Origin of the sequence: Microcoleus sp. AT8-B5, from assembly GCF_036705565.1 — a bacterium.
Lineage (GTDB): Bacteria > Cyanobacteriota > Cyanobacteriia > Cyanobacteriales > Microcoleaceae > Microcoleus.
Genome location: NZ_JAUBUY010000016.1, coordinates 57,672 through 114,775 on the forward strand (window position 1 = coordinate 57,672; position 57,104 = coordinate 114,775).

Annotated in this window: 56 protein-coding genes and 2 pseudogenes (2 of these 58 cut by a window edge); 32 read left to right on the top strand and 26 right to left on the bottom strand. The window is 45.1% G+C overall.

Translation table 11 applies throughout. The annotated features are described in order from the left end of the window. Positions 1-747: the 3' portion of a ribonucleoside-triphosphate reductase, adenosylcobalamin-dependent gene (gene nrdJ, locus QUB39_RS13275; protein ID WP_333208161.1), read on the top strand. 327 nt of this gene lie to the left of the window's left edge; only the last 747 of its 1,074 coding nucleotides appear in the window; its start codon lies beyond the left edge, outside the window; its stop codon occupies positions 745-747. 82 nt (positions 748-829) lie between these two features. Here the strand turns inward: nrdJ and QUB39_RS13280 are convergent, their stop codons facing one another. Further along, positions 830-2,116 carry a Glu/Leu/Phe/Val dehydrogenase gene (locus tag QUB39_RS13280; RefSeq protein WP_333208160.1) on the bottom strand — a complete coding sequence of 429 codons (1,287 nt, stop codon included), beginning with the start codon at positions 2,114-2,116 and terminating at the stop codon, positions 830-832. Positions 2,117-2,534: 418 nt separating this feature from the next. On the opposite strand from QUB39_RS13280, the gene QUB39_RS13285 reads away from it, so the two are divergent. Further along, positions 2,535-3,146, top strand: a complete 612-nt coding sequence (locus tag QUB39_RS13285) for a DUF4126 domain-containing protein (protein ID WP_333053673.1) — start codon at positions 2,535-2,537, stop codon at positions 3,144-3,146. 208 nt (positions 3,147-3,354) lie between these two features. Here the strand turns inward: QUB39_RS13285 and hemH are convergent, their stop codons facing one another. After that, positions 3,355-4,518 carry a ferrochelatase gene (hemH, locus tag QUB39_RS13290; RefSeq protein WP_333053672.1) on the bottom strand — a complete coding sequence of 388 codons (1,164 nt, stop codon included), beginning with the start codon at positions 4,516-4,518 and terminating at the stop codon, positions 3,355-3,357. Between the two features lie 421 nt (positions 4,519-4,939). Between hemH and QUB39_RS13295 the strand changes: the two genes are divergently transcribed. Then, on the top strand, positions 4,940-5,128 hold the full coding sequence (locus QUB39_RS13295; protein ID WP_333053671.1) for a hypothetical protein: 189 nt from the start codon (positions 4,940-4,942) through the stop codon (positions 5,126-5,128). 143 nt (positions 5,129-5,271) lie between these two features. Here QUB39_RS13295 and QUB39_RS13300 read toward each other — a convergent pair whose 3' ends face one another. From QUB39_RS13300 to QUB39_RS13310, 3 genes are all read right to left on the bottom strand, one after another. Beyond that, positions 5,272-6,396 carry a hypothetical protein gene (locus tag QUB39_RS13300; RefSeq protein ID WP_333208159.1) on the bottom strand — a complete coding sequence of 375 codons (1,125 nt, stop codon included), beginning with the start codon at positions 6,394-6,396 and terminating at the stop codon, positions 5,272-5,274. A 260-nt stretch (positions 6,397-6,656) separates the two neighbouring features. Next, a complete protein-coding gene (locus QUB39_RS13305) occupies positions 6,657-7,355 on the bottom strand; it encodes a GDYXXLXY domain-containing protein (protein WP_333208158.1) in 699 nt (232 codons plus the stop codon). 98 nt (positions 7,356-7,453) lie between these two features. Further along, positions 7,454-8,854 carry a DUF2157 domain-containing protein gene (locus tag QUB39_RS13310; RefSeq protein WP_333208157.1) on the bottom strand — a complete coding sequence of 467 codons (1,401 nt, stop codon included), beginning with the start codon at positions 8,852-8,854 and terminating at the stop codon, positions 7,454-7,456. 187 nt (positions 8,855-9,041) lie between these two features. Here QUB39_RS13310 and QUB39_RS13315 point away from each other — a divergent pair, with 187 nt between their 5' ends. Beyond that, entirely contained in the window at positions 9,042-9,656 is a 615-nt protein-coding gene (locus tag QUB39_RS13315; RefSeq protein WP_333208156.1) for a Uma2 family endonuclease, read from the top strand. Positions 9,657-9,995: 339 nt separating this feature from the next. On the opposite strand, the gene QUB39_RS13320 is transcribed toward QUB39_RS13315, so the two are convergent. Then, a complete protein-coding gene (locus tag QUB39_RS13320; protein ID WP_333208155.1) occupies positions 9,996-10,793 on the bottom strand; it encodes a tyrosine-type recombinase/integrase in 798 nt (265 codons plus the stop codon). A gap of 386 nt (positions 10,794-11,179) precedes the next feature. Here QUB39_RS13320 and QUB39_RS13325 point away from each other — a divergent pair, with 386 nt between their 5' ends. Beyond that, the gene (locus tag QUB39_RS13325; protein WP_333208154.1) at positions 11,180-11,305 is read left to right on the top strand and encodes a hypothetical protein; all 126 of its coding nucleotides are present in this window, start codon (positions 11,180-11,182) and stop codon (positions 11,303-11,305) included. Between the two features lie 63 nt (positions 11,306-11,368). Here QUB39_RS13325 and QUB39_RS13330 read toward each other — a convergent pair whose 3' ends face one another. From QUB39_RS13330 to QUB39_RS13345, 4 genes are all read right to left on the bottom strand, one after another. Next, on the bottom strand, positions 11,369-12,079 hold the full coding sequence (locus QUB39_RS13330; RefSeq protein WP_333208153.1) for a DUF547 domain-containing protein: 711 nt from the start codon (positions 12,077-12,079) through the stop codon (positions 11,369-11,371). 182 nt (positions 12,080-12,261) lie between these two features. Next, positions 12,262-12,885, bottom strand: a complete 624-nt coding sequence (locus QUB39_RS13335; RefSeq protein WP_333240408.1) for an RNA-guided endonuclease TnpB family protein — start codon at positions 12,883-12,885, stop codon at positions 12,262-12,264. Then, positions 12,767-13,387 (bottom strand): hypothetical protein, encoded by a 621-nt coding sequence (locus tag QUB39_RS13340; protein ID WP_333208189.1) that lies wholly within the window; start codon positions 13,385-13,387, stop codon positions 12,767-12,769. Before QUB39_RS13340 ends, QUB39_RS13335 begins: the two co-directional genes overlap by 119 nt. 159 nt (positions 13,388-13,546) lie before the next feature. Beyond that, positions 13,547-13,753, bottom strand: coding sequence for a pentapeptide repeat-containing protein (locus QUB39_RS13345; protein WP_333208152.1), 207 nt, complete (start codon positions 13,751-13,753; stop codon positions 13,547-13,549). A gap of 255 nt (positions 13,754-14,008) precedes the next feature. On the opposite strand from QUB39_RS13345, the gene QUB39_RS13350 reads away from it, so the two are divergent. After that, positions 14,009-15,487 carry a bifunctional orotidine-5'-phosphate decarboxylase/orotate phosphoribosyltransferase gene (locus QUB39_RS13350; protein ID WP_333208151.1) on the top strand — a complete coding sequence of 493 codons (1,479 nt, stop codon included), beginning with the start codon at positions 14,009-14,011 and terminating at the stop codon, positions 15,485-15,487. A 306-nt stretch (positions 15,488-15,793) separates the two neighbouring features. Here QUB39_RS13350 and leuB read toward each other — a convergent pair whose 3' ends face one another. Next, positions 15,794-16,879, bottom strand: a complete 1,086-nt coding sequence (leuB, locus tag QUB39_RS13355) for a 3-isopropylmalate dehydrogenase (RefSeq protein ID WP_333208150.1) — start codon at positions 16,877-16,879, stop codon at positions 15,794-15,796. A gap of 119 nt (positions 16,880-16,998) precedes the next feature. Here leuB and QUB39_RS13360 point away from each other — a divergent pair, with 119 nt between their 5' ends. Together QUB39_RS13360 and QUB39_RS13365 are read left to right on the top strand one after the other, a co-directional pair. Continuing rightward, positions 16,999-17,820: a Uma2 family endonuclease gene (locus QUB39_RS13360; protein WP_333208149.1), complete on the top strand. Its 822-nt coding sequence runs from the start codon at positions 16,999-17,001 to the stop codon at positions 17,818-17,820. Positions 17,821-17,946: 126 nt separating this feature from the next. Continuing rightward, positions 17,947-19,152 (top strand): DUF4336 domain-containing protein, encoded by a 1,206-nt coding sequence (locus QUB39_RS13365; protein ID WP_333208148.1) that lies wholly within the window; start codon positions 17,947-17,949, stop codon positions 19,150-19,152. A gap of 206 nt (positions 19,153-19,358) precedes the next feature. Here the strand turns inward: QUB39_RS13365 and QUB39_RS13370 are convergent, their stop codons facing one another. Then, the gene (locus QUB39_RS13370; protein ID WP_333208147.1) at positions 19,359-21,155 is read right to left on the bottom strand and encodes a metallophosphoesterase family protein; all 1,797 of its coding nucleotides are present in this window, start codon (positions 21,153-21,155) and stop codon (positions 19,359-19,361) included. A gap of 322 nt (positions 21,156-21,477) precedes the next feature. Here QUB39_RS13370 and QUB39_RS13375 point away from each other — a divergent pair, with 322 nt between their 5' ends. Together QUB39_RS13375 and QUB39_RS13380 are read left to right on the top strand one after the other, a co-directional pair. Continuing rightward, positions 21,478-22,455 (top strand): acetamidase/formamidase family protein, encoded by a 978-nt coding sequence (locus QUB39_RS13375; protein ID WP_333053653.1) that lies wholly within the window; start codon positions 21,478-21,480, stop codon positions 22,453-22,455. Between the two features lie 155 nt (positions 22,456-22,610). Further along, the gene (locus QUB39_RS13380; RefSeq protein ID WP_333053652.1) at positions 22,611-22,895 is read left to right on the top strand and encodes a hypothetical protein; all 285 of its coding nucleotides are present in this window, start codon (positions 22,611-22,613) and stop codon (positions 22,893-22,895) included. 246 nt (positions 22,896-23,141) lie between these two features. On the opposite strand, the gene galT is transcribed toward QUB39_RS13380, so the two are convergent. Continuing rightward, entirely contained in the window at positions 23,142-24,188 is a 1,047-nt protein-coding gene (gene galT / locus QUB39_RS13385) for a galactose-1-phosphate uridylyltransferase (protein WP_333053651.1), read from the bottom strand. 351 nt (positions 24,189-24,539) lie between these two features. Here galT and QUB39_RS13390 point away from each other — a divergent pair, with 351 nt between their 5' ends. Together QUB39_RS13390 and QUB39_RS13395 are read left to right on the top strand one after the other, a co-directional pair. Next, a complete protein-coding gene (locus tag QUB39_RS13390) occupies positions 24,540-24,761 on the top strand; it encodes a helix-turn-helix transcriptional regulator (protein WP_333145260.1) in 222 nt (73 codons plus the stop codon). Beyond that, positions 24,762-25,367: a ScaI family restriction endonuclease gene (locus QUB39_RS13395; protein WP_333202103.1), complete on the top strand. Its 606-nt coding sequence runs from the start codon at positions 24,762-24,764 to the stop codon at positions 25,365-25,367. 15 nt (positions 25,368-25,382) lie between these two features. On the opposite strand, the gene QUB39_RS13400 is transcribed toward QUB39_RS13395, so the two are convergent. Together QUB39_RS13400 and QUB39_RS13405 are read right to left on the bottom strand one after the other, a co-directional pair. Further along, positions 25,383-26,231, bottom strand: a complete 849-nt coding sequence (locus QUB39_RS13400; RefSeq protein WP_333208146.1) for a site-specific DNA-methyltransferase — start codon at positions 26,229-26,231, stop codon at positions 25,383-25,385. Positions 26,232-26,350: 119 nt separating this feature from the next. After that, entirely contained in the window at positions 26,351-27,061 is a 711-nt protein-coding gene (locus tag QUB39_RS13405; RefSeq protein WP_333208145.1) for a restriction endonuclease subunit R, read from the bottom strand. Between the two features lie 75 nt (positions 27,062-27,136). Here QUB39_RS13405 and QUB39_RS13410 point away from each other — a divergent pair, with 75 nt between their 5' ends. The 3 genes from QUB39_RS13410 (at position 27,137) to acs (ending at position 30,084) form a co-directional block, all read left to right on the top strand. After that, positions 27,137-27,652 carry a DUF433 domain-containing protein gene (locus QUB39_RS13410; protein WP_445243013.1) on the top strand — a complete coding sequence of 172 codons (516 nt, stop codon included), beginning with the start codon at positions 27,137-27,139 and terminating at the stop codon, positions 27,650-27,652. Then, positions 27,630-27,992 (top strand): DUF5615 family PIN-like protein, encoded by a 363-nt coding sequence (locus QUB39_RS13415; protein WP_333053649.1) that lies wholly within the window; start codon positions 27,630-27,632, stop codon positions 27,990-27,992. The genes QUB39_RS13410 and QUB39_RS13415 overlap by 23 nt, the downstream gene beginning before the upstream one ends. Before the next feature lie 121 nt (positions 27,993-28,113). Then, on the top strand, positions 28,114-30,084 hold the full coding sequence (gene acs / locus QUB39_RS13420) for an acetate--CoA ligase (RefSeq protein WP_333053648.1): 1,971 nt from the start codon (positions 28,114-28,116) through the stop codon (positions 30,082-30,084). A gap of 103 nt (positions 30,085-30,187) precedes the next feature. On the opposite strand, the gene QUB39_RS13425 is transcribed toward acs, so the two are convergent. After that, positions 30,188-30,475 (bottom strand): hypothetical protein, encoded by a 288-nt coding sequence (locus QUB39_RS13425; protein WP_333202092.1) that lies wholly within the window; start codon positions 30,473-30,475, stop codon positions 30,188-30,190. Positions 30,476-30,566: 91 nt separating this feature from the next. Between QUB39_RS13425 and QUB39_RS13430 the strand changes: the two genes are divergently transcribed. The 5 genes from QUB39_RS13430 to QUB39_RS13450 all read left to right on the top strand — a co-directional run bounded on the left by QUB39_RS13430 (position 30,567) and on the right by QUB39_RS13450 (position 33,961). Further along, a complete protein-coding gene (locus QUB39_RS13430) occupies positions 30,567-30,983 on the top strand; it encodes an element excision factor XisH family protein (protein WP_333053641.1) in 417 nt (138 codons plus the stop codon). Next, positions 30,971-31,306 carry a XisI protein gene (locus QUB39_RS13435; protein WP_190740648.1) on the top strand — a complete coding sequence of 112 codons (336 nt, stop codon included), beginning with the start codon at positions 30,971-30,973 and terminating at the stop codon, positions 31,304-31,306. The genes QUB39_RS13430 and QUB39_RS13435 overlap by 13 nt, the downstream gene beginning before the upstream one ends. A gap of 3 nt (positions 31,307-31,309) precedes the next feature. Beyond that, positions 31,310-31,888, top strand: a complete 579-nt coding sequence (locus QUB39_RS13440; RefSeq protein WP_333053640.1) for an ACP phosphodiesterase — start codon at positions 31,310-31,312, stop codon at positions 31,886-31,888. A 96-nt stretch (positions 31,889-31,984) separates the two neighbouring features. Continuing rightward, on the top strand, positions 31,985-32,881 hold the full coding sequence (locus tag QUB39_RS13445; RefSeq protein ID WP_333053639.1) for a thermonuclease family protein: 897 nt from the start codon (positions 31,985-31,987) through the stop codon (positions 32,879-32,881). A 291-nt stretch (positions 32,882-33,172) separates the two neighbouring features. Continuing rightward, the gene (locus QUB39_RS13450) at positions 33,173-33,961 is read left to right on the top strand and encodes a class II glutamine amidotransferase (RefSeq protein ID WP_333053638.1); all 789 of its coding nucleotides are present in this window, start codon (positions 33,173-33,175) and stop codon (positions 33,959-33,961) included. A 75-nt stretch (positions 33,962-34,036) separates the two neighbouring features. On the opposite strand, the pseudogene QUB39_RS30610 reads toward QUB39_RS13450, so the two are convergent. The 3 genes and pseudogenes from QUB39_RS30610 to QUB39_RS13470 all read right to left on the bottom strand — a co-directional run. Then, positions 34,037-34,459: pseudogene (locus tag QUB39_RS30610) on the bottom strand (ISAzo13-like element transposase-related protein); the annotation flags it as partial. Between the two features lie 107 nt (positions 34,460-34,566). Continuing rightward, a pseudogene (locus tag QUB39_RS13465) lies at positions 34,567-35,827 on the bottom strand (ISAs1 family transposase). 133 nt (positions 35,828-35,960) lie between these two features. Continuing rightward, positions 35,961-36,278 carry an ISAzo13-like element transposase-related protein gene (locus QUB39_RS13470; protein ID WP_333055873.1) on the bottom strand — a complete coding sequence of 106 codons (318 nt, stop codon included), beginning with the start codon at positions 36,276-36,278 and terminating at the stop codon, positions 35,961-35,963. A 732-nt stretch (positions 36,279-37,010) separates the two neighbouring features. On the opposite strand from QUB39_RS13470, the gene QUB39_RS30615 reads away from it, so the two are divergent. Continuing rightward, entirely contained in the window at positions 37,011-37,346 is a 336-nt protein-coding gene (locus QUB39_RS30615; RefSeq protein WP_445243036.1) for an ISAs1 family transposase, read from the top strand. 353 nt (positions 37,347-37,699) lie between these two features. Here QUB39_RS30615 and xseB read toward each other — a convergent pair whose 3' ends face one another. Continuing rightward, positions 37,700-37,927, bottom strand: a complete 228-nt coding sequence (gene xseB / locus QUB39_RS13475) for an exodeoxyribonuclease VII small subunit (RefSeq protein ID WP_190740787.1) — start codon at positions 37,925-37,927, stop codon at positions 37,700-37,702. Beyond that, a complete protein-coding gene (gene xseA / locus QUB39_RS13480; RefSeq protein ID WP_333055874.1) occupies positions 37,924-39,093 on the bottom strand; it encodes an exodeoxyribonuclease VII large subunit in 1,170 nt (389 codons plus the stop codon). Before xseA ends, xseB begins: the two co-directional genes overlap by 4 nt. Positions 39,094-39,336: 243 nt before the next feature. On the opposite strand from xseA, the gene QUB39_RS13485 reads away from it, so the two are divergent. Then, positions 39,337-40,143, top strand: a complete 807-nt coding sequence (locus QUB39_RS13485) for a hypothetical protein (protein ID WP_333208144.1) — start codon at positions 39,337-39,339, stop codon at positions 40,141-40,143. A 116-nt stretch (positions 40,144-40,259) separates the two neighbouring features. On the opposite strand, the gene gmk is transcribed toward QUB39_RS13485, so the two are convergent. The 3 genes from gmk to QUB39_RS13500 form a co-directional block, all read right to left on the bottom strand. Next, complete coding sequence (gmk, locus tag QUB39_RS13490) at positions 40,260-40,814, bottom strand: guanylate kinase (protein WP_333055876.1); 555 nt, start codon at positions 40,812-40,814, stop codon at positions 40,260-40,262. A 78-nt stretch (positions 40,815-40,892) separates the two neighbouring features. Beyond that, a complete protein-coding gene (remA, locus tag QUB39_RS13495) occupies positions 40,893-41,159 on the bottom strand; it encodes an extracellular matrix/biofilm regulator RemA (RefSeq protein WP_172193250.1) in 267 nt (88 codons plus the stop codon). A gap of 865 nt (positions 41,160-42,024) precedes the next feature. Beyond that, positions 42,025-43,563, bottom strand: coding sequence for a PAS domain S-box protein (locus QUB39_RS13500; RefSeq protein ID WP_333055877.1), 1,539 nt, complete (start codon positions 43,561-43,563; stop codon positions 42,025-42,027). 320 nt (positions 43,564-43,883) lie between these two features. On the opposite strand from QUB39_RS13500, the gene QUB39_RS13505 reads away from it, so the two are divergent. From QUB39_RS13505 to QUB39_RS13535, 7 genes are all read left to right on the top strand, one after another. Beyond that, positions 43,884-44,534 (top strand): DUF3386 domain-containing protein, encoded by a 651-nt coding sequence (locus QUB39_RS13505; RefSeq protein ID WP_333055878.1) that lies wholly within the window; start codon positions 43,884-43,886, stop codon positions 44,532-44,534. Positions 44,535-44,813: 279 nt separating this feature from the next. Then, positions 44,814-45,050, top strand: a complete 237-nt coding sequence (locus QUB39_RS13510; RefSeq protein WP_006632519.1) for a NifU family protein — start codon at positions 44,814-44,816, stop codon at positions 45,048-45,050. A 255-nt stretch (positions 45,051-45,305) separates the two neighbouring features. Beyond that, positions 45,306-47,552 (top strand): glycoside hydrolase, encoded by a 2,247-nt coding sequence (locus QUB39_RS13515; protein ID WP_333208143.1) that lies wholly within the window; start codon positions 45,306-45,308, stop codon positions 47,550-47,552. 350 nt (positions 47,553-47,902) lie between these two features. Beyond that, the gene (locus QUB39_RS13520; protein ID WP_333208142.1) at positions 47,903-50,464 is read left to right on the top strand and encodes a PAS domain S-box protein; all 2,562 of its coding nucleotides are present in this window, start codon (positions 47,903-47,905) and stop codon (positions 50,462-50,464) included. Between the two features lie 564 nt (positions 50,465-51,028). Then, positions 51,029-51,421 (top strand): response regulator, encoded by a 393-nt coding sequence (locus QUB39_RS13525; RefSeq protein ID WP_333055881.1) that lies wholly within the window; start codon positions 51,029-51,031, stop codon positions 51,419-51,421. Positions 51,422-51,882: 461 nt separating this feature from the next. Beyond that, positions 51,883-52,101, top strand: coding sequence for a hypothetical protein (locus tag QUB39_RS13530; protein ID WP_333055882.1), 219 nt, complete (start codon positions 51,883-51,885; stop codon positions 52,099-52,101). Positions 52,102-52,207: 106 nt separating this feature from the next. Further along, the gene (locus QUB39_RS13535; protein ID WP_333055883.1) at positions 52,208-52,420 is read left to right on the top strand and encodes a hypothetical protein; all 213 of its coding nucleotides are present in this window, start codon (positions 52,208-52,210) and stop codon (positions 52,418-52,420) included. A gap of 198 nt (positions 52,421-52,618) precedes the next feature. Here the strand turns inward: QUB39_RS13535 and QUB39_RS13540 are convergent, their stop codons facing one another. Then, entirely contained in the window at positions 52,619-52,762 is a 144-nt protein-coding gene (locus QUB39_RS13540) for a chlorophyll a/b-binding protein (RefSeq protein WP_096831166.1), read from the bottom strand. Between the two features lie 661 nt (positions 52,763-53,423). Here QUB39_RS13540 and QUB39_RS13545 point away from each other — a divergent pair. The 3 genes from QUB39_RS13545 to QUB39_RS13555 all read left to right on the top strand — a co-directional run bounded on the left by QUB39_RS13545 (position 53,424) and on the right by QUB39_RS13555 (position 55,652). Continuing rightward, positions 53,424-53,954, top strand: coding sequence for an NYN domain-containing protein (locus tag QUB39_RS13545; RefSeq protein ID WP_333208141.1), 531 nt, complete (start codon positions 53,424-53,426; stop codon positions 53,952-53,954). A gap of 369 nt (positions 53,955-54,323) precedes the next feature. Continuing rightward, positions 54,324-55,004 carry a ribonuclease III gene (rnc, locus tag QUB39_RS13550; protein WP_333246263.1) on the top strand — a complete coding sequence of 227 codons (681 nt, stop codon included), beginning with the start codon at positions 54,324-54,326 and terminating at the stop codon, positions 55,002-55,004. A gap of 219 nt (positions 55,005-55,223) precedes the next feature. Then, positions 55,224-55,652: a DUF1824 family protein gene (locus QUB39_RS13555; protein WP_333259267.1), complete on the top strand. Its 429-nt coding sequence runs from the start codon at positions 55,224-55,226 to the stop codon at positions 55,650-55,652. A 329-nt stretch (positions 55,653-55,981) separates the two neighbouring features. Here QUB39_RS13555 and glgA read toward each other — a convergent pair whose 3' ends face one another. Next, on the bottom strand, positions 55,982-57,104 hold the 3' portion of the coding sequence (glgA, locus tag QUB39_RS13560) for a glycogen synthase GlgA (RefSeq protein ID WP_333259270.1). Its footprint extends 305 nt past the window's final position; 1,123 of the gene's 1,428 nt are visible here — the last part of the coding sequence; its start codon lies beyond the right edge, outside the window; the stop codon is at positions 55,982-55,984.

Sequence of the window (57,104 nt, forward strand, 5' to 3'; positions counted from 1 at the left end):
CGCGAGATTGTGAATCGGGTAGTATGGGATTATTGCGATCGCCATTCCTTAAAACGCCCAAATCGCTGCACAACGGTTCAACCATCGGGTACTAAATCTCTGCTGACAGGTGCTTCTCCCGGCTGGCATCCGCCGAAAGCCCAGCGTTTCATTCGCCGAATCACTTTCGGCAAAAACGACCCCGTAGCCCTCGCCTGCATCGACTACGGATACAACGTGATTCCGTCTCAATCTGACAAAGATGAAAACGGCAATTTGCTGAACAATCCCTTCGATGAACGCTGTACAGAATGGCTGGTAGAAATACCTGTTGCGGTAAGTTGGGCTGACTTGCCCGGTGCTGATGAAATTGACATTAACAAATTCTCAGCGGCGGCACAAATGGACTTTTATATGCAAGTGCAAAAGTTCTATGTCAGACATAACACTTCTGCCACGATTGAACTGCGCGAAAATGAAGTGGAAAGTTTGGGGACTCGGATTTATGAAGCGATTCGCGATGATGAAGGCTACATTTCCGCAGCGCTTTTAGCTCGGTTTGATGCTCTTGAAACTTTCCCGCGTTTGCCCTTTGAACCGATAAGCAAGGAAACTTACACCAAGATGGTGGAAGAGAGTTTAGCGCGCCGCCAAATAGATGTTTTTCATGCGGCACTGAGTCGCTATGACTTGGGTGAAATGATGGATTCAGGGCCGGCGGGCTGCGATTCCGATAAGTGTTTGATGCCAGAGACTAAGGCTATGTAATAGCCAATAGCCAAATCCCCGACTTCTGAAATTACTTCGATATTTCACGAAAATAACCAGAAGAAGTCGGGGATTTTATTTCTCAACCCTTCACATAATAATCCCGCGTTCCCTTCGCATTCATCGCTTCTCCGAGTCGATTTAACCCGTACACGTAAGCAGCAGTTCTCATGGAAACTGACAATTCCTGAGATTTTTTCCAAATTGCCTCAGTCTCTTCGACCATTTTATGCTTCAACCGCTGGTTGACTTCCTCTAGTGTCCAATAAAGTCCGCTGCGGTTTTGCACCCACTCAAAATAACTAACCGTTACGCCTCCGGCATTGACTAAAATATCAGGAATTACCTGAATTCCCCTCGATTCTAAAATTAAATCAGCAGCAGAATCAATCGGCCCGTTAGCTACTTCAAAAATAAACTTAGCCTTAATATCATTAACATTGGCTTCTGTTATTTGATTCTCCAAAGCTGCTGGAACCAGCACGTCTACATCTAATGCTAAAAGCTGTTCATTTGTCAAGATTTCGTGTTCGATAATATTGCAAACCGAACCTTCGCAGTAAAGAGCTTTGATACCTTTGTTAGAATCTTTAAAACCTCGAATACTGGGGATGTCCAGACCTTGTTTAGCATAAATTCCCCCTTGGGAATCGCTGACAGCAACAACTTTGTAACCGGCTTTCCAGAGCAGTTCTGCTATTTCTGCGCCGGCATTACCAAAACCTTGTACTGCTACTGTTGTATCTTGAGGATTTAGCTCAAATTTGGGTAAAATAGTTTGTACTACAAAAAAAGCACCCATTGCTGTGGCTGTATCTCTGCCCAAACTGCCGCCGATTGTCACTGGTTTACCAGTCACAACCGCTGGAGAAAGCTGCCGCTTAATAATATTGTATTGATCCATCATCCAACCCATAATCATGGGATTGGTGTAGACATCCGGCGCGGGAATATCGACATCGGGGCCGATGAAATCTGCGATCGCATCGACATAGCCCCGGCTCAAACGTTCCAATTCCAGTTTGGACAATTCCTTGGGATTGAGAGTAATTCCGCCCTTGGCTCCTCCAAATGGCAAGTTCAAAACTGCACATTTAAACGTCATCCAAAATGCTAAGGATTGCACTTCATCAAGGGTTACTCCCGGATGATAGCGCACTCCTCCTTTAGACGGGCCTCTGGTATTGTCGTAGCGCACTCGATAACCTTGGAAAATTCGCAGGGAACCGTCGTCCATCCGCACGGGAATCGATACCACTAAACTGGATTTGGGGTGTTTCAGCCTTTCGATCGTATCCTCGGAAAGGGACACATATTTTAAGGCTCGTTCTAATCGGCGGCTGGCATCGGCAAATAATGATTCAGACATAATTGGAAGGAAGAAGGAAAGCACGACACGGATTTTGACACGGATACACGGATACACGGATTAATTATTTAGTGTCCGTCAGATTTTGAAGTCAGAGGGAAGAAGCAAGAATAGCTGACATCTTAATTTTAAGTGTCTCTGCTGATCTACTGGTTTTCCTATACATTTTAATTTAATCACAATCCAGGTTGAATTCTGTCAACTGTCAATGGTTAACTGTTTACAAACTGCCTTGTGTCGATCGACAATATCGCAGTGCCAAGCAGGATTAAGCAGATACACTTACAATAGAGGGTGATATTTAAGCTCAAGCCTCAATTTGAGTTCGATCGCTCAAATCACAGTCAGCCATCAGGGGAATTAAATTCTGAAATATATCGAGGCTTTAGCTGACGTTAGAAACTGAATTATTATTATTATGCTTGGACTCCTAGCCGCACTCTCTGCGTCTGCGGCAGGGGGTATGAGAATTGCCATGCCCCTGCTGTTAATTGGTTTGTTGCGGATTGACAAACTTTGGTCGGAAATACCTCTATTGTCTGGGCTTCACCCCCAGGTGGTGATAGCAATTTTAGTGAGTTGGTCGCTGTTAGAGTTATTTGCTTCTAAAACCTTTGTAGGACAGCGGGTACTGCAAATTGTGCAAATTATTTTCAGCCCTATTGTAGGAGCAATTATGGGAATTGCGATCGCTCAAGTAAGTTCGATCGAGGAAATTATTGCTCACCCTTGGATGCTGTGGATAATTGGTATTGTCGGAGGTTTGTTGGCTTTAGTGCTGCAACTGGTACAAGCAGGATGGTTTTATCGGCTGCGGGGTTTGCCGATTTGGGTGATTTTCCTCCAAGATGTTCTGTGCATTTCCTTGGTTTTGTTTGCCTTTGACGCACCGCGGCAGGGAGGGTTAGTGGCGATGATGCTGCTGTGGCTGGCAATTCGCAGTTCAAAAGAGTGGTATCGATGGTATAAAAGTCAGGGAATACCGGGCGACAGGGGAAATCCCCGCCGCCGCAAGCGCGATCCTGATTAATTAGTGATTAGTTATTGGTGATTAGTTATTGGTGATTAGTCATATCGTTTACGGTTGTTTCGGAATGATTTAACCGCAGAGGGCGCAGAGGGCGCAGAGGAAGAGAAGAGAGAGATGAATAATTCCGATACCAACGGATTTTATATCATTAGTCCTTTTTAACAACAGTGAACAGTCAACAGTCAACTGTCAACTGTCAACTGTCAATTTAAAGCAATCCGATCGAGTGTAGCGGGCCCTGACCCGTAATTAACTCTAGCAATAGTGCCACAAAACCAATCATCGCCACACGACCGTTCCAGACTTCCGCCCCCGTGGTCAAGCCCCACTCCCACTGCTCTTGAGGGTACATTTTCACTTTTTTGGAAGGGCGTATAACATCGGAGAATTTAACGCTGGGAGATTCGATCGACTCGATGACTAAATCAGCCAAGGCTTCAATAAACACCGGATGAGTATTCAGTGCGGGCACTCGGTAGAAATTTTTAATCCCCGATTCTTCTGCTAATTCTCGATACTCCATGTCAATTTCTTGAAGAGTCTCGATGTGTTCGGAAACGAAACTAATCGGAACTACCAACAAATCTTGGACTCCATTTTCTGCCAATTCGGTAATGGCGTCTTCGGTGTAAGGCTTGAGCCATTCCACCGGGCCAACCCGACTTTGATAAGCTAGAGTGTGTTCGTTCGATCGATCCAAATGTTCCATAATCAGACGAGTGCAATCTTCAATCTCGCGCTGATAGGGGTCTCCAGCCTCTTCTACGTAGCTGAGGGGGACGCCGTGGGCGCTGAAAAAGATGTGAACTCGATCGGGATTCGGATTGTGGTCTAGTTGTTGGGCTATCAATTCCGACATTGCCTGAATGTAACCAGGCCGCTGATACCAAGAAGGAATAGCGGTATATTCTATATCCTTGAGGGCCGGATCTTTGCCCCACATTTCTTCTAGCTGCCGGAAGCTAGAACCGCTGGTGCTGATGGAAAATTGAGGATACAGCGGCAAGATTGTCAAATGTTCGATGCGATCGCGCTTAATTTTGGCGAGTGCCTCTTCGGTAAAAGGATGCCAGTAGCGCATCCCCACGTATACTCGAGCATCTTGTCCCTTTTCTTGCAAGAGTTCTTGCAGGGAAGCGGCTTGTTCCTCGGTAATTCGCCGCAAAGGAGAGCCGCCACCGATTTGGCGGTAGTTTTCCTGGGATTTTTGAAAGCGCAGGGTCGAAATCAACCAGGCGAGCGGTTTTTGCATCCACGGAAACGGAATGCGAATGATTTCCGGGTCAGCAAACAAGTTGAACAGGAAAGGACGGACATCCTCGATTTGATCTGGCCCGCCCAAGTTTAATAGCAATACTCCCACACGACCCATAGCGGTTACAGCTCTCCCATCGTCTCAGTTCTGTTACTTATCTTTATGATATAACTTAATAATATCTTAAGTCGATAGCAAGGTATACATAATTTTGACTATAGCAACAATTTTTAGAGATTTAAGTTATCGGTATCAGTGTCTCTAGGATTGCGATCGCACCTCTGGCTGCTTTGAGCGTAGGCGGCAATGCTCGTTTGGGTCACAACGGCCAAGGAAAAATGTACCATCAGCCAATTATTATTTAGAAGCTTTTGCCGACTGTCAGTTTGACAGGAGTACACAGCAGCGTTGCGATGCACGAAATGCAACTGGCGCAATTGCGACAATCTTTCAGGAAGTATACCGCGCGGTCAAGTCCGGTGGTCTATTCATTTGGGTAGATTTTCCTCTGCATACAAATCCGGTATTTAGGTCAGGGTTGGCTGTATTTTTGTGGTTGTTTGAGACTGAAACTGACTTGGGGAGTTTGTTGGCAGAGGTGGGATGGCGATCGTACAATTCCGAAGGAACTCCACAACCAAAACTTTATGCTGACGGCAGCATTCAAGTAATCCAAGTTCAAAAGTCAGTTGACAGTTGTCAGTTGACAGTTGACAGTTGTCATTAGCGCGCGGGGAAGAAACCGGGTTTCTACGAATTTTGGGTTGAGTGACGATAAATATCGGGAGAAACCCGGTTTCTGAGGTCGGCGCGCGCATCTTACTATACTTGTCAACTAATGACTAATGACTAATGACTAATGACTAATGACTAAACAAACTTTTTCGCTTCTGCCAAAGCCGCCTCAAACTTGAGCAATACATCCTTTTCTGTGTGAATAGCTTTCTCTTGTTCCAGCAGCGGGCGGCCAAAGCGAAAAATGCCGTCCTGTTCTACGTGGTCTACATAAGGTAGCGTTTCTGGATGTGGCAAAAATTTTCTGCCGATTGGGTACGGCGTGTGGAAAGAAAAACTAAAATCGGGAAACTTGTCGCTTTTGATTTCGAGATAGTAAAGCGAGTAATAATCTTTGATGTCGGAGTACACGCATTCGCGACACTTATTTACCAATTTGCGGTTCTGATAGAAAAAGTCCCACTTATCCCAATAGTAGCCATCTTTCATCATTTCCTGGTGGTCGTCGCACAGTTCGAGATATAATTTGTCAGAATCCGCCGGACGGTAGAAGTAAAGCATGGCGTAGGGCATTTCAATCAGTAACTTGACTGCTTGATTTTTTCGCTGGTACCATTCCTGCTGGTGAGTTTCGTAGACTTCCTTATATTTATTAATTGCTTTAAAGCTGTTGAGCTGATTTTCTTTGGCCCAGCGCGACGCCCAAACTGTCCAGTAAGCTAGCTGGAAGGTTGCTGAAATTTCTTCCGAACCTTGTTCTTTCCAGTCGGCAATGATTTTTTCCCACTCGGAACTAAAAGCTACTCGTGATTGTTCGTTTTCTTCAGGCTTTTCTGTATTGATTGGGGTGGGTATTTGGTGATTATTTTTAATCAGCCCTTTCGGTTCTTTGCGCCAATTATTAATATCTGTTGGCGTTAGACTTAAGATGAATCTTCTGTCGTGAACGGGATATTCTAAATGGATTCCTGATTTGCGGAAAGAGCGGTATTCTAAAATAGGAAGTTTGTCTTGTTCAATCCACTGCTGGCGTTCTGCTGGCGAACACTTGAGTATTTTTTCTAATTCTACCGGATCGACCGCTAATTCACTTTTGAATGTCTCCCAAAATCTTTCTTGTTCGGCGGGATTTGCTTCCAGGAGGGATACAATTCGGTTGACGAGATGATCTGTTTGGTCTTGGCAATTTTCGGGAAGTCCTAAGAAGTCGAGGAGTTTGGTCTTGAGTATTCGTCTGGCAGAGATTAGCTCGGCTAACATGAGAAGCTCCAGTAGAGTCATGACTTGCGCCCTTGAACTGGCAAGATTTTTGCAAGTCTTATATATCTTAATAGATTCTTCTGGGTTGTCGGCAATTGAAATGTCCGCGCGAGCGAAGCTACCCCATTGCGCCTGCGAGCCCGTTGCGGTAGGGAATCGTCCAACCTCCGCCCCATCACTAAGCCAAAATACTCAAAACAAGGGCAAAAGACCGATTCCCTACGGGATAGCTACGCTTCACGACCTTTTGGCTAAATTGGCTAAAATCGATAATTGCGATCGCGCACCCACAAACTCACAGGCACAGCATGGCCTGTTTTGTCAACCTTTACTTCTACCAAAAATGATTGTCGCTGCTTCCTTTGAGCTTCGCTAATCTCCTGATTGACTTTTTCCCTTTCATCCTCTGGCATATAATAAGTTTCTAAGCCGTATTCCATCTGCCAACCGTTATATTTGCCCTTAATTGCGATTTGGTTGGCGGGCAAATTAACGGGATTTTCCAGACTGACGCGGACTGGTTTCCAAGCTTGGGGGCGGCCGGGATTAGTCGCGGCTTTTGGCGCTTCTAAGATTACATAAAAACTGGTTTGTGGTTTGAGATTGTGCGTATTTTTGGGACAAACAATTCCGGGCGGACAAGGTTTTTTTTCGGTAGGTAAATCTTTCCAGTCGGGGAGTTTTTGGAGATTTGTGAGATCGGAAATATCATATCTCAAAACTTGGTAATATCCGCGCAAAAAGTCGTAAGGGTCTACTGGTGCTGTTTGTAGGACAACTGTTTTGCCAGTAATAAAAGTGTAAACTGCGGTGGCGGGTACGGCGGCAATTAGTCCGATTTGCAGCAGCAAAGGAACCCACATTCGCCACGCAGGAAGGCGTTTTGCTTCCGGGGGAAGCTGAAACAGATTTGTTGTATCTGGATTTTCAACTAATAAGTCAATGTTGTTTGTGTTCATGTTATGTATGGGTTATATTGTTTACGGTTGTTTCGGAATGATTAAACCACAGAGAACGCAGAGGGCGCTGAGTGAGAGAAGAGAGAGATGAATAATTTCTATTCATCGGGGATTTTTGCGAAGTGACGCTCGAACCACAAACCCGCAGCAATTACACCAATTCCGCACAAAACAAATACAAAAGATTTGAGCAACAATCCTGTGTTATATTCAAAGACTCGGCTGATAATTTGTAGGGTGATTAATACCATGCCTCCCCAAAAAGTCTGGCGCTTTCCTAATGCTAAACCTTCTCGGATTAAGCCGACAGCAAGCAGAAATGATAAAACATTAAACAGAAAAGTCGCTAATTGAGGAATGGGAGTAAAATTGAGGTGAATAAGCGGTATTAAGGCGCTGGCGATGATTAAAATGCCGATCGCACTTGTAGTCAAATCCACTGCTTTTTGTCTTGGTCGCCGCAGTTCCAAACGTCCCAAGCGCAGCCACTCAAACACCGTGAAACCGCCCAAAACAGCCACATTTGCCAGCAAAACCCAATCTGGCTGAGTTGAGGCAGGATTCGGCGAATCTTGCCACAACCAGTGGAAAGAAAGAAAATAAAACAAACTGGCGAGAAACAGCAGTGCTAAACTGCGGGCGGTAGGTTGAAACAGCTTGCTGCGTACCTTCGGCCAGATTGCATCGTCGTATCCCCACAGCAAAGCGGGTGGTAGGGCACAAAAAATTGCTGTACCCCAGGTTTGATTTAACCCTTGGACTATAGAAACTTGTAGGGAGAAAATTATCGCGATCGCACCTATGGCAAAAATAGCACGCGATCGACACCAATAAGCCAGCGGCACAAACATTATACTGGCTGCGATCGGCATTTGCCGCACCAAAACTTCCAGCCAAGAAAACTCGACTTTGGAAGACCAATCTAACACGGCAAGCCAATAGCCCAAACCGATTAAAAGTGCGGACAAAACGCCCAAGGAAGTCAACCGCAAACTGTAAGCCATTCCGAGCACGCCGATTCCCCAAGCAACGAAAAGTCCATAGGAAGAACCGCCAATATGGAACATTTGCGCCATCAATGCCATATTTGCTCCTAAAATCAGAGCTCCTAACAGCAACAATCCTTCACCTAAGAGTTTATTTCGCCCTTTTGTTGCGGGCATATTGGGATGGGAGTTTTTGCTTCGGGATGGGGGAATTCGCCACAGATAGAAACCTGCTGCATTGACTGCTACGAAAAGACTTAGCAGGAGTGCGACTCTCACTTCTCGCGACCAAACTTGCCAGTTTGCGGCTACAAAGGTGATGACTCCTATACCGAGGAGAATGCCGCCGAGACTCATCAGAATGCTGAGGAAACGGTTGCGGGAGGCGGTTTCGAGTGTGTTGAATTGGTAGCGTTCCGAAAGTTGTTGGTAGAATGAAGTGTCGATGAGTCCTTCTGCTTCCCAGAGTTTGGCTTCTTCCCGCAACTCGCGCCGAAATTTATCTGAAATCATTGTTTATATTCCAGAGGATTTGAACTGTGATAGTTTTTAATATGTCACTTGTGGGGCGATCGTCGATGGAGGCTGGGACACCTGCTGAACTAGCACAGCAGTTTTGATTGATATCCTTCGGCTGTTGAAACCGTTTCTACACAAACTCCCAGCAGAAAGGAACGAATAAATCAAGGAATGTAATATTATGGTACAAGCTCAATCTAAAAAATTAACTTTTGACGAGTACCTTAATTACTCAAATGATACGGGTCAACGCTATGAGTTAATTGATGGGGAGTTAATAGCTTTGCCCCCAGAATCTGAACCTAATAATTTCATTGCTAACTATCTATTTTTCTATTTTGCTAGCAGCGGGCTAGTGCCACTCAGGCTGATTAAAACGCATAATTGCGAGGTTCAAGTTGCCGTTTTGCGATCGGGAGATGCGGCCAACCGCTACCCCGATTTGATAATTCTGGAACCTGAACACATTCCGCTGACAGCAATCAGGCTAACTATCACTTTCGATATGCTGCCTCCTCGGTTTGTTGTGGAGGTAGTGAGTCCGGGTAGAGTGGGCAGGGATCGGGATTACGATCCTCTTCGAGGGCTTCGCCAACGCAAACGAGCTCAGTACGCAGCGCGGGGCATCGCAGAGTATTGGGTTATCGATCCAATAGAAGAAGTGGTGACTGTTTTGCGGCTTGAGGAGGGGCAATATGTTGAGGTTGGGGTATTTCGGGATGAAGAGGCGATCGTATCTCCGATGTTTCCACAGCTAAGTTTGACGGTTCAACAGATTTTGAGTGGAGAGGTTTAATGGCGGCTCAATAGCTAATTGGTTAGCATTCTTGTAACCACCTACCGATTAGTAAAAATCTCCACTCTCAACCTGATTAAGGCTATGTTTCAATCGCTGATAGGGGTTTAGATTGATTGCAACTTGAATCCGTTCAAGGCTCTATGAGAGAATTTGGGGTATTTCCCCGCCTAGAGCCTGTAACTATTGAAACCACATCAGGAAACCTATATTTTCTGATTTAGAGCCTCAAATACCTATAAATAAAGCGAGTCAGACCCTACCTCTAAATACCGCTGCAATTGTTTAAGGTTGCGGTGGCTGCTGATTTCTTGGATTACCCGAAAGGGGATACCCACATTACTCATCAATATTAGGTATTAGGCTTGTCCGCCTCAAGCTGTGGATGCTAGCACCGATGATATTTGCCTGTTGTAAGGCATTAGAAAAAATTTCTGAGGCCGATTCCAGGTTGATGCTTTTAGAGCCTTCAAGAGCAGGAAACAGGTAAATATCATCGGTTGGTTGATAGGCAGCCAGTATCAGCCTTAGCTCTTCAATTACTGGGATGGTGCGGGTTACAAATTTTTTGTTGGTGGGGATAAGAACCTCTGGCAGAACGGAACCATCAAGAGCGTAATAGTCTCTCACCCGCAAGGTACAAGCTTCCTTAATTCGTGTCGGCGTGTAGAGACAAATGCCGAATAGGGCGCGATCGCGCGGTGTCTGCAAGCCTTCGGAAAATAGTAACTTGATTTCCTCTTGGCTCAATGCTCTAGGGTCATCTATCCTTTTAACAAGTGCTAGTAAACCTAATATCAAATCTAAGCTTGACTTAGAGTAGTTTTCTAGCAATTTACCAGTGCTATCGAATACATTGGACAACTGCCCGTAAAGAAATTTCGGGAGAAGTGTATTGGGATACAGAGAGACAACTTCTCTGAGTCCGTATGACGGAACAAACTGTTTTGTATTGAGTCCAGCAACTACATCGTTGTAATAACAGATGAAAGCATAGGAAACTGTTATTAGTTCATCCAATCCTCTTTTTTCAATGGATTTTATGATATTCTGAACTCTTTCCACATCATGTCGGTTTAATAAACCAGCGTCGTAAGCAGTAGATACAGAAACCAAGAGAGAGTCTAGGCCTGTCATCCTTTATCCTCCAATATGGGAAGTAGTCGTGAACCACTATAGTAGGCTGACAAAGCCGACAGTAGTATTGATTTAAGGTAGTCAAAAAAGAAAATAATTACAACTTTACCTTTTCTCGCAGTCAATGGCACTCTCGAAGAACTTCTTGACTAGAATGAGTTGGATTGTGACAGTTGCTCCGGGAGTAACGGCACAGCAGGCAATTCATCCTGTACGTTGGGGAATGGATAATTTTCCGTCTTAAGACTTGAAACACCTGCTACACCGTACTGGTAACAGGTGTTTTACTTTTTAAAAATCAGACTGGTTTTCACCCGCACCCTTGACGCTTTCTCGCTAGACCGCTCCGACCGCTCCGACCGTGCCACCTTGCCAGCGCTCCGACCGTGCAGACCTGCGACTGTGCCATCGGTGCGATTGTAGCCGTGCCAGCGCTGCGAGTGCGAGTGCGCCGTCCGATCGCCCCGTTGCCTCGGAGTCATCCGATCGCCCTGTTGAATCTGGCAATTTGAAGGGGTAACGACAGCCGAAAAAAATTACTCCCTCAAAAAAACACCTACCCCTAAACGCAAATTTTATCCATCAACCCGATTCAAATTCCAGTCATAGGGCAAAAAAACGATCGCCCATCCATCACCCACAGCCGCCTCCGGCCCCAAATAACCGCCCACATACTCAGCCACCGAACCCGCCGCCTTTACAAAATCCTCGCCGTACCATTTAAAAATCTTGCTCAAATAAAGCGTCTTTTTCTCGGCATCATATCGCACCTTATCAGGATTGTGAATAAAACGGCTGGCATCCGCTTCTAGTTGAGTCCGTACCGACTCCGGGAAATAAGCCCCCCGGCGCAGCAGCGGGCACCCGACAGAAGCGCAAACTAATGCAAAATGGATGCGCGGTTCCGCAAATTCCGGCCGCAATATTCCGTGTTCGATTTGATTGAGACTGTACTTTTTGCCGCCAATAATCGTATTTGAACGAGTGAAAAAATCCAAAAAACTCAGCCAGTTGGGAATTCCCAAAACTTTGGGACGGATGGACGCGATCGGATATACTTCCAGAACTTGAGAAATTGCGATCGCATTGTAGGAATTCAGCCACAACGCCAGCCGCGCATCCGCATCGCTACCATCCGCCAAATCCACATCCGCCAAACTTTCCAGCCACGCCCTCAAAACATCCGCCCCCTCAGCTTTCCAGCCCCGATAATTGACGCGGCCCAAATCGTCAACGTAGCGTTGCAGCAACTCGTCCCAAATCGTAAAGTCGATCGTACCGATCATTTATTACTATCCCTAATATAAGGCGGGCATTGCTTTAGCTTCTGCTTCTATTTAATACTACCGTCAACCCAAATAACACCTGCAACGGTAGCATTTTTTAGATTCGACCCGTTAAACGGGCTCTGGATTAAATTAGCTTGATTGACATACTCCCCAGCTATCAAGGCGAGGGGATTCTAAGCTCAAACAGCAATTGCAGGCATAGCCTGTCTAACATCACCTAACTTAACGGTTGATGCCCCAACCGCACAAATATTTTTAGCTGCATTCTCGTCTCTATCATTCACCTTTTGACAGGACGGACAGCGCCATTCACGAACTGAGAGATCCAACTCTTTCAGTTTGTGTCCACAATGGGAACAAGTCTTACTAGATGGATACCAACGATCAATGAAAACTACTTGTTTTCCTTTCTTCTTGGCAACCCATTCGAGAATTTGGAGAAATTCGCCGAATGCAAGGTCTGAGACTTTACGTCCCCAAAGTCGTTGCATTCCTTTTAGATTCAACGTCTCAAAGCACAGCATATCGAACTTATCAGTTAGTTCGTGAGCCAATTTCCAGAACCAATCAGAGCGACGATTCACTACGGCTTCATGTTTGCGAACTAGATTGAGTCTTGCTCTTTCTCGGTTCGCTGAGCCTTTCCGTTTTTGGGAATGCTGACGATTTGCTTTCTTAATAGCGTTAAGGGACTGTTTCAGGAATTGCGGTGATTCGATTTTTGTTCCATCTGAGCAGGTGAGAAACGTTTTCAAGCCGAAATCTTGCGCCAGCGATTTTACTCGTCTCGACTTTGGTTTCAGGTTCTTCAACGCTGTCAACGACCACAACCATAAATAGCTCTCCTAATGTCGTGCGTTTAATGGTTAACGTCTTGACCGTCCCTTCTATCTCTCTGGAATTCCAATACTGATAAACGCGATTCCCAATCTTAATTCGATTGCCGCCTAATAATTTGTAGCCAGCTTGCTTGAGAGTGAACGATTTGTATCTGCGAACTTTCTTGAATCCGGGAGGTCTAACTCCTTTCTTGTGATGCTTAAAAAACAGTTGGTAGGCTTTCTCAATTCGTTGGCAGATATCCTGCACAGCTTGAGAGCCGACCGTTTGCCAGAACGCTTTACGCTTTCTGTGTTTGGCAATATGCGATTGAAGTTTTGCACAATTCAAATGCTTTCCCCACATCCGGTAGTACCGTTTATGGAGTGCAATGCAATGGTTATAAATCACCCCCGCAGCATTGATACTTCGCTTGAGGTGTTTATTCCGCTTGCTTTGATATAGCTTGAACTTCAATGTTTTCATGCTAACTATGATAACATAATAGGTAGCAATTGGGTAGCCAAATGGTCAGAGAAAGATTAAGTATTCGCATTGCCGTGAGTCGGCTAGAGAAGTTGCGGAGAATTGCCAAACAGAAAGAAAAAACAATGACCCAACTTGTAGAGGACTGGATTGATAAGCTTAAAGAGGACAAGCCGTCCTAGAAGGACGGGGCTTTAGACCCAGTTTTTCGGTAAAATTAGCGCCTTGTAAATTAGCTTGCCGCCAAGAAGCCCCGCTCAAATTTGCCCCGGATAAATTAGCTTCCCTAAAATTTGCTTCTCTCAAATTTGCCCCTTGCAAATTGGCATTTGCTAAACTCGCGTACCGCAGGCGAATGCCGCTCAAATCGCCGCCCGGACACTGGTTAGTTTACCGCAACTAATTGATTTGCTGCAGGTTAGGTGCAATCACCGGTGTAGCCAACCCGAAAATCATTCCTCATAAAACTGCTCCCAAAGTTACAGATTTCCTGCTCTTTACATTCTACAATCTTAAAAGATTCTTACTTTCAATTTCAACGGGGATCGGTTTCTTCCGGCACAACACCAATCCCACTTTGATCTGCAATTTTTTTAATTCCCCTTACCTCCATAACACACTATGAGCGATCGCACCGACTTTTTCGATAAACTGTTAGCGGCTGTTGAAAGCAATCAAAGTTTGCTGTATTTAGCCCTCGATCCCGACCCAGAAACCTTGCCGCCGATGGTTTCCATGACTGGGGAAGAAACTCAAACTTTTGTAACTGATTTGTTGTCTAAGCTAAAAAGTGCGATCGACCAAACAGCCGATTTAATCTGTGCCTGCAAAATCACCCTCGGTTTTTACCAATCTCTCGGTATTCCCGGTTGGGCATTGCTGCAAGAAATTTTAACAATTATTCCCCCTCACCTGCCAGTAATTTTAGATGCCAAACACTGCGATTTAAATACCAGCACAGTGTTTGCCAAAATTGTATTTCAAGACTGGCGCGTGGACGCTATTACTTTAAGTCCCTATGCCGGATTCGACCAAGTAGCGCCATTTTTGTTATACGCTGGAAAAACTGTTTTTGTCCTCTGTGCCACCGCCAACCCGTCAGGGGCTGCTTTGCAAGAATATCCGACGCAAAACAACCCTTTTTACTTGCAATTAGTCCGACTCTCTCAAACTTGGGGAACTCCCGAAAAAGTCGGTTTAGAAGTAGGAGTAATGCCGGATATGTTAGCCCGCATCCGCAAAGAAGCTCCTGAACGCCTAATTTTAGTCGAAGGAGACATCCCCGAAGAAAATGACTTGACAGAAGAAAACGACCTCGCACAACTGCTGGCGGCCGGTTTAAGCACAAATGGTGACGGTTTGCTGCTGCCAGTCCCCCCAAGTTTATTAGCGGGAAAAGAGCCACGCCAAGAAATTGACAAATTGCGGGATAGTATTAATAAACAGAGGGTGCGGGCGATCGAAGGTAGTCCCACTTGCGAACTGTGGCTGCCCGATGTTTGCTTTTTACAACCGGAACCTCACCGTGATTTAATCTTGCAACTTTATGACATCGGCTGCGTAGTTTTTGGCGACCACGTACAAGCATCGGGAGCCATATTTCCATATTACATCGACTTGCGGAAAATTATCTCAATTCCGCAGATTTTCCATCAAATTGTCAGCGCTTATGCAGACATTCTCAAGGATTTAAAATTCGATCGCATTGCCGGAATTCCCTACGGTTCTTTACCCACAGCAACGGGTTTAGCATTGCGGATGGAACGCCCGATGATTTTCCCGCGCAAGGAGGTGAAAACTTACGGGGCGGGCAAATTGATTGAGGGGCATTTTCAGGCAGGAGAAACGATTGTCGTAGTCGATGATATTTTGATTAGTGGCAAAAGCGTGATGGAAGGCGCGGCTAAGTTAAAATCGGCTGGGTTGAATGTGGAAGATATCGTGGTATTAATCGACCACGAACAGGGAGTCAAAGATAAGATGCAGGCTAATGGTTATCGCGCACATTCTGTGTTAGCGCTTTCGGAAATAGCTGAAGTTTTGTATCGAGCAAATCGCATTGATACCGAGCAATTCAATCTTTTGACAGCGGAACATTAAACCCCAATTCCTGTAGGGGCGGGTTCGCCCGGATCTATAAAACTCACAAAAAATCATCATAAACCCGCCCCCACCAACGAATAATTCACATCAATTCCAGTAGGGGCGGGTTTTACCAACCATAATCGCCAAAAATTAATAATCTTATAAACCCGCCCCCACCCAACGGTAAGCCTCAATGTACATTTTTTACCTGCGATTAAAGTCAAGGTTGATATAGGTTATTAGTTGTGTGGGGGCGGGTTTATGAGGTTGTATGCGTGCGTCGAATATTATTCGTAAAACCCGCCCCTACCAGACCATCGATCAACCTTGCAAAACTTCAATTAAAGCATCGCCCATTGCCCGACAGCCGACGAGTTTCATGCCTTCTGACATGATATCGCCAGTGCGATAACCTCGATCCAAAACTTCGACAACGGCTTGCTCGATTTTATTAGCAGCTTCCGGTTGATTTAAGGCGTAACGTAGCATCATTGCCGCGCTTAAAACTTGGGCGATGGGATTGGCTTTATCTTGTCCGGCGATGTCCGGTGCGGAACCGTGCACGGGTTCAAAAACCCCCGGCCCGCTTGCTCCCAAACTAGCAGAAGGCAGCATCCCAATGCTACCAGTTAGCATCGCCGCCGCATCGGAAAGAATGTCGCCGAATAAATTGCCCGTGACAATTGTATCGAACTGTTTCGGCCAGCGAATTAACTGCATGGCTGCGTTGTCAACGTAGAGGTGAGAAAGTTCGACATCAGGGTATTCTGAAGAAAGGGCAATAATACGATCGCGCCACAGTTGCGAAACATCCAAAACATTCGCTTTATCAACGGAACACAGCCTTTTGCCCCGCTTCCTGGCCGTCTCAAAAGCGACTCGCCCGATTCTATCAATTTCCGACTCGGTGTAAGCCATCGTATTAACACCGCGTTTTTCGCCTGTTTCCGTCTCAAAAATACCTTTCGGTTTGCCGAAATAAATGCCGCCTGTGAGTTCGCGGATGACCATAATATCCACGCCTTCGACAACTTCCCGTTTCAAACTAGAAGCATCAACCAATTGCGGTAAAATAGTCGCCGGACGCAAATTTGCAAACAATCCCAATCCGGCGCGCAGTCCTAATAATCCAGTTTCCGGGCGCTGTTCGCGGGGCAAATTATCCCACTTGTAACCGCCAATTGCTGCTAACAATACTGCATCGCAGTTGCGGCATTTTTCCAGTGTTTCTTCGGGTAGCGGATTGCCTGTTGCATCAATAGCAGCGCCGCCCATTAAAGCTTCTTGAAATTCAAAGCCGATGTCCAATTGTTTGCCGACAAGTTTCAGGACATCTACCGCCACAGCGATAATTTCAGGGCCGATGCCGTCTCCTGGTAAAAGAGTGATGCGGTAGTTTTGAGTCATATCGATTTTGGAGTTTTGATTTGAGATTTGAGATTGAGAGTTAATGGGAATTCTTTGGAAATGCAAGACATTCTCACAAGGTTATAATCATATCAGGATAAGCAACCTCAGAATTGATTATGACATTCCCGACTTACCCGCCTGCTCAAGCTGAACCGCCTTTAGACCCCCGGCAGAGTTTGCCAACAATGTATGATTTACCCAGCGAAGACCCAAAGGAGCCCGGTTTGCCAGATACATTTCATTTAGATCAGCCGCAACTCTTGGAATTCACCTTTTTGCCGCCGGGATGGGATGCGGAACAAGTCTTTACAGCCTGTTACCTAAATTTGTATTACGATGCAACACAACCGCGCTGGCATAAACGCCCGGATTGGTTTGCTGCGGTGGGTGTGCCAAGGCTTTATCAAGGGCGCGATATGCGTTTGAGTTATGTAGTTTGGCAAGAACGGGTAAATCCGTTTGTGGTGGTGGAATTGCTATCGCCGGGCACTGAAGATGAAGATTTAGGGCGGACTGTTCAGCAAGCTGGGGAACCGCCGACTAAGTGGCAAGTTTATGAACAAATTTTGCGGATTCCTTACTATTTTATTTTCAGTCGCTACACGGATGAATTGCGAGCTTTTCATCTTGTAGGAGGCCACTATGAACAGGCAGAATTAATTGATGGGCGGTTATTTATTCCTGAGTTGCAGTTGAGTTTAGGTTGGTGGCAAGGCAGTTATAAGAGTATGAATCGGTTGTGGTTGCGGTGGTTTACGGCCCAAGGAGGGTTGATTTTGAGTCCGGGTGAAAGAGCAACGGCGGCGGAACGGCAACTGATAGAATCTCAACAGCAAGTTCTAGAATCTCAACAGCAACTCATAGAATCTCAACAGCGAGAGGAAAGACTAGCGGCGCGGTTGCGGGAACTAGGCATCGATCCTGAAAAGTTGGTTTAATAGTTCTCGCACCCAGGCCTGGTGAAACCCGGTTTCAACTCCTCGAATCCGCGCAACAGGAGTGAAATAAGATAAAAATAGTTCGATCGCACGCACGTACAAAAAAATCGGCAAGGAGTCGCACCAGTGGCAGAGGGCGAAGGCATACCAACATCAGCACAGATTGATTATCGGGACTATTCTTGGGCCTTTTGGCCAGTTGTCCCCCTCTATCCCTACAGCAAGCGGCGCACCATCCGCAAGGAAATAGTCAAGGACACAATCTGGACTTTTGACCAACTACAAGGCATTTTCTACGTAGTCGTCCCGATTCGGATGACAGTAATTAAATTAGAACCCGAAGGCCTTCTCGTCTACGCCCCCGTTGCACCGACTCCTGAGTGCATCCGCTTGGTAAAAGAGTTAGTAGCAGAGCACGGCGAGGTGAAGTACATCCTGCTGACAACGGTTTCCGGCATCGAGCACAAAGTTTTTGTCGGCCCCTTTGCGAGGTGTTTTCCCGAAGCGCAGGTGTTTGTCGCCCCGCAGCAGTGGAGTTTCCCCGTGAATTTGCCGCTGAGTTGGCTGGGTTTGCCCACGAAACGCACTTCTGTACTGCCCTTTGACAGCAGCAACACCCCCTTAGCCGATCAATTTGACTGGGCAATTCTCGGCCCCCTCGACCTCGGTTTGGGCAGATTTGCAGAAGTTGCGTTATTTCACAGACGATCGCGCACGCTGATGTTAACAGATTCCGTGGTTTCGATTCCCGAAAATCCGCCGGCGATCGTCCAACTCGACTCGTACCCCCTGCTGTTTCACGCCAAAGACAGCGCCTCGGACATTGTGGCAGACACCCACGAAAATCGGCGCAAAGGGTGGCAGAGAATCGCCTTATTTGCCATGTATTTTAGCCCCAGCGTGCTGGAAGTGCCGCCGTGGTCGGAGGTATTTGCCAATGCAGGCAAAGCGCCAGAACGCTCTAGGAAAGCTTATTTCGGGTTATATCCGTTCAAGTGGAAAAAACATTGGGAGCGATCTTTTGAGGCTTTGCGGGGAGGAGGGCGGTTGTTTGTCGCGCCGATTCTGCAGACTTTGATTCTCAACCGCGCGCCGAGGGAAACTCTCGATTGGGTGGATAAAGTGGCGAGTTGGGAGTTTCAAAGAATTGTACCTTGTCACTTCGATAGTGCGATCGACTCCCGGCCGCGTGAATTTCGGCAAGCATTCTCGTTTCTGGAAAAACACTCGCCTGTTAATTCCTTACCCGAAGATGATTTTAAATTGCTCAGGCAGATTGATGCGGGTTTGAATAAAACTGGTTTGGTTCCCCCTGCGAAAGAAAAGATTTAATCATTTGAGTTCACAATTTTTTCAATTTCGACTAACCCCCAGATCCCCCCTAACCCCCCTTAACAAGGGGGGGACTAGAGTCTTCAAAGTCCCCCTTCTTAAGGGGGATTTAGGGGGATCGAGACTTGGATACAAACGAGAGAAATAGAGGGTTTTAGTCTTAAGTTGAGACGCTTTGAACACTGCCCTGTCCCTACTCAATCAATTTACAAATTTGTTAAATTAAACTCATCAAACTTCACCACTTCCGACTCCGGTTTCCGCGTATCAAAATAGTAGCTGCTAACCGTACCCTCCCCCGTATCAAAAATAGTAAAAGCCGTAATATCATTGCTATCAATATAAGGCAGCGGCCGCCCGTCTTCTCCCAACAAAGGCGCAACAGTCGGCACCACAGGTTCCAATCCGTTCGGGTCTCCAATAGCGCTGTAATCTTCCCGATATGCCGGCGGCACAAATCGGCGCTTTTCCCCCGCAAAAGCACCGTAACTGTTGCCCACATTAGAACTCTCCAAAAAGTGCATTCCGCTGGAACTTACAAACCGATTCCACAAGTGCGAATGTCCGTAAAATACCAACTGCACGCCCGCTGTTTCTAGTAGCGGCACTACATCCCGAATCAGATAATCTTGCTGTTTCGGATACTCGTAACGCACCATTTTAATCTCGCCATCGAGAGCGCGATCGACTATTTGCACTGGATCGGTATAAGCAGGTACAATATTGTCACCCAGAGAATGGGGCGGGTGGTGAAACATCACAATTTTATATTTTGCCTGCTGGAATTCCGAGCTTTTTAACTCTTGTTGCAGCCAATTATATTGAGCGCTGCCCTTGACAATCGGCTCAAAAATATGCTGTCCGTATCCCCATTTTTCGGGATGATTAAAATCTTCGTCCCGTTCCCGATACCTGCCTCTCGCACGCGGATCTAAATTCGGAGTCCGCCAGATATTCGTAACATACAAAGTCACTAAGCGTACATCCCCAAAAGTCACAGCATAGTAATTTTTGCCTCCAGGTAAATTGAAAATTTCGTCATAGGTATCGCTATTAAAACTCTTGTTTTTTAGCCAGATTTCCCGCACTGAAGAGTCATTATTAAGATTCAAAGAGGCAGCACGTTGAGCGTATATTTTCTCCGCAGCGGCGCGGGGAAAAGGATCGTTAAATTGGTCATCGAGTTTGCTGTTGGTTGCAAAGCGACCCATGATTTCGTGATTGCCAATGGCCGGAAATAAAGGCGCGTGTTGAATCAGTTCGCCGCCGCTGTAAACGGTTTTGATGCCGTTTTTGTCGAGTTCGGAAAATGCGCGACCTTGCAGAGACGGAAAGAAGGCGCGGCCTCGGTAATCGTCAAACCATTCAGAAGCGCGATCGGGTATATTAATTAAATCCCCTGCCATGAAAACCGCGTCAACTCTGCCAATTGTTTCGGCTACTTTCTGGAGATTTGCTGCTGTCATCGGCATCAATTGATGGTCAGAAGTGAGGAGAATTTTGAGCGCACTTCCTGCTGCGGGTGTCGGAGAAAGAGTGAAAACTTTGCTGCTGACAGATGCGCCGTCTTTCCTTTCGCTAGTGACTCGATAAGGAATGCGAACACCGGGCATTAAATTGGGGACTTCTGCTTCATGGCGCCAGATGTCGCGGACAATTGGATTGCTGTCAATGATGCTTTGTTTCATTTCATCGGAGATGCGCGAGTCTTTGTCTTCGCGAGTGCGGCTTAGCTTGGTAGTATTTGCCGTCACGACTTGATTCAAATTTTCGCCGTAATCAACTGTGTTGCGAGTACCGGCAAACTCTGTGAACCAGACAACTCGCACCGAGTTTGCTGTTGGGACTTGCAGAAACGGGTCGGTTAAAAGCTGAGGTTTGTTAAGGTAAGATTGCATCATGAAACCTAGCAATAGGACAATCAAAATCAAAACACCAAAAAACCAGGGATTGCGAGAATAACCTTGAGAAAATTCTACTTTATTGGGCAAAGGCGTTAACATAATTCATTAGTCATTAGTTTGTAAGGGCGGGTTGCACCAGCCAAACAGAACTCCCCACCCCAATAATATATAAACCCGCGCCACCCACTTTAAATTTTAAACTACCCACGTTATCAAAAAGTTAAGAAATTAGTAAAATATTTCCGATAAAAGAAACCTCCACCCTTTTTGGAAATCTTCTGAGTTCTCCATTCTCTTTCTCTGTGTCCTCTGCGCCCTCTGCGGTTCATAAAAAAAAATCAAAAATGACTGAGACTTGCGATATAACATTCTTAACACCCTGACTTCAATCTAAAATCTAAAATCTAAAATCTAAAATCCCATGACCCGCCACCTTCTCAAGGCTAACTGCAAAACCGTACACTTGGGCGGTTTTTCTCCGAATATCGAACCTGCTTTAACTGTCGATTCGGGCGATCGCATCGATATCGAAACCTATTCAGGATATTATGTTGCTGACAAGGCCCCGCCCGAATTTCTCACCCCCGAATTTTTAGATATTTGTCAGAATTTGCCTCCCAACCGCAAAGTTGGGCCGGGGCCCCACTTGCTGACAGGCCCGATTTATGTTAACCATGCCGAACCGGGAGACGTTTTAGAAATTCACATTGAGGATGTTTACCCAAGTTTGCCCGTAGGATTTAATGCAATTCGCGCCGGATGGGGTTCTTTACCTGAGTATTTCCCCGAACCTAAATTGCGGTTTATTCCGCTAGATTTAGAGCAAAAAACTGCTGAATTTCCCACAGGTAGCGGCATTCGGATTCCCCTGCATCCTTTTTTTGGAATTATCGGCGTTGCTAATGCACAAATCAACCGTTCTTCTATTCCTCCAGAGCGCTACGGCGGCAATATGGACAATCAGGAACTCCAAGCAGGAACGCGGTTATTTTTACCTGTTTTTCTGCGCGGCGGTTTACTGTCCATTGGCGACGGACATTCGGCACAAGGAGATGGTGAAGTTGACGGTACTGCGATTGAAACTTCGATGAACGGGACTATTCAGATCATCTTACGCAAGGATTTATTTCTGATATTTCCGTTTGCGGAAACGCCCACTCATATTGTGATTATGGGATTCGGTAGAACATTAGATGAAGCGTTTGAGCTGGCAGTAAAACAGACGGTTTATTGGCTGCAAAAGTTTGCAGGTTTCCAAGAGGAAGATGCTTATGTTTTGTGTTCGCTTGCGGTAAATTTTCGGATTACGCAGGCTGTTAACAATCCTCAAAAAGGAGTTCACGGAATGATTCCCAAGTGTATTCTGCTCGATGTGAACATTATTGACCACCGAGTTTGAGGTAATATGATAACACGCGAGCGACCAAAAAATTAGGATCGCGATCGCACAAACTACACAAATTTGTCACTGCTGTGGTCGATCGGGATCGCGTTCCTGTTGACAATTAAGCTTAAAATGGATAAGTTACCAGTTCTACCTAAATCGAACTCAACATGAAAAACCAGACTGACGATGTTGCCAAAAAAGATTTAGTCGATCGAGCTTTTGGGAGTGCAGCAATACCAGATCCAACAGCGTGGGTGCACGAACATTATTTTCTGGCTAATTTCGCTGATACTCTGGCCCACATCCAAGAACATATGTCTGAAGACAGTTGCGAAATCGGCGAGAATGTTGAATCGGGTGAGGGAATATTATCGATCGATGCCAAAATTAGAGATATGTTGAGAGCTACTTTTAGCGACGACGGCTGGCAGTATGTCGAAAGTTTATTGTGAGTTTGGTAAAATCCATAAGTATTTGTACGTTCATAATTTGAGAGCGTAAGTTATAGCAGTTTAAAAAAGAATCCAACTTTATGCCGGTGATCTAAACCATTAGATCATGCGTTATGCCCAATTCTTTAATCTCAAATCTCAAATAATATCAATTTCTTCCCTCAACGCAGACTCGCAACTCAGAATAGCTGGGTGCATTTCCACCCCCAGTTTAAGTAAACTTGACCTATTGTGATGTAGGATACTTTAGATGGGGGGGAAATTACTGTCGCTAGGAATTTCGATCGATCGCAAAAACGCTGCACTTTCTTCGGGCAAAGCAGTATTGATAAACATCCCGCTGCCCAACTCAAATCCAGCTTGCTTGGTGACTCTGGGAATAATTGCGATATACCAGTGAAAGTATTTTGTTCCCCCTTCGGCGATCGGTGCCGATCGAATAGTATAGTTGTAATCGGGATTGTTTAATCCGTAATAAAGCTTAGCCAGTACAGTTTTCAAAGTATCAGCAAGATCCGTAATTTCCCCATCAGTAAGGTCATCAAATGAAGAGGAATGTCGGCGCGGAAAAATCCAAGTGTGAAACGGTGAAAGTGCAGCGTAAGGGATAAAAGCCACAAAATGTTCACTCTCACAAATCACTCTTTCCTCCGCCGCTAATTCATCTTCCAAAGTTCGGCAAAACAGACATTCTCCGGTGTCATCAAAATATCTAATAGCTTCGTCGATGCGGCTGCGAAATTGGCTGGGTACAACGGGCGTCGCTGCTATCTGCGAGTGGGGGTGTTCGAGAGAAGTTCCGGCAGTTTCCCCGTGATTTTTGAAGATAATAATAGTTTCAATGTGGGGATTTTTTCTAATTTCTACATAGCGCTGGCGGTATACTAAAAGTATGTTTTCAACTTCTTCAACACTCAACAAAGCTGTCGTCAAATCGTGTCGCGGATGTTCGACAATTACTTCGTGCACGCCGATTCCCGCCATCGTGCGGTGAATTCCCGATGATATCCTCATCCATTTGGCTGTCGGGGAGAGGGCGGGATATTTGTTGTGAATTGCCCGGACTTTCCAGCCCGTGCGTGAAGCGAAGCTATCCCGTAGGGAATCGCCCAAACGGCAAGTTTCTAAGGTTCCGTCTTCTTCATTTCCCACGCAAAACGGGCAATCGGCACGGTGCGGGGGCACTACTGCAGCCGACTTTTTTTTGTTAGCGAATTGATCCGGTCTTGTCGCCCGTTCGGTGGCGATGATTACCCAATCTCTGGTAATTAAATTTTGTCTAAGTTCAGACACTTTTTTACCTTCAGTTTCCGGGTCAAATTGTCTCTTATTTTAGATAAATATGTGTACTCTGTCAGTGTCTGATTGCAGACTTTTAACAAATCTTGATATCTAATTCCGAAGGTATTAAGTCGGTTGTCATGAGTAAAATTTTACCCAACATCAGACTGACGGTATCTAAAGCGTTAGACATCAATCTATTTGTTACGGCCTAGATTACCCGGAGTACCAATGAAAGCAATTAAAGTAATGGCATCAAGTTAAGTCTGCTTCGTCGGATTATGGGCGTGCTGTTTTCATGTAATCCTAAATCACACTTATAGTGTGTAGATTTTGGAGTGCACTCACCGATATCTTGCTCGTGTGGCAAAAAATCCAGAGCTAAAAAAATTTGGAGAGCAAGTTCGCAGGCTAAGGACATCAAAGGGCTTTTCCCAAGAAAAGTTAGCAGAACTAGCCGGACTGCACCGCAACTACATTGGTGGTATTGAGCGGGGTGAGCGAAACATAGCTCTATTAAACATTTTGCGGTTAGCAAAAGCTCTAGGAGTATCACCAAGCGAACTATTGCAGGAAATAGAGTAAATGCAATCACCCTATACCGGACTTCCTGTCGAAGATTGGGAAGAGAAGACACGAGAACTCATAGATCGACACCCACTAGATCCACAAGAAATTTATGACGTGGTTATTCAAGTTTGGAGTGAAATTTTTCAATCCAGCATAACCAGCAGAGGCTACAGAATAGGAATAAATTTATTCCCAACTCCCCAAATTATGGGATTTTTTTTACATGAACTAATCCCATTAGAACTCGCCAGCAAATACCCCGGAATTTGGCGGCGCGATCACAGTACCCTCGAAAAAGATATTGTTTACATCCCGAACAATAATTTCTCAATTGAAATTAAAACTTCTTCAAGTAGTCGTAACACTTACGGCAATCGCAGTTATGCTCAACAAAGCGCCCTAGGAGCAAAGCCGAAAAAAGACAAGTCCGGCTATTACCTTGTAGTTAATTTCCAGAAATTCAATCCCAAAATGGCAAGCGTGCAAACTCTAAATATTAATTTAGTTAGATTTGGATGGATAGATCGAGAAGATTGGCAAGGGCAAACAGCAGCCACTGGTCAGCAAGCTAAATTAAGCCCTGATGTAGAGCGATATAAGTTGCTGCAATTGCCTATTTAGCAATATTTACCATCTTTAAAATAAAGATAATTGAGCTTCGCTAATCTGCTTTTGTCTGAGAAAATCATCAATTCGGTTGGCAGCTAAATCGCAGTATTCCTGACAGATATCAAATCCGATAATAGTGCGCTGCAAACCTAAAGCAACAACCGCCGTAGTTCCTGAACCCAAAAAAGGGTCTAAAATGATTTCATTTGGGTTGGATGAAGCTTTGATGATTCGCTGTATAACAGCACTTGGAAATTGAGCGGGGTGAGAGGTTCGCTCTTTTGATGATCTATTTTTACCAGAAGTTACCTTCGGGAATTCCCAAACATCAGTCGGATTTTTGCCTTGGGAGTTGACTTTAATTTTTCCATTCTTTTTTTGATTAGGATATTTTACATTTGGATCGCGCACATCATCTAGGTTAAATGTATAGTCTTTATGGTTTTTAACATACCAAAGAAACTTTTCATTGCGCGGTGAAAAGAACTTACTACCAGCAACCCCAGCGCCATAGTGCCAGATAACTTCTTGGATTAGGTAAAAAGGAATTTTGTCCCAAAGTAGATAGGGAATGGGGATAGCTTTAGCTTGATTGGGAATTGATAGATACCCCAAGTTGAGCCAGAAAGCGCCGTTAGGAAGGATGAGCCTATAATTTTCACTTATCCAGCTTTCACACCAGTTTAAATATTTATCTAGTGGTAGTGTTTTTTCGTATTCTTTGCCAATGTTATAGGGGGGACTGGTCACAGTAAGATTGACGCATTCATCAGGGAGCTTGGACATTGCTTCTAAGCAGTCCATCTGATAAATGAGGCAGTTTGGCGCTTGGAAGTAGGGTTTGCCTAAAAAATTCACTATATCAGTTATAAGCATGATAAAATTTATGATGGTATAAATCTATATTGGCACAAATTTGCCGTTTTTAATGATTAACTCAGGGAGTAATTAAATCATGTGTACTTCCTTAATTCGTCTTCCTGAATTCCCAAACATCATGCCAACTGCAACTGCACATTCTGCAACTTGCAAATAGCTTTCAAGACTTGCGCCAACAAGAGCGATCGCTCTCGGTCAATCAAATTCAATTCCGGTAAAATCTGATAAGTACAAGGATTTCCCCGCGTCAGATACACAAACTGATAGTTACGTCCATTCGTGGTCAATCCCCAAACAGACGATTGCTGCTGCAAACTTTTATAAGCATAAGTCAGCAATTGCGGCAAACCGGCCCAAGGATCGATCCTCTTCGAGGGCTTCGCTAACGCACTATTTTTCGCCTCCACTACCAAAATCCAAAACTGTGCCGCCGCGAGCTCTGCATCCGGCTGATTTACCGCTAAAATATCCAAGCGCCCTTTAATTAAAGTATCCGCATCCTCCACCTCGATCGGGATGCTATCTTCCATTGTCAGCACCACAGGAACTTTAAAAAATCCCGTTAATCTCATTAACGGTGAAAGTGACAAAAACTTAACCAATTCTTCAGAAACCTTTCCCACTTCTAGATGACGCCAAAAGTGATTACCGATTAGCAATAATTCCTGCTGTTCAAAATCCGTCAGAGGTTCCAAAGATACAAATTCAGCAAAAGAGCCTCCTATTTGTCTTTCCAATTTGAGAAGGCGGCGAACGTCATTTAGCGAGAGTTGGCTTGCTTCCAAATTTTGCGTCATGGCTTTTGTGCGATCGGCTGTTAATGTCAATTATAAAAGAATTACCATCGGATTTGTTATGATATAATCATACCAGATATCGCTCCTGTAAATCGGGTAGATTGTATGAAAGCAATTAAAGTGATGGCAACGATCGACGATCGAGGACAATTGTGCGTTGGTGAACCGCTCAATTTATATCGCAACAGCCGAGCCGAAGTAATTGTGCTGGTTCCAGAAGGAACAGACATTAATAAAGAGAAGCAATCTCATGAAGCCAACCACCAAACCACGCAACTAGAAGACTATTTCAACTTCCTCAGACCTGACGATATTCGGCTCAAAGGTTCCCGGATCGGCATCGAAACCATTCTCTATGAATACCTGTTTCGCGCTCGAACTCCCGAAGAAATAGCTAACATTTATACATCGCTCACCCTCGAACAAGTTTATGCGACCATTTTGTACTACCTGCACAACAAAGAAGCAGTCGGTAAATACATAACCGAATGGTTGGAATGGGGCGAAAAAATGCGAGAAGAACAGCGCCGCAATCCTCCTCCTGTGGCCGAAAAACTTCGCAAACTGAGAGCAGAAAGAGATGCAAGGAGAAAAGCTGATGGCAATCCAGTATCTCTTTGATGAAAATGTCGATCCTGCCTATCCTAGCCAAATTCGCAGACGCAATCCCGATCTGGTTGTTCTAGCAGTGGGAGAACTAACAGCACCTTCTAAAGGGACTCTCGATCCAGAAATTCTTATTTGGTGCGAAATCCACAATTTCATTCTTGTTACCAACAACCGCCGCTCTATGCCCGTTCATTTAACAGATCATTTAGAGCAAAATCGCCATCTTCCCGGAATCTTTCTCCTGAATTCCAAGCTGAGTATTGGTCAAAATATTGACGAACTGATTTTGATTTATGAAGCATCATTTGAGAATGAGTACGAAGATAGAATTTACAATTTACCAGTGCTCTAATTTCTCATGCAGATCCAACATTTACAAAATTCCCCAAAGTCTTAAGGAAAATAAACATACTTTTGCCCCAACTTATGCAAACAATAGTTAAAAAGACTAACCGAAGTTAAAGTTAAAAGCAATGTCGCAAGATACCATCGAATCAATTCTGCATGAAAAACGGCTATTTCAGCCGCCCGCTGAATTCTCCCAAAAAGCTCACATCAAAAGCCTAGAAGAGTACCAAGCCCTCTACGACAAAGCCAAAGCTGACCCCCAAGCATTCTGGGCAGAACTTGCAGCCCAAGAATTAGACTGGTTCCAAAACTGGGATACCGTGCTCGACTGGCAGCCGCCTGTTGCTAAATGGTTTGTCAACGGTAAAATTAATATTTCTTACAATTGTCTCGATCGCCACTTAACCACTTGGCGCAAAAATAAAGCCGCCCTGATTTGGGAAGGCGAACCCGGAGACTCCCGCACCCTCACCTACGCGCAACTCCACCGCGAAGTCTGCCAAATGGCGAACGTCATCAAACAATTGGGAGTCCAAAAGGGCGATCGCGTCGGCATTTATATGCCCATGATTCCCGAAGCTGCGATCGCCATGCTAGCCTGCGCCAGAATCGGTGCAGTACACAGCGTTGTTTTTGGCGGTTTTAGTGCAGAAGCTTTGCGCGATCGACTCAACGACGGCCAAGCAAAACTCGTCATCACCGCTGACGGTGGCTTCCGCAAAGATACCGCCGTCGGCCTCAAAACACAAGTAGACAAAGCATTAGCAAATAATGCCACACCCAGCGTTACCAACGTTCTCGTAGTTCAGCGCACCAAACAGAAAATTGACATGGAACCCGGGCGCGATCATTGGTGGCACGATTTGCAAAAAGGTGTATCGGCAAATTGTCCCGCCGAACCGATGGACAGCGAAGATATGCTGTTCGTACTCTACACCAGTGGCAGTACCGGCAAACCGAAAGGTGTCGTCCATACAACCGGTGGTTATAACCTTTATACCCACATGACAACCAAATGGATATTCGACCTCCAAGATACCGATGTTTACTGGTGTACTGCTGATGTCGGCTGGATTACTGGACACAGTTATATTGTCTACGGGCCGCTGTCCAACGGTGCGACAACTTTAATGTATGAAGGTGCTCCTCGCCCTTCAAATCCTGGCTGTTTTTGGGATGTAATTGAAAAATACGGCGTCACCGTTTTCTATACTGCACCCACTGCGATCAGAACATTCATGAAAATGGGCGAACACTTGCCCAACGCGCGCAATTTGTCCTCTTTACGATTGTTAGGAACTGTCGGCGAACCGATCAATCCTGAAGCTTGGATGTGGTATCAACGAGTAATTGGCAAGTCGAATTGTCCGATCGTCGATACTTGGTGGCAAACAGAAACCGGCGGAATTATGATTACCGCTTTGCCCGGTGCAATTCCTACAAAACCCGGTTCTGCAACCCTACCGTTCCCCGGAATTGTGGCTGATGTTGTTGACCAAGATGGCGAACCAGTAACTAACGAAAGCGGCGGTTATTTAGTGGTGAAACATCCTTGGCCGGGAATGATGCGGACACTTTACAACGATGCCGATCGCTTCCGCCGCACTTATTGGGAATATTTGCACCCGAAAGATGGCGAATTTGTGTACTTTGCAGGGGACGGCGCGCACAAGGACAAAGACGGTTATTTCTGGGTAATGGGCCGCGTTGACGATGTAATTAATGTGGCCGGACACCGACTCGGCACAATGGAAGTCGAGTCAGCTTTGGTATCGCATCCAGCGGTGGCGGAAGCTGCGGTTGTTGGTAAACCGGATGAGATTAAAGGTGAGGAAATTGTGGCTTTTGTCACGCTGGACAACTCGCAGCAACCTAGCGATGAATTGGCTAAGGAATTGAAGCAGCACGTTGTTAAGGAAATTGGGGCGATCGCCCGTCCGGGAGAAATTCGATTTACTGATGCTTTACCGAAGACTCGAAGCGGGAAGATTATGCGGCGTTTGCTGCGTTCTTTGGCTGCGGGACAAGAGGTTTCTGGGGATACTTCGACTTTGGAAGATCGGACGGTTTTGGATAAGTTGCGCGGTGGTGCGTAGGGGTATTTTGTAACCGCAGATGTAGGCAGATGAACGCGGATGAACGCTGATGAAATTCCCATCAGCTCATCTGCGTTTATCTGCGGTTTAATTGTTAATTGGTTTATTTACCGCGCCACAGATGAACCGCATCTGGGTTAATTTGCGACCTTACCTGTAGCCAATCCTCTAACAAGTAATCATCATCAACTGCTTCAGAATGCTGTTCGTCTTTGAGAATTGCTAAGACGTGGACTCCAGACGGATAGTTGACATGACGAATTTCTGGGTCATATCCCAAGTCTTGAATTTTTGCTAAAATGCGATCGACAGCACCGGCAACAGTAAGATCGACGGCAAGAATAATTTGACCTAGTTTAGCACCCGGTTTTACACATTCCAGAACAGCCATTATTCTTTCTCCTTGTAGTTGCGGTTTAAGATAATTGCATAATAATTTGCTATTATATAACCGTGAAGTCTTATATTGCTCGTGTTGTTCTATGCCCGCTTTAGACCTGTACCACAATACAGTTAAAAAATCTCTCCTCAATGATGGGTGGATAATTACTCACGATCCTCTCCATCTGAAATGGGGGAAAAAAGATATGTATGTGGATCTGGGAGCAAAACAGGTGCTGGCTGCAGAACGAGGAGAACAGAAAATTGCTGTGGAAGTCAAAAGCTTTGTCAGCGATTCAGAAATGCAGGACTTGAGAGAGGCGATCGGACAATTTACTATTTATCGATCTGTGCTTCAGAGAACTTATCCAGAACATACGCTTTATCTGGCTGTTCGCGATATCACCTATGAATCTCTATTTGAAGAACCGATCGGTCAATTAATGATTGAAGATGAAAAGCTCAAGCTGATTGTATTCGACCCAAATCAAGAGGCGATCGTAAAATGGATACTTTAGCTAACTTTAGAACCACCATTAAAACAGTTCTCGAACCTTACACAAAAATTCCTTACTCTCATGGCGATATAATTTGTAAAGCCGTGTTTGATGAAAAATCTGATTGTTACCTGCTAGTTACTTTAGGCTGGGATAAAGCCAAACGAATTCACGGCTGTTTGGTTCATATAGATATTATTGATGATAAGATTTGGGTACAGCGAGATGAGACAGAATACGGCGTGACAAAAGAACTTGTAGCTGCTGGAATTTCCAAGGATTCCATTGTTTTAGGTTTTCATCCCGCCGATGTCAGACCTCATACAGGTTATGCAGTTGTGTAGTTAATGAATTATTTGGCTCATCTATTCTTATCAAAAGGCACGCCAGAATCCTTGATTGGCAACCTCTTAGGAGATTTTGTCAAAGGTTCGGCAATCAACCTTTATCCCGATGAAATTAGAAAAGGCATCGATTTGCACCGCAAAGTAGATAGCTACACCGACTCTCACGCAATAGTGCGATCGAGTAAAAGCCTTGTTTGCGCCGAGAGACGCAGGTTTGCTGGAGTTTTGATTGACGTGTTTTACGACCACTTCTTAGCTAAAAATTGGCTCGAATATTCAGAAATTCCGCTCCCCGATTTTTCTCGCCATGTCTATAAAATCCTGCAAGACAACCGCGATATATTGCCTGAATCTCTCCAGCGGGTGCTGCCCACAATAATTGCCCGCGACTTGCTTTCATCTTATCAGGACATCGCCGAAATCGGCATCACTCTTACAAGAATGTCTGCCCGAATCAAGCGGACAAATAACTTGGCAAGCGGCATAGAAGATTTGACAGCTAACTATCAGCGATTAGAATCAGATTTTCGAGAGTTTTTCCCAGACTTGATAAAATACGCCACAGTTGACAAATATTAATACAAACAACAAAAATTACAGTTGCTAGTGATAACGAACTCGTGTATACTCCAAGCGATACCTGCATGAAATCTCAAGTGCAACAGGGTTCAAAATATGGCAACCAGAATTCCGAACCTGCAAATAACTAAAGTAGTTGATGGCGACAGCATCAAAATTTCTCTCAACGGCAAAACCGAGTCTCTGCGGCTGATTTGCGTCGATACAGAAGAAAGTCATCCGGGAGGCTCCAAACCTGTAACTGCGGCGGGGAAAGCAGGTACGGAAATGGCTAAAAAATACTTTGCGACAGCAGATGGCGGACTTGCTAAAATTGACATAGAATTTGATACAGACGATTCGGTTGAAGTGGCTCTACAAAAACACCGCGACAACTACGGGCGTCTCCTCTGTTACGTACATAAAGACGGAGAAAATTACAATCTTAAACTGATTGAAGAAGGCTGGAGTCCCTACTTTGTAAAATACGGGCGCTCCAGATTGTATCACCGACAAATGACTGAGGCAGAATCGGCAGCAAAAGCTTACAATCTGATGATTTGGAATCCGATTATCAATGCCAAAATCCCCTCTCGCAACTATGCTAATTTACTGCCTTGGTGGTCGATGCGAGGCTCGATTGTTGAAGAATTTCGGTTGTCGGAAGCAACCGCAGGAGCGCTTTCTTTGAGGTTGGACTACCCGAAAATATTAGCGGCTTCTGAGAAAGCTAAATCTATTACTATTTTCTGCGATTTGCAGGCGGGAATTACTAAAAGGATCGGCGGCAGCGCTGTAATTTATGCTGGTTCGGTGTATCATAAATTAGATTTGTGGATACCGGATTCTGAAACTGATGAAAGAGCTCCCTTGAAGCGGCTAATCGAGAAACGTTATGCGGGTCTGGGACGGGGATATGTGTATGTCAGTGGGAAGGTAGAACAGTACAAAGGGAAGCCTCAAATAGTTTTGAAGGATATCAAACAACTTTCAGACTTTCCCCCACAAAAGTGAATATTACATAAATTTAATTAACAAAATTGCAGGACAAATGGAACGATGAAGACTGTTCTCCGGGGAACGCGATTGAATTTTGGGCGATTCCCTACCGCAACGGGCCCGCTTAACGAACGGGATAGCTTGGCTTCGCGCATTTTTTAAATTTTAAGTAGCATGACGGTTTAAAATCAAAAAATATTGTGTTTTTTTATTAGGCTAAATCAATTCATACTATAATAGTATAATCGCCAATCTGTAGCTGCCAATAGCTGCGACATCTATCCAAACTCCAGAAATTTAAAAGCTATGTGCCAATTACTGGGAATGAACTGCAATGTTCCAACAGATATTTGCTTTTCTTTTGAGGGTTTTTCTGCAAGAGGTGGCAGAACAGACGTTCATCAAGACGGTTGGGGAATTGCTTTCTTTGAAGGTTTGGGATGTCGCCTTTTTATAGACTCTAAACCTGCGATTGCTTCTCCGGTTGCTGAAGTAGTGCGCCGCTATCCCATTCATTCAACTAACGTCATTGCTCACATCCGCAAAGCTACGCAAGGCGAAATTGCTCTGGAAAACTGCCACCCTTTTATTCGGGAACTATGGGGACGTTATTGGGTGTTTGCTCACAACGGAAATCTCGAAAATTTTTATCCAGAATGTGCCGGAGTTTACAAACCGGTTGGCAAAACTGACAGCGAAAAAGCATTCTGTTTGATATTAGAAAAGCTGCGCTCTACTTTTCCTCAAAGTAAGCCTGCTGTAGCGGAAATTTACCCGGTACTGGAGGAAATTACTAAAAGTTTGGCAGAGTACGGAATTTTTAATTATTTACTTTCGGATGGAGAACACTTGTTCACCCACTGTTCTACTAATCTGCATTATATTGTGCGACAAGCACCTTTTGCTAGCGCTCACTCGATCGACGAAGATGTAACAGTCGATTTTCGGGAATTGACCAATGAGGGCGATCGCGTGGCTGTTATTGCCACTTTTCCGCTGACTGATAACGAAGTTTGGACGCAAATTCAGCCAGGAGAATTGCTGGTATTTCAGGATGGTTTGCCTGTCTCTTCTGGGCTGCTGGAGTTAAGTTAACGAGATTTAAACAAATTTAAAGCCTAAACAGAGCATCCAACCTGCTAAGGAATGAAAAATAAATAATTTAATGAATTACTCAGGTTGGGGTACGGCTCGATAATTCCATTTGGGCAAATATTCGTCAAAAAGAATTTGCATAGTATTTTTGAAGTTATCAGCTACCTTCCTACCAGTTTTATAAACTTTATTAAGGATATTTACAGCTACAGATAGTCCCGTTTTAGTGTGAGTTTTTTCGACGAGAGCTTTGACTAATTCTAAACTTGTAAAAATTACTCCTTGACAAGCCCTGGTAATATGAGGAAAAAGTCTATAGCGGTTCTTAAAAAAGTGAGGTATGCCCTATGCCCATGAGTACCTCATCTTTCTGAGAAAGGCTATATGTTTGAGCGGATTATATTTAGATATATAAGGAGGATAATGAGCAATTCCGATCTCTATTCCTATTTCATTAACTAATTTATGCAAATCTGATTTAAAAATATAATGATTAGCATTATTACTACCTCACCCATCACATTTTGCCAAGATAGAACTAGCGTTAGGGTAGGTAGCTTTACCATAATTATTCCACCATTTTTTTCAGGGTAAGAGCATCTCAATTAGGCTTGACACAAGGACTCAGAAGAATCTAATGTAGGGTCAAGAAAACAAGAAAAGAGAACTTGAATCATATAATCGTTATCCATAGCAGTGCGTTTCATTTTTTGTCTGAGACTGCGTTTGTAAGTCAGTTCTCGATTGAGGGCATTAAGAGCGATGCGTCGTAAAAGAGCAAAATTCCGAGGACTGTGGAAAGAGCGAATGCGACAAGCATCCGAGCGCGAATGTACAGTCAAGAGTCCAATGAGCCTGGTTTTCAATACCCCAATGTTTTCGGATAGCCAGACCAATAAGTTGAGCATTACTGTGTAAAGAAGTCAAATAAAATTGCACCTCACGGGTAGTTTTGTTCCAGAGATGACGGACTCGTACAACCATGACAACGCTTTGAAGTCCTGCCCATAATCGGGGTTGATAAAGATGATTAATTGCAGAAACCGGAACCGACCAGACTTGACGAATTTCTCGGCGATGGTGTCCTTTTTCGATGCGTTTTTCATAACTGACATCAATGCCTTGAAATTGCTGAGAAGAAGCTGTTTCAAACCATTCTTGAACCTGATTGTAGAGAGTGGGATGATTTGCCTTGAGCGCCAAAACGTAATCTCCTTTCTTGTCGATAATCTTTTTGGCAATTTCTGTTTGTGTCCCCATTGCATCAATAGTGATAATGGAACCGGTGATATCCAGTAATTCTAATAATGCAGGAATAGCAGTAATTTCATTAGATTTATCTTCTACTTTCATCTGTCCCAAAACTAAACGTTGTTCACTCGACCAGGCACTAATAATATGGAGTGCCGATTTACCTTGATTTCGGTCATACGAACCCCTAATGGTCTTCCCATCTATGGGGATTATTTCTCCTCCCATCTTGGTGACAAGGGTTTCTACCCATTGAAGAAAACAACGATTCAATTCTTCTGGGTTAATAAACTCAAATACCCGACGAAAAGTGTCATCAGAGGGAATACCGTGAGGTAATGCCAAAAACTTTTCTAACCACTGTTTTTTGCTAATGCCATAATTTTCCATGTCTTCCCATCCTTGCGCTCCAGCAATTACTGCTAAAATCGCAATTACTAAGATATCTGTGAGTTGATGTTTCTTCGTTCTCTCCACTCTGGGATCTTTAATATCTTGGAAGTGCTGAACTAAACTTTTTTGAATACAAGCGATATCTGCCACTTCTGTTAGCTTTCTCTCAGGAGGAAAATTTTTCTGAGTATCGGCAGTTTTGTTGTCAAAGCCTTGAAACATATAGGGTATTTTTTGAGATTTTCAACTACAGTATTACTGTCATCTCACTGATCTGTGTTAGGAGTCAAGTGTGCTGTCTACACAGTCTCTTATGCTTATTTTGTTAACTTTGTCAAGTTCATATTATACCAAATTAGATGAGCTTACCCTGCCATTTTTTTAAAGACTCACAGGCGAATTCACTGGTATTTTTACTATTTCTTAATGTTATATATCCTCGGTTTTGTTGAGAATCATAAACCCCATGTGGGCTCACTTTACCGTGACCTAAACTCCAAAAATCCCGATCGAAAGTAGTGACAGGTTCCTTTGTATAGAGAGTTCCCGGAGGATACAAATTTCCTAAAACTTTTTTCTTTTTGGTATCAAAACGGTTGGATAGGATTGCTGGCTTCTCTATACTCCGTATCCACTTTCGCAATATTTTAAAATTGAGCGTCACGATTTTCATTAATTACTATTATTTGTTTTTTGTTTTCGTTTCAAATACCAATGATTTTTTAATAGTTTTGCCACTAAGGAATGAGAATTAAATAACTTACAATCCGTGATGGTTCTTGTGGGATGGGCGTCCTGCTCGTCCAGAAAGGGCGGGCTATAAGCCCAACCCCTACTCCCCACTTTCAAGAGTGTAAATTATTTAATTCGCGATCGTAAGGGGAGACTAATGGTAAAACCTGCCGCTTGTATTGCAGAAGCTATTTCTTTATGGGTCAAATTAGTTTATTTGATTAACTCATTCATTGGGTTTCAGGCTGTGTGATTTTTTAAAATGTATAAAAATTCTGCATCAATGGCGATTTTAGTAGACAGAATACTTTTTCTTTCCCCTCCTCTCTTTCTGATCCTGGAACTATTCAGTGTCTCTGAGTCCATTTTTTCTAAATCTTCTATTACCTTGATGATAGTATTTCGACTGCATCCCAAAATTTGCATTACATACCTAATTCCACCCCATCCTAATTTTTGAGCTTAAGAAAGCTGCATATCTTCTTTTGTTTTTTTCTGATAATAATGATGTATAAAGTTTTTTAATTTTTGACTCAATTCAATTAGACTCAGACCGGGAGTTAAAAGTAAATTAGAAGAGTTAACTATAAAAATCAGTTGTGAGTTGTTCTCTGTAGGAGTAAAAATTGTCATCTCACACTTTATTTCATTATAACCGATAACTCATCAACTTATTTATTTTTCATTTCTAACTTCCTTAGATAGTGATGCTCAACTTTTAGGTCGAGCTCTCCGAAAACATTGGGGGATTGAAAATGAGGCTCATTGGGCTTTAGATTCTACCTTTGCTGAAGATGCCTGCCGGATTCGCTTTTTCCACAGTCCCCAGAATTTAGCTGTCCTGCGACGGCTCGCGCTCAATGCCTTCAATCGTGAACTGACTTACAAACGTAGTTTTAGACAAAAAATGAAAAGGGCAGCTATGGATAGTGATGATCTGATTCAAATTATTCGTTCTTGTTTTGCTGACAATATATTAGATTCTTTTGAGTCCTTTTGTCAAGGGTGATTGAGATGCTTTTACCATGTATTAATTCGCGGATTGGATGCTGAAAATTTACGGGAAATTGGTGTACGATCCGAGGGAAGAAGCTTTGGGAGTATCAAGCAATATCGGAAGATGAATTTGACTAAAAAAATCAAATAAAGGAGTGATGCAAAGTAACCTGGTTTTAAGGTAAAGAATGTCGATTTTGATTCGGCGTTGGGTAATAAGAAAGGGGGTAGCGAACCCGGATTGAGTATTATCAGTTTAACACTCCTCATAGCGAAGATTTTTGCGAGGAGACAGGGAATTAATTCCCTGTCTGGATTTCGGCAAAACGCGCTATTTTATCCACATTAATCAGAGTTTATCTCCGGTTAAAAATCGGGTTCTGCAGCCAAAAGCTCGATCGACAAATCCATCTGTTCCTTCCCCCGCGCCAAAAAGCTTTCGCACTGCTGCCAACACTCTACAGCCACCCCAAACTGCTCGAAAACCTCCTCTAGGGGCAACTCTCCCGATTCCACCCGATCGATAATTGCTTCAATTCGATCGACCGTTTCCTCATAATTCCAGTCAGACTGGCGCAACTGCGAATCAATCATAACTTGTCTTCCGCATCCAATACTTCTACAATCTTAACTTTCAGCCGGCCCCGACTCAACCTCACAGTCAATTCCTCTCCCAATTCCAAACCGTCAGTTGTGCGGACGATCGTACCGTCACTTTGGATTACCGCCGCATAACCCCTTTGCAAAACCGCCGCCGGATTCAGTGCGGATAACTTTTCTTGCAATACTTCCAGTTTACCAGTTGCCTGCCGCAAAGTTCGGGATGTCGCAGGCAAACGTTTTAATCGATTTTGTAACTGTTGCAAATGCTCTTCTTCTGCCTGAAATCTGGCCCGCACAGCACTTGCTAAATTGACCATTCGCTGCTTGTGTTCAAAGTAAATATCTGCTAAAATTGGTACAGCTTGAGCCGCCGCCGCAGTAGGAGTGTGGGCTCGTTTATCTGCTACTAAATCGGCGAGAGATTCGTCTCTTTCGTGCCCGATACCAGTGATAATTGGAATCGCACAATTGGCGATCGCCCTGACAACTCTCTCATCATTAAAACAAGCCAAATCTTCCGCCGCCCCGCCGCCCCGCCCTAACACGATCACCTCCGCCCTACCGTCCAATTCTACACGGGCGATCGCCCTAGCAATCGCAGCAGCAGCGAATTCCCCCTGCACTCCTGTCGGCGACAGCAACACCCGCAAACCCGGATATCTTTGGGCTAGAGTGCGCTGAATGTCTCCCCAAGCAGCGCCAGTATCGGATGTCACCACGGCCACAATTTGCGGGTGTGCGGGAATCGGGCGCTTTCGGGCGGGATCGAAGAAACCCTCAGCATCCAAGCGCGATCGCAATTGCTGCAACCGCAAAGCCTGCAATCCTTCCCCAGCCGGCAGCGATTGCACAACCGTCAACTGGTACTCGCCGCGATTTTTGTAAACCCGGATGCTTCCCAAAACCAGCAACTGTTCCCCTTTTGCGGGAATTTGCACCAATTTTGGCCGCTGAGAATTCCACACCACGCAGCGAATCGCAGCGCTTTTGTCGGTGTCGCAGAGAGTGAAAAAGCAGCCGCTGGGGTGGTGCGAAACGTTCGACACCTCGCCTGTCAGCCAAATTGATTGCAGGTTGCGATCGCCCTCCAACAAGTCTTGCAGGTAAGATGTTAGTCCAGCAACAGATAAAGCTGTATCGGGAAGAATTGAAGTCATCCAATTTTAGATTTTAGATTTTAGATATTAGATTTTAGATTTAGGCTACTATCAATGCTTCGGACAGTGTGTGATTGCCAAGCGTAAAATAAGGGTTTCAGGGCGATTGTGCAATCTCCTTCATAACGGAAAATCACTGATTTCAGAAGACAATCTAAAAATACTCCGGACTATTGTACTATATCTAAGGTAATTTATTTGTAGGCTGAGCGGGCGATCGTAAATTTAACTGCAAACAAACTAATGATATCAGATACAATGACTTCGATTAATGTGCTGCGCCAAGAGGCTGCGGCGATCGGCATTACTGAGGAAGAAGCCAGAAAATATGGCGACCTCCGACATAAAAGAACTTGGTCTTTGGCGATCGAACATCACCTCTCAATGCAAGATTTTGCCGTTGGCGAAGCCCTCGAAGAGGATCGCATAGAACAATCCTTCACAACTTCCGAACCCGATTCCTCCAGCGCACTCAACCACTCTCAGACTGAAGAGTCGAAAGACTATGGTATTCAGCTAACTGCGAACCTAGGCGAATCTAGAGTAACCAGGGAGAACCAAACAGCCTCTGTTGCTTCGCCACAACAGCAAGCAGTAGCAATCGGGCGATCGCCCGGTAATTCCGACCACCGCAGCGACCACAACCGAGGTTTTAAACAAGTAGTTCAAAATCATATTAAAGCATTAACAATCGCATCCGCCTCCCGCACAAATCTACTCCATTCACAACTGGGCAATTGGGTGTGTCCTGAGTGTGGGTCGGAGGGCGAACTGGGTTGTTACCTTTGCGCCGGAGAAGGCAATGTAGGGGACATTGCAGCTATTGGCTGGACGCTAGCTTATATGGAAATGTTGGGCTGTTCTGCTCGCGAAATTGAACCGTTGAGAAAAATTTCTCCTTCACTTAATATTCTGGAATTGAATTTAAAAGTTTGTGTTGCTATCAAACAAAGTAGCGAAGTTTTAGCCAGGACGGAGAAATGGGTAAGATTGAAGGAACAAGGAATGCACGACACTGATTTTGACACGGATACACGGATTAATTCTTAATGGTGATTCAGAAGTTAGAAGAAAAAACAACTATCAGTGTATCCGTGACTTTTGTGTCGTGCTGTTGGGCCTTAATATCAATAAAACTTCAAAATTCACTCATACCCACCTAAAAATTACTCCAAATTAAGTATTGATTCTAGCTTTTTCAAAGCAACTTCCAAATCGTCATTAACAACTTGGAAATCGAATTCCCCCGCCGCTTCAATTTCCTCTTTAGCCCGCACCAACCGACGGGCGATCGCAGTTTCAGAATCTTGACCCCGACTCCGCAGCCGGCGCTCCAACTCTTCCCAAGAAGGAGGTAAAATAAAAATTCGCAGCGCCTCTGGAAAATTATTCCTAATTTGCCTTGCCCCTTCCAGCTCAATTTCCAGGATTACCGATTTTCCCTCACCGATTCCTTGTTTAAGACCAAAATAAGGAGTACCGTAAAAATTACCGGCAAACTGGGCCCATTCCGCCAACTCTCCAGCCTCAACCATTTTTTCAAAACGGCTGCGGCTGACAAAATAATAGTGTTGTCCCTCAATTTCTCCCTCGCGGGGCTCACGAGTTGTCACCGATACCGAAAGATACAATTCGGAATGGCGATTGAGGAGCGATCGTACTAAGGTGCCTTTCCCCACACCGCTAGGCCCCGTCAGAACAATTAATTTACCAGATTTCATTTTTAGAAAAGAAACGTGTAACAATTTAAGTTTCTGCTTACTTTAGACCGTAAGCGCTCAAATTGCAACTGACAAACCTCAATCATCCCTACCTTGACCGTCTTTGCCGATCGCAAAACGATTAGCAACAGTTTCCGGCTGAATCGCCGAGAGGATGACGTGACTCGAATCTGTAATAATTACCGCCCTCGTGCGGCGGCCGTAAGTAGCGTCAACCAGTTGTCCCCGCTCCCGTGCATCAGTAATAATCCGCTTAATTGGCGCTGACTCAGGACTGACAATGGCAATCACTCGATTAGCAGACACAATGTTACCAAAACCGATATTAATTAATTGAATATCCATGAAATTCTTAATTTGTAGGTGAACGATTGACTATCAATCCTTACTTTTGATCATATAATATACAAAGATTTTTTCTGACAATCCTCAAATTAATCCCAACTAAGTTTTTTATTTCCTACCTAAAAATTTTACCCTTTTGACGCCTAGTACCCCGTTCTTTATCAAAAATTTAAAAAAGACTCGCTGTTGTCGCTCTATCTTAAAGATTCAGTAAAAGCGTCGATTTTGAGTTGCAAATGATAGCATTAGCTGTATCGAGACAACATCCAGTAAATGTTGCGAAATATAAATTTAATTTCCCAGATAGCAATACTCCGGACAGTTTTTAAGGATCGCGAATTAAATAACTTACAATTTTAATTGTTATTGTGGGATGGGCTCTTATAGCCCGTCCACTCATGACGGGCTATAAGAGCCCATCCCACTTTCAAGAGTGGAAGTTATTTAATTCTCATTCCTTACTGGAGTAAGCGTAACAGCAAACTTTATGACAGCGAAACCTCTAAATCCTTAAAACGGCAAAACCATAAATGTGGGGAATATGGCTTAAAAATGCTAGGCGATGAAAGGGTTAATCTACATCATGTAGACGGCAACCATAGTAACTCGAAAATAAACAGCCTTCTAGCGGTTCACTCTCATCTATCACGATTATATTCACATGAGCAAAAGCGAAAGCTGAGAACATCGGGCTCTGTATGCGGAGAAATTCGCACGTACATATCTAAATGGGAGGGGCAGGGAATAATATCTCCCCTCCACCCAACCAATTCTCAAGTGCTTTTGTCAAGCATGATTGAGAGCCTCTTACCCTGCAATCATAAGATTGCACTTTCGCACTTTTAATGATTGTAACTTGAGATAATTACCCGCCACCCTTTTTTTTCGGTATTTTTGGAGGGCTGACATAGCGCGCCCAAAAAGGTTCTTCCATATCTTTCATCGCTGCTAGTTTTTGGCGCTCTTCCTCTATGCGCTTGCGTTCTGAAAGATTAGAAAATATGTTGATACTGCCGACAGTTTGGCCGCCCGCATCTCGCACAGGTGCGGCCCAAAGCCAAACATCGATCGAACTACCGTCTTTTTTCAACAAAGATATTTCCAAACCGTTTTGCGGTTTGCCATTAGACGCAGACTTTAGCAGCGCGTAAAAATCTTGCTTTTGGCCTTCAGGAATATTCGGTAAAGGTTTCCCTAAAACCTCAGCCGCAGCCCAGCCAAAAAGTTGTTCGGCGGCGCGGTTCCAAACAACGGTATTGCCGTCATTGCTGGTACAGTTAATCGCCAGCGGCGCCGATGCTATCTGGGCTTGCAAAACTTGGTTAACGAGTTGCAGTTTCAATTCTACTTGCTTGCGATCGGTAATTTCCTGACAAGCGCCCCACAACCGGACAACCCGTTCAGCAGTTTTGTCCCACACCACTTGCCAGTAGTCCCGCACCCAGCGCACCTCGCCTTTTTGATTAATAATGCGATACTCATTAGCTCCAGTGCGGCTGAAAGTACAGCCTTCTAACTGTTTAATTAACATTTCCCTGTCGTCGGGATGAACGAGTTCGGAGTTCCACCAACCAAACGATTCTAATTCTTCAGGAACGCAACCGGTGCAGCGCTCAAAAGCTTCTGTCGCCCACTCGCAGGCGAACTTGCCATCGGGAAGTCCCTTAAAAGAATAGGCAAAATCCGAAGTAATTTGCGACATAACTCTGTAGTGCAGTTCCGAATCTCGGACAGCGACTTCCGCTTGCTTTCGTTCCCCTATTTCCCGCGAATTAATTATAATTCCCTGCACGCTAGAATCGTAAAGCAAACTGTTACCTATTGACTCCATGTAGATCCAAGAACCGTCAGCGTGGCGTTTCCGATATTCGATTGCCCCCCCAATTCCGGGAGCTTCTAACAACTTACCAAAATACGTCTGCCAAGCTAGCAAATCGTCTGGATGGATTAACTCGCCGTGAAATTTGCCAATTCTATCTTCTGGGTTGTAGCCCAAAAGCCGCTGTAGAGAGCCGCTGTGGTATCTAACTCGCCCATCGGAGCCGACAATGCTAATTAGATCGGGAGAATTACGCAGCATAGCTTGCAGTTTGGCTTCACTTTTAGTTAAGGCTTGAGTGTCCCTGCGATGCTGGCTGATTTGTTTTTCCAACTGCTCCCGTAGCTGTCTGATTTGCCCTACTTGCTGGGCTACAGTGCGCTCCAATAGGCGATTGTTTTTTTCAATTTTAACCAGCTTTGCCGCGTTATTTGTGGCGCTTTCAAACAAGCGGCTGCCTGCAATTTCCTGTAGAGAATTTGATAAATCTTCCAAAGTTTTTGTGAAAATTGCCTGTTGCGGGTGTGGCAATTCCCTAGCTTGTTCCTGCAATGTTTCTAAGTGTTTGTAGACAGTTTCTAGCATTTTATTAAGGGGGGAATCTAATAGTTGCCGGCGGGTGCAACCCCTAAAAAGCGGACACAAGTTTTTTCAACATAACCCATAACTAAGACTGGTGTGTGGCGATCGACCCATCGCGCTCTCAATAACCAGGCATTTTGGGACTTTCTCTTCAAATCATAGCAACCGATAGAGAAAGTAAATTCTTGTTGCGCCCTAATTGCCAGCCCAGCCGCACCCCCAAGAAGTGATCGCCAGGAGTGCGGGTAACTCTCCTACCCAGTGAATGTAGGGCTTCTCGCGGTTAAGCTAAACTAGATGGGTGTCAAGAGAAAGAGGGATTTATGACAGAGCAAGCCAACGCTCGCGATTTGTTTCGCGCTGCTTACGAACACCGCTATACCTGGGATGCCAATTTTCCCGGTTACAGTGCCGATATTGAACTCAAACAGGGCGACGAAGTATATACGGGTCATGTTTCCATCAAACCCGACATGAGCGTGGAAGTCAGCGGCATTGAAGATGAGGAAGTGCAGCAAAGCGTCTACACCCAAATGCGTGATATTGTCACCCACCGCAAACGATCGACATTTGAAAAATCTCACGGCAAAAATAGCTTTACCCTGGGCGAGAAGGACAGCACCGACGCTGTGGACATCTTGGTGCAAGGCGACTCAATGGGCTCGAATTATAAAATCCGAGGTCTCTCAATTTGTCAAGTCAGCCGGGTGATGGGCCGGATGGCTTTCGTAATTGACACGCACAAAAGCTTAGAGACACCCGAAGGTTCTTTGGCTACCCACTACGATGCCGTTTTCCGCAACCCCCAAACAGACGAAATTATCAAAGAACTCGAATTTGAAGATACCTTTGAGAAGATAGGCGACTATTATGTCATGACAAAGCAAGTAGTTCGAGCCAAAGAAAAAGGTCAACTGACAACAACCGAGTTCAACTACTCCCACGTCAAACTGCTAGAACCAGCAGTAGTGTAGCGCCCTCAAAAACCCGATTTCTTAAATAAAAGGGTTTTTTTGGTTAACGTATCAGAATCAACTTGATTTGGCGGCAAGTAACGCTACGATCGAACGAGAGAGCTAATTGGGATCGAGCATCAGCGTGACAGAAACCGGGTTTCCTGCCGCGGGCTCACCTGAGTGCCTAAGTCTTTGATCAAAAAACCCGGTTTCTTAAATCCCGCGCGGGTTGAGAATGCTGCCCTTGAGTCAAATCGAACTTTCATCACCTGCAAAAAATCATCACAGAGGCGAAATATGACACTAGCACTAACCAGAGATAACGTCGAAACAGTTCTCGATGAAATGCGCCCCTACCTGATATCCGACGGTGGCAACGTCGAACTCGTAGAAATTGACGGCCCAGTGGTACACCTGAGACTGCAAGGAGCTTGTGGCTCTTGCCCGAGTTCCACAATGACTCTGAGAATGGGGATTGAACGTCGCCTGCGCGAGGCTATCCCAGAAATTGCCGAAGTCGAACAGGTAATGTAATTAGTCAGTTGGCAATTGGTAGTTGGCAATTGGTAGTTGGCAGTTGACGGTTGACGGTTGACGGTTGACTGTTACCAATTACCAGTTGACGGTTGACTGTTGGCAGTTGGCTGTTAACAGTTGGCTGTTACCAATTACCAGTTGACTGTTGACTGTTACCAATTACCCAATTTAATTGCCAATTACCAATTACCCAATTTAATTACCAATTACCAATTACCAATTACCAAATTCAATTACCAATTACTAAATTCAATGTCTCACCCCCTTTATGTAGCCTTCATTTGGCACCAACACCAACCGCTCTACAAATCCAGAGTATCCGCTAGCGCAGGAGCAGCTCAGTACCGACTGCCTTGGGTGCGCTTGCACGGAGTCAAAGACTACTTGGATTTAGTGCTCCTCCTGGCAAAATATCCCAAGCTTCATCAAACCGTAAACTTGGTTCCCTCCTTGATTTTGCAGATAGAAGACTGCATCGCAGATAAAGCATTAGACCCTTACTTGACGGTGACATTAAAGTCAGCAGAAATTTTAACCCTCCCAGAACAAGAGTTCATTTTAGAACACTTTTTTGACGCCAATTACCACACTCTGATTCAGCCACACCCCCGCTACGCTCAACTCTACACTCAGCGGCAGGAAAAAGGCATTCAGTGGTGTTTGGAAAACTGGAAATTGCAGGATTTTAGCGACTTGCTGGCCTGGCACAATTTAGCTTGGATTGACCCGCTGTTTTGGGACGACCCGGAGATTGCAGGGTGGCTGAAACAAGGACAAAATTTTAGTTTGGTAGACAGAAAAAACATCTACTCAAAACAAAAAGAAATCCTCGCTCGCATCATCCCCCAGCACCGTAAAATGCAAGCTGAGGGACAGTTGGAAGTCTCCACAACCCCCTACACGCACCCGATTTTACCGCTGCTTGCTGACACTAATGGCGGCCGCATAGCTATTCCAAACATGACGCTGCCACAACACCGGTTTCAGTGGGAAGAAGATATTCCCCGACACCTGAGAAAAGCCTGGGAAATGTATGAAGACCGGTTTGATTGCCAACCGCGCGGTTTGTGGCCGTCGGAACAAGCAGTCAGCCCGGAAATTTTGCCCTACATTGCCAAACAAGGCTTTAAATGGATAGTCTCGGACGAAGCAGTTTTGGGGTGGACAATTAAACACTTTTTCCACCGCGACGCGACAGGGAATGTCTACGAACCAGAATTCTTATATCGCCCTTACCGTTTAGAAACTCCTGACGGGGATTTAGCCATAGTATTTAGAGACCACAGATTGTCGGACTTGATCGGGTTTACCTACGGTTCGATGGAACCGGAAAAAGCAGCATCAGATTTAGTGGGACACTTAGAGGCGATCGGCAGAACTCTCAAAAACCGACAGTCAGGCGGCCAAACAGCTTTAGAAAATCCCTGGTTAGTGACGATCGCCCTCGACGGCGAAAATTGCTGGGAATTCTATCCCCAAGACGGCAAACCGTTCTTAGAATCCCTCTATCAAACTCTCAGCGACAATCCAGATATCAAATTAGTCACAGTCTCGGAATTTCTCGACAAATTCCCAGCAACCGAAACAATTCCCGCAGCCCAACTGCACACTGGTTCCTGGGTGGACGGTTCTCTCACAACTTGGATCGGCGATCCCGCGAAAAATCGCGCTTGGGACTTGTTAGAGCCTGCGAGACAAATGCTGGCAAACCATCCAGAGGCCACAGAAGAAAGCAACCCAGAAGCTTGGGAAGCGCTGTATGCGGCCGAAGGTTCCGACTGGTTCTGGTGGTTTGGCGAAGGCCACACGTCGAACCAAGATGCCATGTTCGACCAGCTATTTCGCGAACACGTAGCGGCGATTTACGAAGCTCTCGGCGAGCCTGTACCCCCGGAAGTGCGGCGGCAAGTAGAGGTGCACTCTGTTCAAGGCGACCACCTGCCGCTGAGCTTTATTCACCCGGTGATTGACGGTATCGGCAACGAACAGGATTGGGACAAAGCCGGTCGGATTGAAGTTGGGGGAGCAAGGGGTACGATGCACCGGAGTTCGGCAATTCAGCGCCTTTGGTACGGCGTTGACCACTTGAATTTTTACATTCGTGCCGACTTCAAGGTAGGGGTGCGGCCGGGAATTGATTGCCCGCAGCAGTTAAATTTGTTCTGGTTTTATCCCGATCGCACCATGCACAACAGTCTGATTCCGCTGTCGGGTTTGCCTGACGAAGCACCGCTAAACTATAGATACCACCATCAGTTAGAGATTAATTTGCTGACGAAATCGATTTGGTTTCAGGAAGCAGAAGATGGCGATCGGTGGCTGCCCCGCATTAGCCGCGCCCAAGTGGGAGTGGATAAATGTTTGGAGGTAGCAGTGCCCTGGGCGGATTTGCAGATTATGCCCGACTGGCAGGTGAGGCTGATTGCGGTTTTATCGGATGGGAGTAGTTACTCTACCTGTATGCCGTTCGATTCTTTGATTCCGATCGGAATGCCGTAAAAAGTCATTAGTCATTAGGCTGTAGGGGCGGGTTTCACCAGCTTTCATAGAACTGCTAACCCAAATAAATATAAACCCGCCCCCTGAATTAGTCATTAGTCATTAGTGATTTTTTGAACCAACAAACAATTAAATAATTATCAAATTATATCCAATTGGGGATTCTACTCTGGCTGCCTAATGCCTTGATAATTTCGGTCGCATCCGGTCGAGCGAAAACTATAAAATATGTCTGTAATGAGGGCTTCATCACTCATGAAAAAGAGGAATAAAGTCATCACTACAAACCTTATTGTAATAGTTATTTTACCGGAAATCATATCATTAGTCATGGGGAAATTAACAAACTAATGAGCCGCATTTTACTATTGGTCGATCGCCACCAACAACTTAATTTGCCGATCGCCCACCTCAACACCGAGCATGAGGTGATTGTACTCGATCGCGCTTTAAATCCCAACTCCGAATTTCCCATTCCCCAAATCGCTTTTGACTTGTGCATTCTCGACGAGGCCTCTTTCGATCGCATCGGGCCGCTGGTAGAATCATTAAAAACTGCCGCCGAACCGATATTTTTACCGTTCTTGCTGGTTAGTCAATCCCAAACGCCTGCTCTTTCTGAGCAGCCATTTTCGCAGCAGCCCAAACAACTCGAACGCAGAATAGACGATTTGATAGTAAGTCCCGTCGAACTCGCCCAACTGCATTGGCGGGTAGAGAATTTGTTGGCCCGCAGGCGGCAGTCGCTAGAAATCCACAGACTTCAGGAAATAATTAAAGAACGGACTTTTACAGAAAGTTTGTTAAAGGACTCGCTGCAAACGGCAAACGAAAACCTGCAACGGGAAATCGCCAAGCGGGCCGAGGTAGAAACTGCACTGCGAGAAAACTCCTATCTCAACTTGCTGATGAATGCCATGCCAGATATTGTCTGCTTCAAAGATGGCGAGGGCAGGTGGCAGGAGGCAAATCAAGCGATATTGGAAGTGTTCGAGCTAGAAAAAATAGACTACCGTGGCCTTAAAGATTCTCAGCTAGGAGAACTCAGCAGTTTTTACCGCGAGGCGTTACAGGCTTGCGAGGTGAGCGATCGAGAAGCGTGGGAAAAAGGTAAGCTTTCTAGGGGGGAAGAAATGATTCCCCGATCGGACGGTACTGTGAATATCTACGACGTGATTAAAGTACCCGTATTTCACCCCGACGGCAGACGCAAAAGTATCGTGATTTTGGGCCGCGACATCACCGAATACAAGCAAGCTAGAGACGAACTCGTGCGCTTGGCGTCGATTGTCGAGTCTTCCGATGACGGCATCGTCAGCAAAACCCTCACCGGGACAATTCAGAGCTGGAACACAGGAGCAGAGAAGATTTATGGCTACTGTGCGGCGGAAATCAAGGGGAAGTCTATAGAGATTTTAGCCATACCCGAACGCCCCAAGGAAATGCCTCAAATATTGGAAAATATTAGAGCTGGAGCCACCATCGACCATTATGAAACCGTACACTTGCGGAAAGATGGCCAACAGATAGATGTCTCCCTCACGATTTCTCCGATTAAAGACGCGACTGGAGCGGTAACGGGCGTTTCGACAATCTCTCGCGACATCAGCGACAGCAAGCGAGTCGAAAAAGCCTTTGAACAACTCCGCCACCAAACAGAAATGATTTTGTTCTCCGCAGGAGAAGGAATTTGCGGGTTGAACAAACAGGGAAAAGTAACTTTTGTCAATCCTGCGGCGGTGAGAATGGCTGGGTGCGAATCGAAGCAATTGATCGATCGACCGCTTTATGAAAGCTTACACCGTGCACAGCAAGAATGCTCAAGGGCGATCGAGCAACTGTCACCTGCAACAGACATCAATTCAGGCTCTGAACTTGTCCCCCACTGCGCCGCACAGCAGGCGGGCAAACGGCTTCCGAACCGGGTAAGTTCTCAAATTTTAGCCACCTTGGAAGACGGAGAGGCGCGGCGCGTCACCGATGAGATTTTTTGGCGGCGAGACGGCAGCAGTTTTCCGGTTGAGTACGTTGTCGCTCCGATGCGAGAACAAGGCGAAATTATTGGAGCTGTAGTGACTTTTAAAGATATCACGGAGCAGCTTGCCGTCGAGCGCATGAAAGATGAATTCATCTCTGTTGTCAGCCACGAACTGCGGACGCCGATGACCTCGATTCACGGCGCCCTCGGCCTCCTCAACAGCGGCCTGCTGGACGCTTACCCCCAGAAAGCTAAGCGGATGCTGGAGATTGCTGTCAGTAATACTGACCGTTTGGTGCGCTTGGTCAACGACATCCTAGATTTAGAGCGGATGGAGTCGAGTTACAGCACTGCTATCAAACAAACTTGCAATGTGGCTGAGCTGATGTTGCAGGCGGCTGACGAGATGCAGGGAATGGCGAAGCCGGCGGGAGTTACTCTGTCGGTGAAGCCTGTGGGGGCGCAATTGCAAGCTGTTCCCGATCGGCTAATTCAAGCCTTGACAAATTTACTAAGTAATGCTATAAAATTTTCTCCCTCCGGCGCTACGGTTTGGCTGAGCGGGGAGTTGAGCCACAATCTGGATTTGGCAGAAAAAGCAGCCCACAAGTCGGTGTCGTCTCCGTCTTTGTTGTCTCCTGAGCCGGCCGCCGCGCCTCCGCATATGCCAGTTTCGAGCTCGTGGTACATCGTGATTTCTGTGAAAGACCAAGGGCGGGGTATTCCGCCAGACAAGCTGGAGATGGTCTTTGAACGCTTTCAACAAGTTGATGCTTCTGATTCTCGCCAGAAAGGAGGAACTGGTTTGGGGCTGGCTATTTGTCGCAGTATCGTGCAGCAGCACGGGGGGCGGATGTGGGTGGAGAGTGTTGTGGGGGAGGGCAGCACTTTTTTCATAAGTCTGCCACTTCTTGCGGGAGGGGCTGGCAACTGAAAGTTAATTTCTACCCAGGTGTACGCAAAGTTAATGATTTTGTGCAGATTGTTTGATCGAGTCAATCGATTTTAGATTTTAGATTTTAGATTTTAGATTAAAGAATTGAAGTATTGAAGTATTGACGCCACGGATAAATACGTTAGGCAAGTTGCATCGGATACAGGTTTTTTATTTCTGGACGGATGAATCCGGGGGCTTGTATCCTGGATGCTTGATTGTCACCGACAAACAATCTCAGCCTTTTGGATTAATCGGGGACTGCGAGCAAAAATCTCGATTAGAGGTGGAAAAGCGGCTTTTTTTGGGGGGGAGATTTTACAGCAACCGCGCCCGAAGGTTAGGATATTCTTAATTGTTGAAACTCAGGCGGTCGATTGCAACGGAGGTGTTCTTTTTTCCTTCTTTTTACCCGGTCGCGAAGTCTCCGGGAGCCGAAAGGCCTTCAACATCTGCTATACAGTTTTGAAAATTTACTGTAAAGTCCGATCGGGTAAGATAATTTGCTTTACAAAATATTCACATTTCGCCTCTAATCTGCGATCAGTTCTCTTTTCTAAAAAAATGTTAATTTTGACTGCCAAGCGCATCTTGGTTATTGACGATGCGGAAGATATTCGGGAAGTAGCTCAAGTCAGTCTTGAGCTGGTGGGGGGCTGGGAAGTCCTGACAGCGAGTTCTGGCCGCGAGGGTGTTGCTAAGGCTCTTGCCGAACAGCCTGATGCTATTCTATTGGACGTGATGATGCCCGACCAAGACGGGCCTACTACTTTTCAACAGTTACAAGCTAATAAGGCTACGCAGCACATTCCGGTAATTTTATTGACAGCTAAGGCTCTGGCTGGGGACAGGCGGATGTTCGCTGATTTGGGGGTGGTGAGCGTGATTGCTAAGCCTTTTGAACCGATGTTTTTGGCGGATCAGGTCGCTGAGGCTTTGGGCTGGAAGCAAGAATAGATCGATCGCGCGCATTGAATTGTGCAGCTTTTCAAGCAGTAGTTTTGCAGGCAAAGAGAGTTAAAAAAACTTGGTTTCTTGGATATGGTTCCTTAGATCGAATTAGGGCGATCGGACAGGATATATGTAGCAATTTAGACCCCGCACCTTTGGTCCGGTCAGCTTAAGACTCAAAACCTCAGTCCGGTATCAGTTTCCACCCTATCGGTATTGGGGTGAAATTGATACCAATAGGGATGCCTAAGTCCCTATTGGTAGTGCGTCCATTTAACCGAATTCGGCCTCAGCCATGAACTCAGTATTCCTACTGATTTATCCGCGAAATATAAGCTGGCAGGATTATTTTACTTTTTGTAACAACTCACTCGTCTTCATAAGTTCTTCAGGTTTTAGTTTTATGTTTAAGCAGAACGTCAGGGATCGCTCCTGACTGTTGGCAGACACATTGGGAGAAGACGATTATGCCCTCAGCTTACATTTTGCTACTAATAGTTTCTCTGGCAGCAGTCTGGATTTACTGGCAAACCTCTCAAGATATTTTTGTTCTTGTGGCTTGGGCCGGGCTGGGTTGTTTTATTTGGGGTTTCTCTTGGGCTCCTTGGAGCGTTCAGCTTTTGATTGTGGTGTTACTCTTGGGCCTCCAAAAGTGCTACTTGCGCGACGCCCAAAGCTATGAGTGAAAAAAAATTTTTATTTTTGTGCCTGGAATTGAGATGTGCAGGCTTTCGTGAATCTCTCTAATGATTGGGTTATCGCTCCATATCTTCAAAAAAGGTTTAAAATATCATGAATAGTTGCCCTTGTTGCTCCTCTAAATTGCTCCGCCACGCTCGCCACAATCGCGTTTATTGGTTCTGCTCGCACTGCTGGCAGGAAATGCCGGATCTGTCGGAGATGATTTTACGTAACAGCGTGCGGAATCACAAACGCGATGGTTTGGTGAAGGTTGCGAGTTTGACTCCTAAATTGAGGATTTTTGATTCTGTAGAAATTGCTTAGTTTCCTGGAGTTAGTCTCGCGATAAATATTGAGACTGAAAAGATTTTTGTTTGTGCCCTCAGTGGGATTTTTGGATAAAAAATGCACTCATCCCCTTCCGTGTGAAGTGAAGGGGACTTATTAGCGGGGGGGATGAGTGCACTTGTGATGGGGTCGATCGCCCTACAGAATTTCAGCTATTGTATGCAGTTAAGCTGATTACATCAAACCGATTTGAGAGAGAATGCCTTGACCGGTGATGTATTCGGTAGCTAGGCCGATAACGAAGCCCAACATTGCCAAACGGCCGTTCCAGGTTTCAGCAAACTCAGTGAAGCCAACTTTTGCGTCTTTGTTTTCCATGACCATAAACCTCGTTTAATTTCAACCTTATGTAACTAAACTTAACACAGCAGTATAAAGTTTGCAACATATTTTTACATTGGGTTTTTACGACTTAGGCATGGGGGCCCAGAAACCGGGTTTTTTACCCAATCTGCGGGCTGTAACGCGTTTTCTCGTAAAAAACCCGGTTTCTTTGGTTGTGATGCGTCCAGGACTGTCTGAAAAAAATCAGGTAAATGTACCACTAGCCCTTGACATCCGATACTTAAACTGTTATGTTCCAATGATACAGCTCAGATAGACACCCGCATTCAAAAGCAAAGAGTGTTGGTTAAGTCGTCTCAGCGGTAGGATGTGCAGATTTCGGGTAAGCGTCCTAAAGCCCCGTTGATATAGACATTCAAGTTAATGTCGTTTCAACTGGAATAAATAGGTCAGTTGGCACGACATTTGTTTGAATTTCTATATCAACGGGTTTTTAGGACGCCTGTCCGAAATCTGCATATCCTATCGCTGAGACGCTAACCAAGCAAGTACACACTAAATTAATAGTATGTAAGTCAAGAGTTTTGTTAAATGGGAAATGTCCCTCTTGAGCAAACTCAAAAACAATACTTCTTTGGTTAGATGCTTAATTTATTGATGCTGTCCTGCAAACATAGTTTTAGGACACATAAAAATGAAGAAAAATCATTCAGCAATTGGCAAAGAAACAAAGCAGTCTCAGGCTTTAGTCTCTATTTTCTGCGATCTGCAGAACGTCCTCGACTTAACGCAAAAACAAGCTGAATTATTGGTCGCTTTTGCCAAATCAAAAGGGCGTTTAGATTGTCTCAAAGCTTACTATAACTCGCAGTATGAAAATCAATTGCTAGCCAAGAATCAATTAGAGTATCTGGGTTTTCAGGGCGTTGATGTTCCCTCCCACAAGAACAGTGCAGATAAACAATTGATCTTTGACTGCATTAAACGAGTTGCCATCAAACCTTCTCCTGAGATAATTATCCTAGTGTCAGGAGATCGGGATTTTGCAGGTTTAATCAGTGTGATGCTTGAGCTTGGAAAAAAAGTCATAGTTTTTGCACAGCGCTGTAGAGCAAACAAAAAACTGATTAAGCTAGTTGGTGATGATAACTTTCATTATATAGACGAGCTGCCTAGTTTGTTCGCAGGGAATACTCAGAATAAAGCAGATAAATTATCTGCATAAAGTTACACAGTCCGCCAGGGAATGAATTCCCTGTCTAATAGCTAAAGTCGGTTAAAACCGACTGACATACAGTTAAAAAAGACACAATCTTCAGTCCTCTTCAGAGGACTTTAGCTATGAGCCAGGGGTTTTAACCCCTGGCGGACTGGCGGACTAACGGACTAACGGACTAATAGTATAACGGCCAAATATCTGTTAAAAATTACCCCGCCGCAGATAGCAAAAATCCAGTTTATTTGATAAACTAGATTCTCCAAACCTACCGCTATCTGCGGCTCTTTCATGTCCACCTAATAACACCCAACTCCAAAAAAAGAATAAACATTCCCACCTCCCATGCAATTAACTAATCCAACAAAAGAAATACAAATGACCCTTCCCGAATTCAAAAATGAAAAACTGCTGCGCCAAGCACTAACCCATCGTTCCTACGTCAACGAAAACCCCACATTCCGCGAAGAAGACAACGAACGCTTAGAATTTCTTGGCGATGCTTTGCTCACTTTTCTCAGCGGCGAATATCTCTATCAGCGTCATCCTGAAATGGGAGAAGACCAACTGACTCGCCGACGTTCTGCATTAGTAGATGAAAAACAATTAGCCAGATTTGCTACTGAAATCAATTTAGATTTAAAAATGCGGCTGGGAAAAGGAGCTTATCGAGAAGGTGGGATTACTAATCCCAATTTGCTCAGCAGCACTTTTGAAGCATTTATTGGCGCTTACTATCTCGATACGCAAGATATGGACAAAGTTAGCCAGTTTGTGTGGCAAATGTTTGATTCGGTTCCCGAAAATGTGGTCGAAACTCGATCGACTGTAGACTCGAAAAATCGCTTTCAGGAATGGGTACAAGCCAATGGTGACACGACTCCCCCCAAATACGTGACAGTCCAAGCAGGAGGCACACCCCACAAGCCGGAATTTCTCGCTAAAGTTTATGTTGCAGAGAAACTCTATGGAGAAGGTAAAGGCAAAAGCAAAAAAGATGCTGAGAAAAATGCGGCTGAAGATGCGCTAGCAAAGCTGAAAAAACGCGGACTGATCTAAACTTGAAAACATCGGTAAAAACTACTAGCTTTTTTGTGCGATTCGGGCGTTGGCGAAGCTCTCGAAGACGATCGCCCGAATTGATGGCCAGAGCACACAATGGGCTATAATCAGGACTTGTGCAAGTGTTACCTCCGTCGATCGAGGGTTGCAATGGCAGAAATTCGTTGACGAGTGCCCGATTGTCGATCGTAATTTTGGGAAATATCAGAGCAATTCATGTCTACTCAAAACCCGACTACCCTAACTGTTGAAGAAGCACAGCAAATCCTCAAAGATTTCACTTGTCTGGATATGCAATCTGTAGCCTTGCCGCTGGAAAAAAAGGCACTCCGTCAAGCGATTTTGCTGGTAGCAAGTTTGTCGGATTATCAAATGTTGGGAGTGTGCGCTTCTTCGACGGATGAGGGGTTTTTAGCTTTAGAAGCTTATTTAAAAGCTTTGGGATATCAAGCTGTTTTAGATCCCAATGCTGTCTCGACCTTTGCGGGTTCGGTTTATATTAAGTTCAATACTTTGAAGGGGTCGTATTATGTTGACGGCTATCCCGGAACTTACCGGGGCGTTTTGATTTCGTGTCAATCTTCCTCAGAAGATGGAGTTAGTGGAACTTACGGTCATTTACCTCTCGATTTATTTGTTGATTAATTTGTCAGTAGTCAGTAGTCCGTAGTCAGTAGTCATTAGTCATTAGTCATTAGTCAGTAGTCATTAGTCAGTAGTCAGTAGTCAGTAGTCATTAGTCAGTAGTCAGTAGTCAGTAGTCAGTCGATCGATTAAATTGAATCAAAAACCGACTGAAAGCATCCAGGATACAAGCCCCCGGATTCATCCGTGGGGTCAATGCTTCAATCTAAAATTTAAAATCTAAAATCTAAAATCGATTGACTGATGCACCTTACTAAGCTGTAGGGTGCGTCAGCCGATCGCCCCTCGATTCAGTCGAATCAAACAGCGACTGACGCACCTTACTAAGATTAACCCTTACCAAGGATCAATTCTGGCTCTGGTTCCGGTGCGGTTTCTTCCGGCGGCAATCCCAAAATATCGCTGTACAAGTGGACGTATTTCCGTGCCGAAATATCCCAGCTAAAATCTTCTCTCATGCCGCGCTGTTGCAGTTCTCTCCACTTATCTTTGTAGCGGAAACCTTCCCAAGTTCTGATCATGCAGGTGAACAAGTCGAGGGGTTCGTAGCGATCGAAACAGTAACCTGTACCGGTATTGTCGATCGGGTTGTTGTGGGAAACGGTATCGACTAAACCGCCGGTGCGACGAACCATTGGCACGCACCCGTAGCGGAGGGCGAGCATTTGGCTGATGCCGCAGGGCTCGAAACGGCTGGGCATCAGGAAGCTGTCGCAGCCTGCGTAAACGCGCCGGGAAAGGGCCTCGTTGTAAAGTAGTTGGGTGGACATCCTACCGGGATAGCGGGCTGTCATTTGCCAGAGTTGGGTTTCGTAGTAGCGATCGCCCGTTCCGAGTACAATAAATTGAGCGTCGGTATAGGCCATGAACAGATCGAGCATTTGAATTATCAAATCCAATCCCTTCTGTTCTACCAGCCTTGTCACCATCCCGATCAAAAAGGCATTTTTATTCACTTCCAAACCGACTTCTTCTTGCAGCGCAATTTTATTAGCGGGGCGCTTTTCAATAGTATCAACACTAAATTGTTGATGGAGGTACTTGTCAGTTGCTGGGTTGTAAGATTCTGTATCAATTCCGTTCAAAATGCCCGATACTTTACCGCCGATGTAAGACAGCAAACCTTCCAAAGTTTCCCCATAAGCTGGGGTTTTGATTTGCTCGGCGTAAGTCGGCGAAACTGTATTTACTCGATCGGCAAACTGTACTGCAGCAGCCATTGTATTGTGACCTTGCATATACCAAGGACACCAAGTCATCTGTTCCAAACGCCAGCGCCACGGCCCTTGATAAGCTAAATTGTGAATAGTAAAAACCGTGCTGATATCGGGGTCTTGGCTCATCCAAACAGGTATCATCCCCGTATGCCAGTCGTGACAGTGAATAATTTGGGGCTTCCAGTGATTCCAGGCAAATTCAGCCGCAGCATTGGCAAAGAAAGTGAACCTCCAA

Coding starts and splice junctions, on each gene's coding strand:
- QUB39_RS13525 (WP_333055881.1), top strand. CDS start 51,029: ATGTTAATTTTGACTGCCAAGCGCATCTTGGTTATTGACGATGCGGAA.
- xseB (WP_190740787.1), bottom strand. CDS start 37,927: ATGATTGATTCGCAGTTGCGCCAGTCTGACTGGAATTATGAGGAAACG.
- QUB39_RS13520 (WP_333208142.1), top strand. CDS start 47,903: ATGAGCCGCATTTTACTATTGGTCGATCGCCACCAACAACTTAATTTG.
- QUB39_RS13505 (WP_333055878.1), top strand. CDS start 43,884: ATGACAGAGCAAGCCAACGCTCGCGATTTGTTTCGCGCTGCTTACGAA.
- QUB39_RS13380 (WP_333053652.1), top strand. CDS start 22,611: ATGAAAAACCAGACTGACGATGTTGCCAAAAAAGATTTAGTCGATCGA.
- QUB39_RS13305 (WP_333208158.1), bottom strand. CDS start 7,355: ATGAACACAAACAACATTGACTTATTAGTTGAAAATCCAGATACAACA.
- hemH (WP_333053672.1), bottom strand. CDS start 4,518: ATGGGTCGTGTGGGAGTATTGCTATTAAACTTGGGCGGGCCAGATCAA.
- QUB39_RS13535 (WP_333055883.1), top strand. CDS start 52,208: ATGAATAGTTGCCCTTGTTGCTCCTCTAAATTGCTCCGCCACGCTCGC.
- gmk (WP_333055876.1), bottom strand. CDS start 40,814: ATGAAATCTGGTAAATTAATTGTTCTGACGGGGCCTAGCGGTGTGGGG.
- QUB39_RS13350 (WP_333208151.1), top strand. CDS start 14,009: ATGAGCGATCGCACCGACTTTTTCGATAAACTGTTAGCGGCTGTTGAA.
- leuB (WP_333208150.1), bottom strand. CDS start 16,879: ATGACTCAAAACTACCGCATCACTCTTTTACCAGGAGACGGCATCGGC.
- QUB39_RS13530 (WP_333055882.1), top strand. CDS start 51,883: ATGCCCTCAGCTTACATTTTGCTACTAATAGTTTCTCTGGCAGCAGTC.
- acs (WP_333053648.1), top strand. CDS start 28,114: ATGTCGCAAGATACCATCGAATCAATTCTGCATGAAAAACGGCTATTT.
- QUB39_RS13415 (WP_333053649.1), top strand. CDS start 27,630: ATGGCAATCCAGTATCTCTTTGATGAAAATGTCGATCCTGCCTATCCT.
- QUB39_RS13440 (WP_333053640.1), top strand. CDS start 31,310: ATGAATTATTTGGCTCATCTATTCTTATCAAAAGGCACGCCAGAATCC.
- QUB39_RS13330 (WP_333208153.1), bottom strand. CDS start 12,079: ATGATCGGTACGATCGACTTTACGATTTGGGACGAGTTGCTGCAACGC.
- QUB39_RS13340 (WP_333208189.1), bottom strand. CDS start 13,387: ATGAAAACATTGAAGTTCAAGCTATATCAAAGCAAGCGGAATAAACAC.
- QUB39_RS13545 (WP_333208141.1), top strand. CDS start 53,424: ATGAAGAAAAATCATTCAGCAATTGGCAAAGAAACAAAGCAGTCTCAG.
- xseA (WP_333055874.1), bottom strand. CDS start 39,093: ATGACTTCAATTCTTCCCGATACAGCTTTATCTGTTGCTGGACTAACA.
- QUB39_RS13320 (WP_333208155.1), bottom strand. CDS start 10,793: ATGACAGGCCTAGACTCTCTCTTGGTTTCTGTATCTACTGCTTACGAC.
- QUB39_RS13360 (WP_333208149.1), top strand. CDS start 16,999: ATGACATTCCCGACTTACCCGCCTGCTCAAGCTGAACCGCCTTTAGAC.
- QUB39_RS13445 (WP_333053639.1), top strand. CDS start 31,985: ATGGCAACCAGAATTCCGAACCTGCAAATAACTAAAGTAGTTGATGGC.
- QUB39_RS13430 (WP_333053641.1), top strand. CDS start 30,567: ATGCCCGCTTTAGACCTGTACCACAATACAGTTAAAAAATCTCTCCTC.
- QUB39_RS13285 (WP_333053673.1), top strand. CDS start 2,535: ATGCTTGGACTCCTAGCCGCACTCTCTGCGTCTGCGGCAGGGGGTATG.
- QUB39_RS13470 (WP_333055873.1), bottom strand. CDS start 36,278: ATGAAAATCGTGACGCTCAATTTTAAAATATTGCGAAAGTGGATACGG.
- QUB39_RS13450 (WP_333053638.1), top strand. CDS start 33,173: ATGTGCCAATTACTGGGAATGAACTGCAATGTTCCAACAGATATTTGC.
- QUB39_RS13555 (WP_333259267.1), top strand. CDS start 55,224: ATGTCTACTCAAAACCCGACTACCCTAACTGTTGAAGAAGCACAGCAA.
- QUB39_RS13400 (WP_333208146.1), bottom strand. CDS start 26,231: ATGCTTATAACTGATATAGTGAATTTTTTAGGCAAACCCTACTTCCAA.
- QUB39_RS13315 (WP_333208156.1), top strand. CDS start 9,042: ATGGTACAAGCTCAATCTAAAAAATTAACTTTTGACGAGTACCTTAAT.
- QUB39_RS13435 (WP_190740648.1), top strand. CDS start 30,971: ATGGATACTTTAGCTAACTTTAGAACCACCATTAAAACAGTTCTCGAA.
- remA (WP_172193250.1), bottom strand. CDS start 41,159: ATGGATATTCAATTAATTAATATCGGTTTTGGTAACATTGTGTCTGCT.
- QUB39_RS13515 (WP_333208143.1), top strand. CDS start 45,306: ATGTCTCACCCCCTTTATGTAGCCTTCATTTGGCACCAACACCAACCG.
- QUB39_RS13410 (WP_445243013.1), top strand. CDS start 27,137: ATGAAAGCAATTAAAGTGATGGCAACGATCGACGATCGAGGACAATTG.
- rnc (WP_333246263.1), top strand. CDS start 54,324: ATGACCCTTCCCGAATTCAAAAATGAAAAACTGCTGCGCCAAGCACTA.
- QUB39_RS13510 (WP_006632519.1), top strand. CDS start 44,814: ATGACACTAGCACTAACCAGAGATAACGTCGAAACAGTTCTCGATGAA.
- QUB39_RS13540 (WP_096831166.1), bottom strand. CDS start 52,762: ATGGAAAACAAAGACGCAAAAGTTGGCTTCACTGAGTTTGCTGAAACC.
- QUB39_RS13375 (WP_333053653.1), top strand. CDS start 21,478: ATGACCCGCCACCTTCTCAAGGCTAACTGCAAAACCGTACACTTGGGC.
- QUB39_RS13300 (WP_333208159.1), bottom strand. CDS start 6,396: ATGTTAGCCGAGCTAATCTCTGCCAGACGAATACTCAAGACCAAACTC.
- QUB39_RS13485 (WP_333208144.1), top strand. CDS start 39,337: ATGATATCAGATACAATGACTTCGATTAATGTGCTGCGCCAAGAGGCT.
- QUB39_RS13500 (WP_333055877.1), bottom strand. CDS start 43,563: ATGCTAGAAACTGTCTACAAACACTTAGAAACATTGCAGGAACAAGCT.
- QUB39_RS13395 (WP_333202103.1), top strand. CDS start 24,762: ATGCAATCACCCTATACCGGACTTCCTGTCGAAGATTGGGAAGAGAAG.
- QUB39_RS13370 (WP_333208147.1), bottom strand. CDS start 21,155: ATGTTAACGCCTTTGCCCAATAAAGTAGAATTTTCTCAAGGTTATTCT.
- QUB39_RS13280 (WP_333208160.1), bottom strand. CDS start 2,116: ATGTCTGAATCATTATTTGCCGATGCCAGCCGCCGATTAGAACGAGCC.
- QUB39_RS13310 (WP_333208157.1), bottom strand. CDS start 8,854: ATGATTTCAGATAAATTTCGGCGCGAGTTGCGGGAAGAAGCCAAACTC.
- QUB39_RS13425 (WP_333202092.1), bottom strand. CDS start 30,475: ATGGCTGTTCTGGAATGTGTAAAACCGGGTGCTAAACTAGGTCAAATT.